The 57,671-nt window shown below is 49.2% G+C and carries 52 protein-coding genes, 1 other RNA gene and 1 pseudogene (1 of these 54 running past the window's edge); 34 read left to right on the top strand and 20 right to left on the bottom strand.

Annotated features, from left to right (window positions below; genetic code table 11):
• From lepB to rpoE, 6 genes are all read right to left on the bottom strand, one after another.
• On the bottom strand, positions 1 to 341 hold the 5' portion of the coding sequence (gene lepB / locus MUG06_RS00275; protein ID WP_243077384.1) for a signal peptidase I. The gene continues 634 nt to the left of window position 1, outside the view; 341 of the gene's 975 nt are visible here — the first part of the coding sequence; the start codon lies at positions 339 to 341; its stop codon lies off the left edge, out of view.
• A 9-nt stretch (positions 342 to 350) separates the two neighbouring features.
• Entirely contained in the window at positions 351 to 2,150 is a 1,800-nt protein-coding gene (gene lepA / locus MUG06_RS00270) for a translation elongation factor 4 (RefSeq protein WP_243077383.1), read from the bottom strand.
• Positions 2,151 to 2,368: 218 nt separating this feature from the next.
• Complete coding sequence (gene rseC, locus MUG06_RS00265) at positions 2,369 to 2,833, bottom strand: SoxR-reducing system protein RseC (protein WP_215845839.1); 465 nt, start codon at positions 2,831 to 2,833, stop codon at positions 2,369 to 2,371.
• Positions 2,830 to 3,786, bottom strand: a complete 957-nt coding sequence (rseB, locus tag MUG06_RS00260) for a sigma-E factor regulatory protein RseB (RefSeq protein ID WP_215845838.1) — start codon at positions 3,784 to 3,786, stop codon at positions 2,830 to 2,832. Before rseB ends, rseC begins: the two co-directional genes overlap by 4 nt.
• Positions 3,786 to 4,439, bottom strand: coding sequence for an anti-sigma-E factor RseA (gene rseA, locus MUG06_RS00255; RefSeq protein ID WP_243077382.1), 654 nt, complete (start codon positions 4,437 to 4,439; stop codon positions 3,786 to 3,788). Before rseA ends, rseB begins: the two co-directional genes overlap by 1 nt.
• Before the next feature lie 27 nt (positions 4,440 to 4,466).
• Positions 4,467 to 5,045, bottom strand: coding sequence for an RNA polymerase sigma factor RpoE (gene rpoE, locus MUG06_RS00250; protein WP_243077381.1), 579 nt, complete (start codon positions 5,043 to 5,045; stop codon positions 4,467 to 4,469).
• A 376-nt stretch (positions 5,046 to 5,421) separates the two neighbouring features.
• On the opposite strand from rpoE, the gene nadB reads away from it, so the two are divergent.
• Positions 5,422 to 7,083, top strand: coding sequence for an L-aspartate oxidase (nadB, locus tag MUG06_RS00245; RefSeq protein WP_243077380.1), 1,662 nt, complete (start codon positions 5,422 to 5,424; stop codon positions 7,081 to 7,083).
• On the opposite strand, the gene MUG06_RS00240 is transcribed toward nadB, so the two are convergent.
• The gene (locus tag MUG06_RS00240; RefSeq protein WP_243077379.1) at positions 7,068 to 7,817 is read right to left on the bottom strand and encodes a tRNA1(Val) (adenine(37)-N6)-methyltransferase; all 750 of its coding nucleotides are present in this window, start codon (positions 7,815 to 7,817) and stop codon (positions 7,068 to 7,070) included. The two genes, nadB and MUG06_RS00240, sit on opposite strands and share 16 nt — an antisense overlap.
• 163 nt (positions 7,818 to 7,980) lie before the next feature.
• Here MUG06_RS00240 and srmB point away from each other — a divergent pair, with 163 nt between their 5' ends.
• Positions 7,981 to 9,309, top strand: coding sequence for an ATP-dependent RNA helicase SrmB (srmB, locus tag MUG06_RS00235; protein ID WP_215845836.1), 1,329 nt, complete (start codon positions 7,981 to 7,983; stop codon positions 9,307 to 9,309).
• 228 nt (positions 9,310 to 9,537) lie between these two features.
• Here srmB and grcA read toward each other — a convergent pair whose 3' ends face one another.
• Positions 9,538 to 9,921 carry an autonomous glycyl radical cofactor GrcA gene (gene grcA / locus MUG06_RS00230; RefSeq protein WP_243077378.1) on the bottom strand — a complete coding sequence of 128 codons (384 nt, stop codon included), beginning with the start codon at positions 9,919 to 9,921 and terminating at the stop codon, positions 9,538 to 9,540.
• A gap of 260 nt (positions 9,922 to 10,181) precedes the next feature.
• Between grcA and ung the strand changes: the two genes are divergently transcribed.
• Complete coding sequence (gene ung, locus MUG06_RS00225) at positions 10,182 to 10,862, top strand: uracil-DNA glycosylase (RefSeq protein ID WP_243077377.1); 681 nt, start codon at positions 10,182 to 10,184, stop codon at positions 10,860 to 10,862.
• Positions 10,863 to 10,919: 57 nt separating this feature from the next.
• Here the strand turns inward: ung and grpE are convergent, their stop codons facing one another.
• On the bottom strand, positions 10,920 to 11,501 hold the full coding sequence (gene grpE / locus MUG06_RS00220; RefSeq protein WP_215845835.1) for a nucleotide exchange factor GrpE: 582 nt from the start codon (positions 11,499 to 11,501) through the stop codon (positions 10,920 to 10,922).
• A gap of 122 nt (positions 11,502 to 11,623) precedes the next feature.
• On the opposite strand from grpE, the gene nadK reads away from it, so the two are divergent.
• From nadK to bamE, 3 genes are all read left to right on the top strand, one after another.
• Positions 11,624 to 12,502: an NAD(+) kinase gene (gene nadK, locus MUG06_RS00215; RefSeq protein WP_243077376.1), complete on the top strand. Its 879-nt coding sequence runs from the start codon at positions 11,624 to 11,626 to the stop codon at positions 12,500 to 12,502.
• Between the two features lie 84 nt (positions 12,503 to 12,586).
• A complete protein-coding gene (recN, locus tag MUG06_RS00210) occupies positions 12,587 to 14,248 on the top strand; it encodes a DNA repair protein RecN (RefSeq protein ID WP_215845833.1) in 1,662 nt (553 codons plus the stop codon).
• Between the two features lie 187 nt (positions 14,249 to 14,435).
• Positions 14,436 to 14,783, top strand: a complete 348-nt coding sequence (gene bamE, locus MUG06_RS00205) for an outer membrane protein assembly factor BamE (RefSeq protein ID WP_215845832.1) — start codon at positions 14,436 to 14,438, stop codon at positions 14,781 to 14,783.
• Between the two features lie 103 nt (positions 14,784 to 14,886).
• Here the strand turns inward: bamE and MUG06_RS00200 are convergent, their stop codons facing one another.
• Positions 14,887 to 15,177, bottom strand: coding sequence for an RnfH family protein (locus tag MUG06_RS00200; RefSeq protein ID WP_215845831.1), 291 nt, complete (start codon positions 15,175 to 15,177; stop codon positions 14,887 to 14,889).
• On the bottom strand, positions 15,170 to 15,604 hold the full coding sequence (locus MUG06_RS00195) for a type II toxin-antitoxin system RatA family toxin (protein WP_215845830.1): 435 nt from the start codon (positions 15,602 to 15,604) through the stop codon (positions 15,170 to 15,172). The genes MUG06_RS00200 and MUG06_RS00195 overlap by 8 nt, the downstream gene beginning before the upstream one ends.
• A 158-nt stretch (positions 15,605 to 15,762) precedes the next feature.
• On the opposite strand from MUG06_RS00195, the gene smpB reads away from it, so the two are divergent.
• The 3 genes and pseudogenes from smpB to MUG06_RS00180 all read left to right on the top strand — a co-directional run.
• A complete protein-coding gene (gene smpB / locus MUG06_RS00190) occupies positions 15,763 to 16,245 on the top strand; it encodes an SsrA-binding protein SmpB (RefSeq protein ID WP_215845829.1) in 483 nt (160 codons plus the stop codon).
• A gap of 43 nt (positions 16,246 to 16,288) precedes the next feature.
• Positions 16,289 to 16,651: a transfer-messenger RNA gene (ssrA, locus tag MUG06_RS00185) on the top strand.
• 274 nt (positions 16,652 to 16,925) lie between these two features.
• Positions 16,926 to 17,582, top strand: a pseudogene (locus MUG06_RS00180) (primase-like DNA-binding domain-containing protein); the annotation flags it as partial.
• A gap of 159 nt (positions 17,583 to 17,741) precedes the next feature.
• Here MUG06_RS00180 and MUG06_RS00175 read toward each other — a convergent pair.
• Positions 17,742 to 20,876, bottom strand: a complete 3,135-nt coding sequence (locus MUG06_RS00175) for an SIR2 family protein (protein ID WP_243077375.1) — start codon at positions 20,874 to 20,876, stop codon at positions 17,742 to 17,744.
• Between the two features lie 884 nt (positions 20,877 to 21,760).
• On the opposite strand from MUG06_RS00175, the gene MUG06_RS00170 reads away from it, so the two are divergent.
• Positions 21,761 to 22,615 (top strand): PA4780 family RIO1-like protein kinase, encoded by an 855-nt coding sequence (locus tag MUG06_RS00170; RefSeq protein WP_215845823.1) that lies wholly within the window; start codon positions 21,761 to 21,763, stop codon positions 22,613 to 22,615.
• A gap of 169 nt (positions 22,616 to 22,784) precedes the next feature.
• Here MUG06_RS00170 and MUG06_RS00165 read toward each other — a convergent pair whose 3' ends face one another.
• The gene (locus MUG06_RS00165; protein WP_243077374.1) at positions 22,785 to 23,414 is read right to left on the bottom strand and encodes an aspartate/glutamate racemase family protein; all 630 of its coding nucleotides are present in this window, start codon (positions 23,412 to 23,414) and stop codon (positions 22,785 to 22,787) included.
• A 190-nt stretch (positions 23,415 to 23,604) separates the two neighbouring features.
• Complete coding sequence (locus tag MUG06_RS00160) at positions 23,605 to 25,416, bottom strand: CDP-glycerol glycerophosphotransferase family protein (protein ID WP_243077373.1); 1,812 nt, start codon at positions 25,414 to 25,416, stop codon at positions 23,605 to 23,607.
• A 510-nt stretch (positions 25,417 to 25,926) separates the two neighbouring features.
• On the opposite strand from MUG06_RS00160, the gene MUG06_RS00155 reads away from it, so the two are divergent.
• The 7 genes from MUG06_RS00155 to speG all read left to right on the top strand — a co-directional run bounded on the left by MUG06_RS00155 (position 25,927) and on the right by speG (position 32,090).
• Positions 25,927 to 27,495, top strand: coding sequence for an ABC transporter substrate-binding protein (locus MUG06_RS00155; RefSeq protein WP_215845822.1), 1,569 nt, complete (start codon positions 25,927 to 25,929; stop codon positions 27,493 to 27,495).
• The gene (locus MUG06_RS00150; protein ID WP_215845821.1) at positions 27,495 to 28,547 is read left to right on the top strand and encodes an ABC transporter permease; all 1,053 of its coding nucleotides are present in this window, start codon (positions 27,495 to 27,497) and stop codon (positions 28,545 to 28,547) included. Before MUG06_RS00155 ends, MUG06_RS00150 begins: the two co-directional genes overlap by 1 nt.
• A complete protein-coding gene (locus MUG06_RS00145; protein WP_215845820.1) occupies positions 28,544 to 29,401 on the top strand; it encodes an ABC transporter permease in 858 nt (285 codons plus the stop codon). Before MUG06_RS00150 ends, MUG06_RS00145 begins: the two co-directional genes overlap by 4 nt.
• Positions 29,391 to 30,224 (top strand): ABC transporter ATP-binding protein, encoded by an 834-nt coding sequence (locus MUG06_RS00140; protein WP_243077372.1) that lies wholly within the window; start codon positions 29,391 to 29,393, stop codon positions 30,222 to 30,224. The genes MUG06_RS00145 and MUG06_RS00140 overlap by 11 nt, the downstream gene beginning before the upstream one ends.
• Positions 30,217 to 30,894, top strand: coding sequence for an ABC transporter ATP-binding protein (locus MUG06_RS00135; protein ID WP_243077371.1), 678 nt, complete (start codon positions 30,217 to 30,219; stop codon positions 30,892 to 30,894). The genes MUG06_RS00140 and MUG06_RS00135 overlap by 8 nt, the downstream gene beginning before the upstream one ends.
• 64 nt (positions 30,895 to 30,958) lie before the next feature.
• Positions 30,959 to 31,411, top strand: a complete 453-nt coding sequence (locus MUG06_RS00130) for a GNAT family N-acetyltransferase (protein WP_243077370.1) — start codon at positions 30,959 to 30,961, stop codon at positions 31,409 to 31,411.
• Between the two features lie 133 nt (positions 31,412 to 31,544).
• Positions 31,545 to 32,090 carry a spermidine N1-acetyltransferase gene (speG, locus tag MUG06_RS00125; RefSeq protein WP_215845816.1) on the top strand — a complete coding sequence of 182 codons (546 nt, stop codon included), beginning with the start codon at positions 31,545 to 31,547 and terminating at the stop codon, positions 32,088 to 32,090.
• Here the strand turns inward: speG and MUG06_RS00120 are convergent, their stop codons facing one another.
• From MUG06_RS00120 to MUG06_RS00105, 4 genes are all read right to left on the bottom strand, one after another.
• Complete coding sequence (locus MUG06_RS00120; protein ID WP_215845815.1) at positions 32,091 to 32,510, bottom strand: hypothetical protein; 420 nt, start codon at positions 32,508 to 32,510, stop codon at positions 32,091 to 32,093.
• 97 nt (positions 32,511 to 32,607) lie between these two features.
• Positions 32,608 to 33,543, bottom strand: coding sequence for a homocysteine S-methyltransferase (gene mmuM / locus MUG06_RS00115; protein ID WP_243077369.1), 936 nt, complete (start codon positions 33,541 to 33,543; stop codon positions 32,608 to 32,610).
• Positions 33,533 to 34,948, bottom strand: coding sequence for an S-methylmethionine permease (mmuP, locus tag MUG06_RS00110; protein ID WP_243077368.1), 1,416 nt, complete (start codon positions 34,946 to 34,948; stop codon positions 33,533 to 33,535). The genes mmuM and mmuP overlap by 11 nt, the downstream gene beginning before the upstream one ends.
• A gap of 136 nt (positions 34,949 to 35,084) precedes the next feature.
• Entirely contained in the window at positions 35,085 to 35,420 is a 336-nt protein-coding gene (locus MUG06_RS00105) for a DUF2002 family protein (RefSeq protein ID WP_031376461.1), read from the bottom strand.
• A gap of 152 nt (positions 35,421 to 35,572) precedes the next feature.
• Here MUG06_RS00105 and MUG06_RS00100 point away from each other — a divergent pair, with 152 nt between their 5' ends.
• The 12 genes from MUG06_RS00100 (at position 35,573) to emrB (ending at position 48,798) form a co-directional block, all read left to right on the top strand.
• Positions 35,573 to 35,890 carry a DUF883 family protein gene (locus MUG06_RS00100; protein ID WP_215845812.1) on the top strand — a complete coding sequence of 106 codons (318 nt, stop codon included), beginning with the start codon at positions 35,573 to 35,575 and terminating at the stop codon, positions 35,888 to 35,890.
• 299 nt (positions 35,891 to 36,189) lie between these two features.
• Positions 36,190 to 36,432, top strand: coding sequence for a redoxin NrdH (locus tag MUG06_RS00095; protein WP_243077367.1), 243 nt, complete (start codon positions 36,190 to 36,192; stop codon positions 36,430 to 36,432).
• A 4-nt stretch (positions 36,433 to 36,436) separates the two neighbouring features.
• Entirely contained in the window at positions 36,437 to 36,850 is a 414-nt protein-coding gene (nrdI, locus tag MUG06_RS00090; protein ID WP_243077366.1) for a class Ib ribonucleoside-diphosphate reductase assembly flavoprotein NrdI, read from the top strand.
• Positions 36,820 to 38,958 carry a class 1b ribonucleoside-diphosphate reductase subunit alpha gene (gene nrdE / locus MUG06_RS00085; RefSeq protein WP_243077365.1) on the top strand — a complete coding sequence of 713 codons (2,139 nt, stop codon included), beginning with the start codon at positions 36,820 to 36,822 and terminating at the stop codon, positions 38,956 to 38,958. The genes nrdI and nrdE overlap by 31 nt, the downstream gene beginning before the upstream one ends.
• A 23-nt stretch (positions 38,959 to 38,981) precedes the next feature.
• Entirely contained in the window at positions 38,982 to 39,941 is a 960-nt protein-coding gene (gene nrdF / locus MUG06_RS00080; protein ID WP_215845808.1) for a class 1b ribonucleoside-diphosphate reductase subunit beta, read from the top strand.
• A 388-nt stretch (positions 39,942 to 40,329) separates the two neighbouring features.
• Positions 40,330 to 41,526: a glycine betaine/L-proline ABC transporter ATP-binding protein ProV gene (proV, locus tag MUG06_RS00075; RefSeq protein ID WP_215845807.1), complete on the top strand. Its 1,197-nt coding sequence runs from the start codon at positions 40,330 to 40,332 to the stop codon at positions 41,524 to 41,526.
• The gene (gene proW, locus MUG06_RS00070) at positions 41,523 to 42,698 is read left to right on the top strand and encodes a glycine betaine/L-proline ABC transporter permease ProW (protein WP_215845806.1); all 1,176 of its coding nucleotides are present in this window, start codon (positions 41,523 to 41,525) and stop codon (positions 42,696 to 42,698) included. Before proV ends, proW begins: the two co-directional genes overlap by 4 nt.
• A 61-nt stretch (positions 42,699 to 42,759) precedes the next feature.
• On the top strand, positions 42,760 to 43,758 hold the full coding sequence (gene proX, locus MUG06_RS00065; protein ID WP_215845805.1) for a glycine betaine/L-proline ABC transporter substrate-binding protein ProX: 999 nt from the start codon (positions 42,760 to 42,762) through the stop codon (positions 43,756 to 43,758).
• Between the two features lie 144 nt (positions 43,759 to 43,902).
• Positions 43,903 to 45,081, top strand: coding sequence for an MFS transporter (locus MUG06_RS00060; RefSeq protein WP_243077364.1), 1,179 nt, complete (start codon positions 43,903 to 43,905; stop codon positions 45,079 to 45,081).
• Positions 45,082 to 45,392: 311 nt separating this feature from the next.
• A complete protein-coding gene (gene mprA / locus MUG06_RS00055) occupies positions 45,393 to 45,923 on the top strand; it encodes a transcriptional repressor MprA (RefSeq protein ID WP_215845803.1) in 531 nt (176 codons plus the stop codon).
• Positions 45,924 to 46,073: 150 nt separating this feature from the next.
• Positions 46,074 to 47,246, top strand: a complete 1,173-nt coding sequence (gene emrA, locus MUG06_RS00050) for a multidrug efflux MFS transporter periplasmic adaptor subunit EmrA (RefSeq protein WP_215845802.1) — start codon at positions 46,074 to 46,076, stop codon at positions 47,244 to 47,246.
• 16 nt (positions 47,247 to 47,262) lie between these two features.
• A complete protein-coding gene (gene emrB / locus MUG06_RS00045) occupies positions 47,263 to 48,798 on the top strand; it encodes a multidrug efflux MFS transporter permease subunit EmrB (protein WP_215845801.1) in 1,536 nt (511 codons plus the stop codon).
• A 36-nt stretch (positions 48,799 to 48,834) separates the two neighbouring features.
• On the opposite strand, the gene MUG06_RS00040 is transcribed toward emrB, so the two are convergent.
• Positions 48,835 to 50,064 (bottom strand): tRNA/rRNA methyltransferase, encoded by a 1,230-nt coding sequence (locus MUG06_RS00040; protein WP_243077363.1) that lies wholly within the window; start codon positions 50,062 to 50,064, stop codon positions 48,835 to 48,837.
• 159 nt (positions 50,065 to 50,223) lie between these two features.
• Here MUG06_RS00040 and trxC point away from each other — a divergent pair, with 159 nt between their 5' ends.
• From trxC to MUG06_RS00010, 5 genes are all read left to right on the top strand, one after another.
• Positions 50,224 to 50,643 (top strand): thioredoxin TrxC, encoded by a 420-nt coding sequence (gene trxC / locus MUG06_RS00035; RefSeq protein WP_215845799.1) that lies wholly within the window; start codon positions 50,224 to 50,226, stop codon positions 50,641 to 50,643.
• A gap of 81 nt (positions 50,644 to 50,724) precedes the next feature.
• Complete coding sequence (locus MUG06_RS00030; protein WP_243077362.1) at positions 50,725 to 51,411, top strand: tRNA-uridine aminocarboxypropyltransferase; 687 nt, start codon at positions 50,725 to 50,727, stop codon at positions 51,409 to 51,411.
• Positions 51,412 to 51,498: 87 nt separating this feature from the next.
• Complete coding sequence (locus MUG06_RS00025; protein WP_243077361.1) at positions 51,499 to 54,156, top strand: bifunctional acetate--CoA ligase family protein/GNAT family N-acetyltransferase; 2,658 nt, start codon at positions 51,499 to 51,501, stop codon at positions 54,154 to 54,156.
• A gap of 117 nt (positions 54,157 to 54,273) precedes the next feature.
• Positions 54,274 to 55,629: a CDP-diacylglycerol--serine O-phosphatidyltransferase gene (gene pssA, locus MUG06_RS00015; protein WP_215848227.1), complete on the top strand. Its 1,356-nt coding sequence runs from the start codon at positions 54,274 to 54,276 to the stop codon at positions 55,627 to 55,629.
• Between the two features lie 5 nt (positions 55,630 to 55,634).
• Complete coding sequence (locus MUG06_RS00010; protein ID WP_243077360.1) at positions 55,635 to 55,973, top strand: YfiM family lipoprotein; 339 nt, start codon at positions 55,635 to 55,637, stop codon at positions 55,971 to 55,973.
• On the opposite strand, the gene MUG06_RS00005 is transcribed toward MUG06_RS00010, so the two are convergent.
• Positions 55,970 to 57,274, bottom strand: a complete 1,305-nt coding sequence (locus MUG06_RS00005) for an MFS family transporter (RefSeq protein ID WP_243077359.1) — start codon at positions 57,272 to 57,274, stop codon at positions 55,970 to 55,972. The genes MUG06_RS00010 and MUG06_RS00005 overlap by 4 nt on opposite strands.
• Positions 57,275 to 57,671 lie beyond the last annotated feature (397 nt).

Raw genomic sequence — 57,671 nt, 5'->3', positions numbered from 1 at the left:
GGATCTTTAATGCCATATGCGAACTTCTCAACCACAATAAAATCACCAATCAACAGCGTTGGCATCATTGATCCAGACGGAATCTGGAACGGTTCGTAGATAAACGAACGCACAATGAACACCACAGCAAGAACGGGGAAAACGGACGCTGCCGTTTCAATCCGACCGGGCTGCGGCGACACTTTTGCCAGCGTTTTGCTGTCCAGCGTGTTACCTGTCTGTGCTTGTGCTGCGGCTTGTTGGGCACGACGTGCAGGCGCCCATTTGAACCGATCGATACACCAGATAATGCCTGTAATCAGTGTTGCTATCGCCAGAATCAGGGCGAACATATTAGCCATTGTAAGTCCTTATTTGCTGTCCTTACCGACATGCAGAATGGCAAGGAACGCTTCCTGCGGCAGCTCAACGTTACCGACCTGCTTCATTCGCTTCTTACCGTCTTTCTGCTTCTGCAACAGTTTCTTCTTACGGCTAACGTCACCGCCATAACACTTGGCGAGAACGTTTTTACGCAGCTGTTTAACTGTTGAGCGAGCAATGATGTGGTTGCCAATCGCCGCCTGAATTGCAATATCGAACTGCTGACGTGGGATGAGTTCTTTCATTTTCTCAACCAGTTCACGTCCACGATACGGTGCATTTTCATTATGGGTGATGAGCGCAAGCGCATCTACACGTTCAGAGTTGATCAGAACGTCGACGCGCACCATGTTAGAGGCTTGAAAACGTTTAAAGTTATAATCCAACGAGGCATAGCCGCGTGACGTCGATTTCAATCGGTCAAAGAAGTCGAGAACCACTTCAGCCATTGGAATGTCATACGTCAGCGCAACCTGATTGCCATGGTAAACCATGTTGGTTTGCACGCCACGCTTCTCGATACATAGCGTAATGACATTGCCCAGATATTCCTGAGGCAGCAGCATATGACACTCTGCAATCGGTTCACGCAGTTCTTGAATATTGTTCAGTGGCGGCAGCTTGGATGGGCTGTCGACATAGATCACTTCACCACCGGTGGTTTCGACTTCATAGACCACTGTTGGTGCGGTAGTGATCAGATCGAGATCGTATTCACGCTCCAGACGTTCCTGGATGATTTCCATGTGCAGCAAACCGAGGAAGCCACAGCGGAAACCGAAGCCTAGCGCGGTAGAGCTTTCTGGCTCATAAAACAGAGAAGCATCGTTCAGGCTGAGTTTACCCAACGCGTCACGGAAAGCTTCGTAATCATCAGAGCTGATTGGGAATAAACCCGCGTAGACCTGCGGCTTCACTTTTTTGAAGCCTGGCAATGCTTTATCCGCTGGGTTACGTGCGCCAGTTAAAGTATCGCCTACGGGTGCGCCAAGAATGTCTTTAATCGCACAGACTAACCAGCCTACTTCACCGCAGTTTAACTGCGTGCGATCAACCTGCTTCGGCGTAAAGATGCCAAGGCGATCGGCATTGTAAACCTGCCCCGTACTCAGAACTTTGATCTTGTCGCCTTTGCGCATGGTGCCGTTCTTAACACGCACCAGTGACACCACGCCAAGATAGTTGTCGAACCAGGAATCGATGATCAACGCCTGAAGCGGCGCATCAGGATCACCTTCCGGTGCTGGAATATCACGTACCAGTCGCTCAAGCACTTCGGGTACGCCAACGCCGGTTTTAGCCGAGCAGCGAACCGCATCAGTGGCATCGATACCGATAATATCTTCGATTTCTTGCGCCGCACGATCGGGGTCGGCCGCTGGCAAGTCAATTTTGTTTAGGACCGGCACCACTTCCAGATCCATCTCAATCGCTGTGTAACAGTTAGCCAGGGTTTGCGCTTCTACACCCTGCCCGGCGTCCACCACCAGCAATGCCCCTTCACAGGCAGCCAATGAGCGAGAAACTTCATAAGAGAAGTCAACATGTCCCGGAGTATCGATGAAATTGAGCTGGTAAGTTTCGCCGTCTAACGCTTTATAATCGAGGGTTACGCTTTGCGCTTTGATAGTAATACCGCGCTCGCGTTCCAGGTCCATGGAATCCAGAACCTGCGCAGCCATTTCGCGATCGGTTAAGCCACCACAAATTTGAATCAGGCGGTCAGAGAGCGTCGATTTGCCGTGGTCAATGTGCGCGATGATGGAGAAATTTCGGATGTGCTTCATTTATATGAATATCTTCACGTAGAAAATCAGTTGAAAACCTGAGCACAGACACATTCAGGAAGATCGCTCTTTACCCACAATCCTGTCAGCCTCATTAATGACGACGCATATTACACTGTTAAGGCCGCGCATAAAAGAATGGAACGTGATGGAATCACAACAGATTGTGGCGAGAGGGGACATGACGAAGGCCGCGAGCTATGCGGCCTGGATGAGGATCACGCTTCGCTTTCAACGCGCAGCGCATCAGGCGGTAAAGCGATATTGAGTATTACAGGCTGGAAGGCTTCGCGGTCACCAAATTTCATCGACACACCTTTTGCCACGATAAAACCGCCAATGCCGCCTAATAAGGCCCCACTCGCTGCCGCAAGATCACTATTAAATAGCGCCTGAAATAGACCAGCAAGAAGGAAAAGGCCAAACAGCGGTGTCATATATACCAGTAACGCTGAACCGAGCAGACTGCTTTCTTTTATACCCAATTCAATACGTTGGCCCGGTTCCAGCGGTTTGCTGCTGGCGATCTGCATGACATGAGCATTCTTTGGGCCAAGCTTGTTAAGCATATGGCTGCCGCAACCTTTACGCGCTGAGCAGCTACTACAGGAGGTTTTCGCCTCAGTATGCAACGTTGCGATACCATCCTGCCATGCCACCACGGTGGCCCATTCTCTCATCATTTCTGTGACCCTAAATCGATGCTGTCCGCAATGCGTTTTGCCGTCGTAGGCGGTAACTCGCCGACGACCGTTATCTCACTATTATTACGCAAAACGGTTTGTACGGTACGACGTCCAGTGCGCAATGTCTGGGTCGTGCTGCTTTTATCGGCTGAGGTAACGTTAATGGCAAAACTGAACAGGCCGTCACTGTAAAGCCGTGATTCGACGCTTTTGTTCATTGCCGGGATGTCACGACGATTTTGGGACACAAGCGCCATGCCCGCTGGAATCCAGGAGGGCTGCCACGTCAGCGTCGCTTTATCGCCTTTCGGCACGGAGAGTGATGGCGGTAAATTCGCTTTCTCCAGCCCTTGCATCAGATTACGTACGCCTTCATCAACAGCAAAACTGATTACCCTGAATTGCTCAAGCGTTTCGCCATCACGGTCCAGTAAATCAATTCGCAACGGCAACTTAGTATCCACATCCAGCCAGACTACATAGCTGTAGCGCGTGCCGTCGCGCGAAACAATGCGCAGTACATCGCACATTTGATCGGCGATACGAGAACGGCCAACAGTAATGAAATCGTAAGCGCTGCTGAGTTTTGAGAAGTCGGCGAAAATCAGTGACGGTAACGCATCAATGATGTGATTACCTGGCAGAGAGAAAGGATCAAGGCCGGGCTCAAAATAGCTAATATCGTTACCGCGCTGAATAATTTCACGGCGCGGCCCATCCATCTGCAATAGCTGAGCGAAAACGCGGTTATCAATCACGGCATGACGATAACGCAGCGATTCAATACCGATGCGAGAAACGTTGATATAGGCGAATTCGTAGTTGAGGTTCTGGCTTGCCTGCTCCATCTGTTGTAACAACGCCCCAGACGCAGAGGTTTGCGCTGGGGCGGTAGATGACCAAAGCAGACTGCCTGCCAGCAGGCTAACGGCACACCAAAGCTGCTTCATTACTGCTGCTGAATTCCTAAGGATTGAGTTCCGGGAACATTGGTTTGCGCTTGTTTAGGCGCGTCAGTTTCAAACTGCAGTTGATCAGCGTGCAAACGACGCTGCAATTCATAATCCTGCAGCATGGCATTAACGCGACGACGCTGATCCTGAACCTGTTGATTAGCGCTGTTGGTATCAAATGCATCAGACGGCACACCTAAACTGACGGGTGATGCCTTGCCCATCATAGGCAGCGTATTGAATACCGGCGAATCTGAAGATTCAACGTTGCTGTTTCCAGGCTGATTGTAATGCTGAACACCCACAATCACAGCCAGAGAAACACAAGCTGCAACGCCGACCTGCGTTAACTGTGCAGCCCAAGGACGCATCTTGTGCCAGAACGGCATTTTTTCCCAGCGAGACGGTTCTGGCTGCGCTTCAGGAATCAACGTAGTGATTTTACGCAGCGGCTCTTTTTCGATGGCAGCAGCTACGCGTGCAGAGATATCAAAATGCAGGACATCGCCAACATCGCCACGCATTGTGTCGCGAATCAGATGGTAGCTTTCCCAGCTTTTCTGTAGCTCAGCATCCTTTGATAACGCCGAAAAAAGTTCGTTATCAAGGGTTTCACCATCCATTAAAGCGGAAAGTTTTTCTTTCTGCATGCCTAAGTACCCTTCCAGTAGCCGTTATCACTGACGTTGGATAAGCGGTTGAACCTTATTATCAATAGCCTCTCGTGCACGGAAGATACGCGAACGTACGGTACCTACCGGACAATCCATGATGGCGGCAATTTCTTCATAACTTAGCCCATCCAGTTCCCTGAGGGTGATTGCCATACGCAAATCCTCAGGAAGCGCCTCAATGGTACGAAAGACAATTTGTTTCAGTTCTTCTGACAACATTAAGTTCTCAGGGTTCGAAATTTCTTTCAGTGCACCTGCACTTTCAAAGTTTTCCGCATCAATTGCATCCACATCACTAGAAGGTGGACGACGCCCCTGAGCAACTAAGTAATTTTTAGCGGTATTGACCGCAATTCGATACAGCCAAGTATAAAAAGCACTATCGCCACGGAACGAGTCCAGTGCGCGGTAAGCTTTAATGAAAGACTCCTGAACTACGTCAGGCACGTCCCCTGAGGGAACATAGCGTGAAACCAGGCTCGCCACTTTATGCTGGTAACGAATAACCAGTAAGTTGAAAGCCTTTTGATCTCCCTTCTGAACCCGCTCAACGAGAACCTGATCCGTTAACTGCTCGCTCATCCGAGGTAATGTCTCCCCAAATTCATTTCTAATGCGTAAAGGAACTGCCAGCACATCTCATTGTTCTGAGCAAGCATGCGCTTAGAGTCATGATATGGCGTAAAGTTCACTTATCGCCCTGATTATTACCGCTCCGCTGCAGATCATGCAGCTTGTTGTTTATCGTTCAATGTAAGGAGCGCAAATCGCTGGCAGAGTAACCCATGACAACGGCTTTTTCATCTTTAAATCCTTACCCACATCTATGTTTGGTATAAAAAACACTTTTTAAACCATGCGTGTACTAACTCGCTGATAAGAAACTATATATTTTAAAAACGAGATTTTAGAGTCGATAATTTGTTCAAAATACTTCACAGAAATCGACATAAAGCTTATGCTCGGCCCATCCTTGTTTAGTAAATTAAACACTATGAAAACTCACTCACTTCCAGATTATCAGTGCGATGTCATGATTGTAGGCAGTGGCGCTGCAGGCTTATCCCTGGCGCTGCGTTTAGCTCAGCAGTACAACGTCACCGTATTGAGCAAAGCGCAGGTGAATGAAGGGTCTACGCTGTATGCTCAGGGCGGCATTGCCGCAGTCTTTGATGAAAATGACAGTATCGATTCTCATATTGAAGATACATTAATTGCTGGCGCAGGATTATGTGACCGCAACGCTGTCTCGTTTATCGCCAACAATGCCCGTCATTGTGTGCAATGGCTGATTGATAATGGCGTTGCCTTTGATCTCGATCCGCAGGCTGCCGGTGATATGCGTTATCACCTGACCCAAGAAGGCGGGCACAGCCACCGCCGCATTTTACATAGCGCTGATGCTACCGGACGTGAAGTCGAAACGACTTTAGTTAGCCAGGCGCTAAACCATCCTAATATTCGCATACTCGAACGTACCAATGCCGTTGACCTCATACTTTCCGATAAACTTGGCTTGCCAGGGCCACGTCGGGTCGTAGGTGCCTGGATTTGGAACCGTAATCGCGAACAAGTTGAAACCTGCTGCGCGCGAGCGGTGGTTCTGGCGACAGGTGGCGCAGCGAAAGTCTATCAATACACGACTAACCCAGATATTGCTTCTGGCGATGGCATTGCCATGGCCTGGCGCGCCGGTAGCCGCGTGGCTAATCTTGAATTCAATCAGTTTCACCCGACCTGCTTGTTTCATCCACAAGCGCAAAATTTTTTGCTCACAGAAGCGCTGCGCGGTGAAGGTGCTCGACTGGTTCGTGCAGATGGCACTCGTTTTATGCCTGACTTTGATCAGCGCGGAGAATTAGCGCCGCGTGATGTGGTGGCACGTGCAATCGATCATGAAATGAAGCGATTAGGCGTAGATTGTATGTATCTTGATATAAGCCATCAGCCTGAAGAGTTTATCCGCGCTCATTTTCCCATGATTTATGAGAAGTTGCTGACTTTCGGTTTTGACTTAACTAAAGACCCCATACCGGTAGTACCGGCGGCGCATTACACATGCGGCGGCGTCATGGTTGACCAACAAGGTCGTACCGATGTAAACGGCTTATATGCTATCGGTGAAGTCAGTTATACCGGCTTACACGGCGCTAACCGCATGGCCTCAAACTCGTTGCTGGAATGTCTGGTTTATGGCTGGTCTGCAGCGGAAGATTTAATCCGTACGCTGCCTGAAATTAGCCTCGTGGATACGTTGCCAGCGTGGGATGAAAGTCGAGTGGACGACGCCGACGAGCGCGTTGTGATTCAACACAACTGGCATGAATTACGGTTATTTATGTGGGATTACATGGGGATTGTCCGATCCACTAAACGGCTGGAGCGAGCGCTTCGCCGCATTAATTTGCTGCAGCAAGAAATTAATGAATATTACGCTCACTTCCGGCTCTCCAATAATTTATTAGAGTTACGTAATCTGGTGCAGGTCGCGGATCTCATGGTGCGCTGTGCGCTGGAGCGAAAAGAGAGCCGCGGCCTGCACTTCACTCTCGATTACCCTGATCTACTGCCGGAAGCCTTGCCAACGATACTGGCTCCCGATGCTTACATAAACAAATAGAAGTCACGCGTTAAGCCGCACCAATCTTCTGAGTAATGGGTGTCCTTAGCGCGGATAGCGAGGCGTTCAAGTAACGTTTCGCCTGGGCTGGGCGAAAAAGCGAGCAGTACACGATGTGGCGGACGTTCTGCGTATTCCGCCACGTCAAGGCGGAAACGTAAATGCCAGCCATCAGCCAGCGCTAACGCGCTAAAGTCTTGCCCCACCGTTTCTGGCAGCACTACACAAAAAAAGCCATCTTCTTCGATGAGTAACGCTGCGCTACGCAATAATGTTTGATGATCGAGCGTCGCGGTCGAGCGCGCACTGTCACGTTCGGGACTTGAGCACGCAATGCCAGGCGCAAAATAAGGTGGATTACTGACGATTAATGAATAACGTTGTTCGCTGTTTTCAGCCCACGAGGCAATATCTTGCGGGTGAACATGAATGCGTGTTGACCAGGGTGACTGTTGAATATTTTCGCGTGCTTGCTGTGCCGCCTGGCTATCCAGTTCAACCGCATCAATATGTACGGCTTCCGGCGTGCGTTGAGCCAGCATCAGCGCAATAAGTCCGCTTCCGCTACCGATATCTAAAATGCGTTTTACATTGGCAATGGGCGACCATGCACCTAATAAAATGCCATCAGTGCCCACTTTCATTGCACAGCGATCGTGTGCAACAAAAAACTGTTTAAAGGTAAAACCATTCTTTTTTAACTGGGGCCGCCCAGCCGGTTTGTCCTGCATCATTCTCTGCTACCATTGATTTTTCTGCCGTACGACAGCGCATCAGTGTAACGTGACGTGTAGTGGAATTCACGTAACAGACGATGCCGGACGCAGAGGATGCGGATTAACAGATGAAGATTATGTTTGATCTGTCTATAATCAGCGCCCCAAACTGAGGTAGACCATGACAGTAACCACATTCTCCGAACTCGAACTTGACGAAAGCCTGCTAGAAGCGCTGCAGGAAAAAGGCTACACGCGCCCAACAGTGATCCAGGCTGCTGCTATTCCGCCCGCTCTGGAGGGCCGCGACGTTCTGGGTTCGGCACCTACCGGGACCGGGAAAACCGCCGCATTTTTGCTACCGGCGTTGCAGCATCTGCTCGACTTTCCACGTAAGAAATCAGGCCCACCGCGCATTTTGATCCTCACGCCAACGCGTGAACTGGCCATGCAGGTTGCCGATCAAGCGCGTGAACTGGCTAAACATACTCATCTCGACATCGCGACCATTACCGGCGGCGTCGCCTACATGAACCATGCTGAAGTCTTCAGCGAGAATCAGGACGTCGTCGTTGCCACGACCGGACGCCTGTTGCAGTACATCAAAGAAGAGAACTTTGATTGCCGCGCCGTAGAGACGCTGATTCTTGATGAAGCCGACCGCATGCTGGACATGGGTTTTGCGCAGGATATCGAAACCATCGCCGCTGAAACGCGTTGGCGCAAACAGACGATGCTGTTTTCCGCAACGCTGGAAGGCGAGAACATCAAAGATTTTGCTGAGCGTCTGCTTAACGATCCGGTTGAGCTTGAAGCCGATCCAAGCCGTCGCGAGCGTAAAAAAATCCAGCAGTGGTATTACCGCGCTGATGATCTCGAGCATAAAACCAAGCTGCTTGTTCATCTGTTAAAGCAGCCAGAAGCTACGCGTACCATTGTGTTTGTTCGTAAGCGTGAACGTTTACACGAGCTGGTAAGCTGGTTACATGATGCAGGGATTCGTAGTAGCTATCTTGAAGGTGAGATGGTGCAGGCTAAGCGTACTGAAGCGCTGAAACGCTTGGTAGATGGCCGAATCAATGTCTTAGTCGCGACCGATGTGGCCGCGCGTGGTATCGATATTGATGACGTCAGTCACGTCATCAACTTTGATATGCCACGCACCGCAGATACCTATTTACACCGCATTGGCCGTACCGCTCGTGCGGGCCGTAAAGGTATCGCGATATCGTTAGTTGAAGCGCATGACCATATCTTGCTGGGTAAAATCACCCGCTATGTCAATGAGCCGATAAAGATTCGTACCATCGATGAGTTGCGCCCGACTACGCGAGCACCAAGTGCAAAAGCGACAGGTAAACCGTCGAAAAAGGTGCTTGCGAAGCGCTCTGAGAACAAAGATAAAGAAGTTGAAAAGCCACGTGTGAAGAAACGTCATCGTGACATGAAAAACGTCGGCAAACGCCGCAAGCCGAGCGGTGAAGCAGCAACTACCGGTAAAGCTGAATAAATCGACACCCAGACAAAAAATCGCCTCCTAAAAAGGCGATTTTTTTGTTTATATAACGATTAATAACGCGTTGGAGATGAAACTAAGCTCTGATCAGTATAAAGCTAATGTTCACTCACGCTGAAAGGTGTTATTTCTTTCTATCTTTATAATTTTAAAAAGAAAACATGCTGTGTGAGTCTTGTCTCTTTTTTCTACCGGTGATTCAAAAGCGCCGGAACGCCGTTATTACAAACTTTCAGTAAAAGTGCGGGTAATCACGTCACGCTGCTGTTCAGGTGTCAGTGCATTAAAGCGTACCGCATAACCTGAAACACGAATGGTTAACTGCGGATAGTTCTCTGGGTGTTTAACTGCATCCTCCAGCGTTTCACGGCTTAGCACATTCACATTTAAGTGCTGCCCCCCTTCCACGCGAACCTGCGGCTTCATTTCCAATGGCACTTCACGATACGCAATTTCACCCAGCTCTTTCACCGCTACAACCTGATCTTCTACATAATCCCCTTTCGCGCACAGGCAACGCGCTTCTGCTTTCTCATCGTCCAGCAGCCAGAAAGAGTTGAGAAGTTGTGGATTGTTAGCCTGAGTAATCTGGATACCAGTAATCATGATTGAGCCTCCAAGGCATTGCATTGACTATTGCCAATCTGGTGAAGAAATCAAATAGAGGCGTTGGTATAGCATTGTTGAAGTGATGAAGATTTGACCTGCATCAATCTCATCGGGGCAAAAAAAATCGCTTTTATTATCTTATTGATTTATCTGAACAACATTGATCAACATTTGTTGTCTTTTTAAAATATTTTTACCCTTCTGCTCTTTAGCGAGAACAGCTAAGCTTAAGACATCGATTTTTGAAGGAGCTAAACATGGCTGAAAAGCTGAGCTGGCATGATGTGCTGGCAGAAGAGAAAGAGAAACCTTACTTCGTTGAAACCTTAAAACTTGTTGCCAATGAGCGTGCTGCAGGGATAACTGTTTATCCTCCCCAAAAAGATGTTTTTAATGCGTTTCGCTTAACTGAGCTGGATGATATTAAGGTTGTTATTCTAGGACAGGATCCTTATCACGGCCCAAACCAGGCGCATGGTCTGGCTTTTTCAGTGTTGCCGGGCGTTCCTACCCCGCCTTCCCTACAGAATATGTATAAAGAGTTGCAGCAAGATATTGAGGGCTTCCAAAAACCCAATCACGGCTTTCTCGAAAGCTGGGCTAAACAAGGCGTGATGTTGCTGAATACGGTTTTAACCGTAGAAGCGGGAAAAGCGCATTCGCATGCGCGTTTCGGCTGGGAAACATTCACGGATAATGTCATTGCAGCCATCAACCAACATCGGGAAGGTGTGATCTTTTTACTCTGGGGCTCTCACGCGCAGAAAAAAGGCAGCATTATCGATCGCGAGCGCCATCACGTTTTACAGGCTCCGCACCCTTCCCCGCTTTCAGCACATCGTGGTTTTTTTGGGTGTCAGCACTTTTCTAAAACCAACGCGATTCTGACTGAAGAAGGCAAAACGCCCATTAACTGGACACCTGTTCTGCCTGAATAAGCCAAATGCAAACGGCCGCGACAATGCGCGGCCGTCTAGCAATTTTCAGACGTAAACTCAGCCTTTGGCTTTTGCTACCGCAACCATTGCCGGACGTAACAGACGACCATTTAAGGTATAGCCGCGCTGCATCACTAACATGACGTGATTCGGTTCGAAATCTTCAGATTCCATCATTGACATAGCTTGATGCACTTCTGGATTAAACGGCACACCCGTTTCGCCAATGACTTCTACACCAAACTTACGTACTGCACCCAATAAGGATTTCAGCGTCAGTTCAATGCCTTCAATCATAGACGCCAGCTTCTCATCTTCTTTATTAGCCACTTCCATCGCACGCTCAAGGCTGTCGATAACAGGCAGCAGTTCGTTAGCAAATTTTTCTAACGCGAACTTGTGCGCCTTCTCTACATCCATCTCAGCACGACGACGAATATTCTCAATCTCTGCTTGCGCGCGCAGCTGCGCATCACGAACGCCGGTCTGAGATTGCGCTAATTCGGCTTCAAGTTGGGCGATACGCTCATCACGAGAATCCACCTCAACCGCTGTCTCCGCGTCCTGTGGTTGCTGCTGATCCTGCTCAATTTCGTCTGAGACTTGCTCGTTAGGGGTGTTATGTTCTTTACTACTCATGAATTTCTCCGCGTTTTGCACATTCATTTCGCTGGTTGGCTTATTATGGGGATCGGTTTGGCGGTTTCAAGGGAACCTATCACATTGCCTTGCCGTTTTAGCTTATAAGGAATACCCATTACATGAACAAACACTTTAACTGCATTGGTATCGTGGGTCATCCACGTCATCCTACTGCGCTCACCACCCACGAAATGCTTTGGCGCTGGCTAACAGCCAAAGGTTATCAAGTGATCGTTGAGAAGCAGATCGCGCAGGAACTTTCCCTGCATGATGTGCAAACCGGTACGCTTGCAGAAATCGGTCAGCAAGCCGATCTTGCGGTTGTTGTTGGCGGTGATGGAAACATGCTGGGCGCAGCGCGTGTACTGGCGCGTTATGACATTAAAGTGATTGGTATTAACCGCGGCAATTTAGGCTTTTTAACCGATCTCGATCCTGATAATGCTCAACAGCAATTAGATGAAGTGTTGCAGGGCAATTATTTTGTCGAAAGCCGCTTTTTGCTGGAAGCGCAGGTTTGCAGGCATGACTGTTCACCACGTATTGGTAGCGCGATAAATGAAGTCGTACTTCATCCTGGCAAAGTCGCACATATGATTGAATTTGAAGTCTACATTGACGAAGTATTTGCCTTTTCGCAGCGTTCAGATGGCTTAATTATTTCTACGCCAACCGGCTCAACGGCCTATTCACTTTCTGCCGGCGGCCCAATATTGACACCTTCTTTGGATGCCATTGTTTTAGTGCCTATGTTTCCGCATACCTTGTCCGCGCGTCCATTGGTGATTAACAGCAGCAGTACGATTCGATTACGTTTTTCATCACGGCGTAGTGACCTGGAAATCAGCTGTGACAGCCAAATTGCCTTGCCTATACAGGAAGGTGAAGATGTTCTGATCAGGCGTAGTGAGAATCACCTTAACCTAATCCATCCAAAAAATTACAGCTATTTCAATACGCTAAGCTCCAAACTCGGCTGGTCAAAAAAATTATTTTAAAAAATTGCGTGCCCTCTTTACTGGATAAAAAACCAGTTTATACTGTATGAAAAACCATATCTGTTTTTACATACAGGTGATTCTATGCTGGCACAACTGACCATCAGTAATTTCGCTATCGTTCGTGAGCTCGACATTGATTTTCAACGCGGTATGACAGCAATCACTGGTGAAACCGGTGCAGGTAAATCCATTGCCATTGATGCGCTGGGTTTATGCCTTGGCGGCCGTGCTGAGGCTGACATGGTACGTCAGGGTGCCAGCCGGGCCGATTTATGTGCCCGCTTCCAGTTAAAGTTATCACCTTCAGCCCAGCGCTGGCTGGAAGAGAATGATCTTGATGATGGCAACGAATGTCTGCTTCGCCGTATCATCAGCGCAGATGGCCGTTCACGTGGTTTCATTAATGGTACTGCTGTCCCGCTTTCTCAACTGCGTGATCTCGGCCAGTTGCTAATCCAAATTCATGGTCAACATGCTCACCAGCTGTTGCTCAAAGCCGATCATCAAAAACACCTTTTAGATGCTTATGCAGGTCATGACGATTTGCTACAGCGCATGCGCAGCCACTATCAAACCTGGCATCAGAGCTGTCGCACACTGGCACAGCATCAGCAGCTGGCGTTTGAACGCGAAGCGCGTCGCGAACTACTGCAGTATCAGTTGAAAGAGCTGAATGAGTTTGCACCGCAAGCGGGTGAATATGAGCAGATTGATGAAGAGTACAAACGCCTGGCTAACAGCGGTCAACTTCTTTCAACCAGCCAGCAGGCCTTACAACTGTTGGCTGACAGTGATGACAGCAATCTGAACAGCCTGCTTTATAGCGCTCGTCAGATGTTGTCAGAACTGGTTACGCTCGACGATAAAGTCAGTGGCGTATTCAATTTGCTTGAAGAAGCAGCGATTCAGCTCAGCGAAGCCAGCGATGAATTGCGTCACTACTGCGACAGCCTGGATCTTGATCCAAACCGCTTGTACGAATTAGAGATGCGCATTTCTCGGCAGATCGCGCTAGCGCGTAAACATCATGTCACGCCTGAAGGTTTACCTGAATTTCATCAGCAGTTGTTGGCAGAAGCAGAGCTGCTTTCGCAGCAAGAGAGTGATCAAGAGAGCTTGCAAACTCTGGTAACTGAGCACTATCAAGCTGCATTGCACAGCGCTGAGCAATTGCATGAACAGCGTTTGAAGTTCGCAAATGAATTGCAGCAGTTGATCACCCAAAGCATGCATATGTTGTCGATGCCACATGGCCGCTTCACTATTGAACTAATGTTTAATCCTGATCAGCTCACTGCTGATGGCGCCAGTCGCGTTGATTTCCAGGTTACGACTAACCCGGGTCAACCTTTGCAACCATTGGGTAAAGTTGCCTCAGGCGGTGAGCTTTCCCGTATCGCCTTGGCCATTCAGGTTATTACCGCGAAGAAAATGGAAACGCCGGCAATGATTTTCGATGAAGTTGATGTCGGTATCAGCGGACCTACGGCCGCGGTAGTGGGCAAGCTGCTGCGTCAGTTAGGCGAGTCTACTCAGGTCATGTGCGTGACGCATTTACCGCAGGTTGCGGGCTGTGGTCATCAACATTTCTTCGTTAGCAAAGAGACGGACGGTGAGATGACAGAAACGCATATGCAGCCGCTGGATAAGCGAGCCCGCCTACAAGAACTGGCGCGTTTACTGGGCGGCAGTGAAGTCACTCGCAACACGCTTGCTAACGCTAAAGAACTTTTAGCGGCCTAAGAAGGCACTTTTTTAACACAGCGCGGTCATATGCATGCTCTGTAGAGGTTCCCAATAGCGAAAAGGTTTATTATCATCGGCACCTTATGTCGCCAAAGTAATAAAGCCTGCCGCAAGCAGAGTTCAGATTTTGATGGCAACAAAAAGCCTGTTGAAAGGCGTTTGGCCCCAGAAAAGGAATGTATAAATGCGCTGTAAAACGCTGACTGCCGCGGCAGTGGTAATGTTAATGATGACCGCCGGATGTTCCACTTTAGAGCGCGTGGTTTATCGTCCGGATATCAATCAGGGTAATTACCTGGTTGCTAATGATGTGGCCAAGATTCATACCGGCATGACTCAGCAACAAGTTGCTTACACGCTGGGTACTCCAATGATGAAAGATCCGTTTGGCAGCAATGTCTGGTATTACGTTTTCCGTCAGGAACCGGGTCATGAAAGCGTAAAACAGCAGACGCTGACGCTTAACTTCGACGGTAATGGCGTACTCACTAACATTGATAACAAGCCGAACCTGACTCCAAAACGCGGTTAGTGTGGGATCAAGAATGATAAAAAAGGCGCATTTAGCGCCTTTTTTTATTTCGCTGGCTCGGGCCTGTAGAGAGTCATGCGGTGAGCAAGAAGATTTTATAGATTTACTTTTTGCTGCTTGCCCGCTCAGCACGTTGCCGACGCAACTCTTTGGGATCGGCAATCAGCGGGCGGTATATTTCAATACGATCACCTTCGTCCACGCTGTCACTTAGCTTTACAGGACGGCTAAAAATACCCACCTTATTACTACTAAGGTCGATCTCCTTACGCAACTCCAGTAACCCTGACGCTTTGATGGCCTGTTCTACCGTGCTGCCCTGCTCTACTTTAACGTAACGCAGATACTGTTTTTCAGGCAGCGCATAAACCACCTCAACGGAGATATCAGGCACTGTAAACCTCTTTGGCCCGCTGAGTGAAAGCCTGAACCATGCTATTAGCCAACTCTTTGAAGATGCGTCCAAAGGCCATCTCTACCAGCATGTTGGTAAATTCAAACTCCAGGCTTAATTCCACTTTACAGGCATCATCACCTAATGAGACAAAACGCCAGCCGCCAGTTAATTTACGAAATGGCCCATCAACCAGCTGCATGTGGATGCTCTGGTTGTCTGTCAGCGTATTAAGCGTGGTGAACGTTTTACTGATGCCCGCTTTCGAAACATCGACGGACGCTGTCATTTGATTCTCTGACGCATCCAATACGCGGCTACCGGTACAACCCGGCAGGAATTGGGGATACGCATCCACATCATTTACTAATTGGTACATCTGCCCGGCACTGAAAGGCACCAGCGCCGAACGACTAATCTGAGCCATAATGGTTCCTGTTCGTCACAAAACCGCTAAATAATAGCATTTTCAGCGGTTAAACAAAAATTCCTCGGTGTTTGGGTGTGCTAGAATATCCTGTTTCCTGACGCCCCGCTGGACAGGGGATGCGATAACCGACCAAGTGATGTAAAGTACTCAGCACTATGACAAAGAAAAAATCACACAAATCCGGTTCTGCCACAATTGCCATGAACAAGCGTGCCCGCCACGAATACTTCATCGAAGAAGAGTTCGAAGCAGGTTTGTCGCTGCAAGGATGGGAAGTTAAATCACTCCGCGCTGGAAAAGCTAACATCAGCGAGAGCTATATCTTGCTGCGCGATGGCGAAGCTTTCTTGTTCGGCTCGACCTTTCAACCCTTAGCTGTCGCGTCAAGTCACGTTGTTTGTGATCCAACACGCACCCGCAAGCTACTGTTGAAACAGCGCGAACTTGATTCGCTGTTTGGCCGAGTAAATCGCGAAGGTTATACCATCGTAGCCTTGTCGCTATACTGGAAAAACGCGTGGTGTAAATTGAAAATTGGCGTAGCTCGCGGTAAAAAAGAGCACGATAAACGCTCGGATATTAAAGATCGTGAATGGCAAATGGATAAAGCGCGCATCATGAAGAACGCCCGCCGTTAAACGCTGGATTCCGATGCGATTTTTTGCTAGTATTTGAAGTCTTGGGGCTGATTCTGGATTCGACGGGATTGTGAAGCCTTAGGAGCATGCCGAGGGGCGGTTTGCCTCGTTAAAAGCCGCAAAAAAATAGTCGCAAACGACGAAAACTACGCACTAGCAGCTTAATAACCTGCTTAGAGCCCTCTCTCCCTAGCCTCCGCTCTTAGGACGGGGATCAAGAGAGGTCAAACCCAAAAGAGATCGCGTGGACGCCCTGCCTGGGGTTGAAGCGTTAAATCCTATCAGGCTAGTTTGTCAGTGGCGTGTCCGTTCGCAGCTGACCGGCGAATGTAAAGACTGGACTAAGCATGTAGTGCCGACGGTGTAGTAATTTCGGACGCGGGTTCAACTCCCGCCAGCTCCACCAAAATTCTCCATCGGTGATTACCAGAGTCATCCGATGAAGTCCTAAGAGCCCGCATGGCGCAAGCCCTGCGGGCTTTTTTGTGTCTGTAACCATCCGAGACGATCCGTCTGAATTCAGTGATTATTAGTACACGTTTAGGTACACGCTATAATGTGGGCCAAAAACGTGTACCAGTTATGGACGGAAATCAGTCATGGCGCGGAATACACGCCCCCTCACCAATAACGAAATCCTTAAAGCTAAGCCTCAAGAGAAAGACTTCACGTTGCATGATGGCGACGGCGCGGGCATTAAGGCGATTACCGGCGGCGATGCGGTAGCCATCGATCCCAAATATCGCGATCCTTACTCAACGTATATACCGGCGGTGATTCTGGCGGTAAACAACAATCCGATGCGTTTCAGCGATCGCAGCGGCGGCGTATCACGTCGCCGGATAATCCTTACCTTCCCGGAAGTGATACCGGCTAAAGAACGCGACCCGCAGCTACTGGATAAAATCAGCACTGAGCTGGCCGTCATTGTTCGTCATTTGATGCAGCGCTTCGCGTCACCCGATGAAGCGCGCGAGATGCTGCAGGCGCAGCAGTCATCCGGCGAAGCGCTGGAGATAAAGCGACAGGCCGACCCGCTGGTCGATTTCTGTGGCTATCTGATGCCGTTGAGCACGCCCAACGGGCTGTTTATCGGTAACGCTAACATTCGCCCGATTAACCCTAAGCGCTATCTCTATCATGCGTATTTGTCGTTTATGGAATCGCGTGGGCATCAGCACCCGCTCAGCCTGACGGCTTTCGGCCAGGCGGTGCCGCTAACGTTGAAAGAGTATGAGCGAGTGCTGCTCAAGCGCCGGACGAATAACGGCATCCAGACCAACCTCACATTGCATGAGGACAGCGAGGCAGATTGGCTGCCCGCATGTAGCGCCTGACAAATCATCTAAAAAAAACTGGCTTAGCCCGGTTTTTTTAGATGATACAATTATCAATGTCAGCCAAGGTCAGCGATGAGCGGAAGCTTGAAGCTTTCTTATGACATGATGGAGGTATCACTAACCTCGCTACCTATTAATAATATGGGAGCAGAGCACTTACACTATAGACATAGTATTGCCAGCTACTCCTCTGAAACTAAATCCGATAAAGCATGATATTTTCGCTCCTGGAATGACATCCGGCCATTTTGAGCTATCAGTTAACGCACTGTAATGCACATAAATATTCTCGGGAAAATCGATGCATTGTATAAAGCAAAAGGACCCATGAACAGTCGAAACAGTTCCATGATAAGTTATTTTATTTCCTTCTGAATCTTTCATTTCTCCACGTACTTTATTCAGTACTGATGGAGGGTAAGGTATTTTTGCGAGTTCCAAAAACTCCTTTTTAGATTTTACAATGTCGCCATAAAGATATTCATGCCTTGCATAACTATATCTAGCTTCATAATGTGTATCACCAGTGGAGAAACTCCTCTTAAGGTGCGTTAAAATTTCTTCACGATTATCAAATTCATTTATACCAATGAGAAGCTTGGCAATTTCAAAATGAAGTGTTTTATTTATTGGGTGGTTGGAAATGGTATTTCGCAATAAATTAATGGCGTCAGTTTTTTTATCGGTAAAGTAGTATGATCGAGCCAAGCGAACAGCTGTATAAATACTGTCTTTATTCTTTTTAAATGAATGTTCAAGAGCCTTCAAAGCTCGTGGGGAATCTTTAATAAATTTCGAGTAATCAGACTCGAGCATCAGCAACTTATCATCCGATGGAAAAAGTTGAAGGCCCTTCTCAAGATTTGACTCCATTAGCTTTGTTAATTCACTTAAAACTTCATCATCATTTTCTGTATCGTTATCCTTGATAAATTCCATACGTTCTTTAATTTCTTCAAATAGAATTTGACCCTTTGTGAAGTATGGCAAGGAGTCTCTAGTTCCAGATAATGAACGATTCAAAATAGATAATGCGTCCTGCCTTAGTTTTCGCTTCTCACCATCTACATTTGATGACAATGCAAGTCGCCTATAAATGTTTGATTTAGTGTGTTGAAGAGTTCTTTTTAAAAGAGTACCTGGTTCTTCTTCTGCTTTAATAATGTAACCAAGGGCCGCTCTCAAATCTCCCCCTGGGTGATGTAATTCAAAAACAGCACGTTGATGATTAATCACAGAAGGATGAATACCAGCATCCTCTGCAACATTAAAGATAGAGTTAACTAATGATTTATTAGTAAATTCTTCTGCTAGTACTCTCCCCTTAATCATCTGTGATATTGCATGATTATCAGTATCGTAGCTTACATTCAAATACCTTATTATTTTTATAATCTGTTGGGATTTCTCCTCAGCAGTTGGTAACTTCTTTGCGAAGACAATATTTGCTATGTGTTGATGCCTGCTTTTATAAACGTAATCACCAATTTTGTAATCGTAGGTAACATTAACTATGTTTTCTAATGGAGCCATTAGCTTTTTATAAAACTCATTAAAGTTAACACCTTCAATTCTAGAGAGAAGCCCAGCCCTTACACCTATATCAAACCTATGCAGAGAACAAACATTCAAATATGCTACCTTTGCTTCAAATGGGTATATGTTTTCATATTCATCAATTATTATTTCTTCAAATGTTTTACCTTCTGTTGCCTCATGCAGTGCAACTAACAGTTGATTATTCAACTTGCTCTTTAAATACGAAAACCTTTCTGATTCAGCGAGCGTCCCCAAATACCCCAAGCAATTATATCTAGTTAGCTTATTAAGTAAGCTCTCAACTTCATTATTGTTCAAATCAAGCAAGTCAAATGAACTATTTAACTCTTGCTCAAAAAACTCTCCTTGAGTGTTCCACTCGTTAGTTCGACCTGATGTAATGAAAGTTATAGGGTAATTGAGTTTTTTTGCTTCTTTAATTAGCTCTAAAGATTTATCACCAAAATCTAAAATGTCATCTATAAATACATAAATCCGCTCTTTAATTAACAAGCTTGCTTCAAAAATAAGCTCCTTCCTAATTTCCGCGCCTTCACTGAGGAAAAAAGTTGGTTTATTGTATGTAATTCCAGTTTCCCACGCTGTTCTTTTTAAACAGACTGATTTTCCACTACCCGCATATCCTTTAACAACAAAAAACAAAGCCTTTTTCGCTTCTGCATTTTGGATATCAAAAACAGTGTTTTCAATAATCGAATCAATAATTTCTCTTGAAACATCATAAGCATTCATCAACCAACTGAATCCACGACTATTTCCTCTGTAAAACTTATTAGGTTCAACCGACTCTGAAGTTAAACCTGCGTGGATATGCAGCAATTCTCTTTCTATATACTGATTTAATTTTTCGCTCGGTCGATCATGAGACGCTATAAATTTATTGATAGTCGTGGTTGTTTCTGATAAAAGTTCGCTGAGTACCAAACTTGAAGAGGTAAAATGCTCACTCAATTTTTGCATAAACTCTACAAAAGTAAGAGGTAAACATTCGAATCGATTAGATGCCCAATACATTATATCTTGTTTTTCCAGGCTTGGGTCTACTAAAACATATTTAGGCCTTTCATTCGTGACTTCACTAACATCAAATATAAGATCCCTTACATTCTCATCAGAGATACTATAACCGCAAAATATGATTGTATGGCTGTAAGCAAGTTCTTTGAGTGTTGAAAATAATGAGACCCTATTTAATTTAAACTTATGATAATCATGACTTGAAAGGATTAAAGGAAGATTGTGATCATTTATTCTGGAAATGCAGCCATGCAACTTCAATAATGGAACAGAATTTTCATTAGAGAGAATAGATTGAATATCATCATTATCACCAACCACCCTTTTAAGGATTTGTGGTGCATTCTGGTTTGCTTTATAAGATTTCTCTACTAACTCATCATAATTTGTTGTAGCAATCGCTTTCCAGCGAATCTTTGTAATCAGTTCGTGGCCTATTGTAGGGATGAGATCATTGGTATGTTTCTTAATTAGCTCATGAACAGGGATCATTCCGGCTAAGTCTTTAGTCACAGCGCCAACATAGCTTAGATTTTTGCTTTTAGATTTACCTGACAAGAATTCGTCACAAATTAAATCTCTCAATCCGTTACCACTTAAACCCTTAAACTTTCCATCTTGCGACAGAGTACCTAAAGACGCTCCTGCACCTAAAAACAATATAGCTTTTCCACCCACGATCTGATTAATCAAATATTCACTTAGAAATTCCATGTCAAAGCACCCGATCAAACAAGATAAGTCATGATTATCTTGTATATTTGTCAATCAGGCAAATCCTAAATTTTGACTAAATTGCGATTGAAGGTTTCTTATTTATCATTAGATATCATATAGATATATCAGAGGGATTGTTATTATTGAAAAAAATTTGCATCCTCTTTATTGCTCTCAGTTGCTTAACACAGACTGATGTTCGCAACATCAGCTCCTAGCACAAAGCTGAACAGAGTTAACATGCAGCATCTGATAAATTTACATCATACATAGCTGCTTCGGTCGCTTTTATTATTGTGGCTAAGGTGATCACCCTCAGTGCACACTAGTGTACATCCCATCTCAAACCCTTCACTATTTAAATCGATGAATTTATTAAGTAAAAACCAAAATTGAACAGTGTGAATACTTTTCTCTCAAATCATTTTATTTTGGATTTAGCGCCGTGCATTCGTTATCATTGCTCTGCCGTTCCGGGGTATGAGATCTAATAATTGGTACACGCTTAGGTACACAACTAAAAGTTGAATTAGACAAAAACGCCTAAATACATGAGCTTGCGAGTTTTATTCAGATTCCGCCAGCCCAGAACTCTCCATCGGTGATTACCAGAGTCATCTGATGAAGTCCTAAGAGCCCGCACGGCGCAAGCCCTGCGGGCTTTTTTGTGTCTTAAATTAGCGCTGCGAAATCTGAATTTTCCTGAATAAATCCAAACTTTTTAGACACCTTGAGAAGTACCTCGTAAAATGTGATTGTTTTCGTGATGCCTAAACGACGAAAACCCAATGATAGCCATTGTCCAAACTCTGCCAATTTTTTCCAGTATCATCGTTTGTGTTATTGATACGAAAAGCGGCTGAAATAAGGTATAAAGCCGCATGAAAATCCCAAACAGAATCCAACCGCTGGTCGATGACGGCCTGATAGACGAAGTGCTCCAGCGTCTAAAAAGCGGCAAAGAAGCAGACGTGTACACTGTCTTATGTGGTGACAAAATCCAGTGCGCCAAAGTGTACAAAGAAGCAACGCAACGTAGCTTTAAGCAAGCCGTGCAGTACCAGGAAGGTCGTAAAGTCCGTAATTCGCGTAATAGCCGTGCAATGCAAAAAGGTTCCAAATTCGGACGCAAGCAGCAAGAAGAGTCCTGGCAAATGGCAGAGGTCGATGCGTTGTTCCGTCTGGCTAACGCGGGTGTGCGCGTACCACAGCCTTATATGTGTATCGACGGCGTCTTACTGATGGAGCTGGTCACGGATGTTGAAGGTATGGTCGCTCCTCGTCTTAGCGATGTGACCTTAACAGAAGAAAGTGCCATTGCTGATTTCGATACCATGATTCGCAATATTGTGCGCATGTTGTGTGTAGGCATCGTACATGGCGACTTATCAGAATTTAACGTGTTGCTCGATGCGAATGGCCCGGTAATTATCGACTTGCCGCAGGCGGTAGATGCCGCGGCTAACAACCATGCTCAATCAATGTTTGAACGCGATGTGAATAACATCACCGCTTATTATGGTCAGTTCGCACCACAATTATTGCAAACGCGTTATGCGAAAGAAATTTGGCTGTTATATGAAGATGGAAAATTAACGCCAGAAACACCGCTAACCGGTCTCTTCGTCGAAGAGAATCACACAGTGGATATGGATTCGTTGATGGATGAAATCATTGCAGCGGAAGATGAGTTTTACGAGCGGCAGCGCGCAAATAAAGAGCGAGACGATGAATAAATGCCAGAACGATATGCGTCGCTGAGGTGCTTTAGCAGCAGAAAAGAATCGTGGAAAGAGAAGCAGCCAGACGCTGAATACACGCAATCTGCTCCAGTCGAATTAAGCTATCTCATTTAAAAAAGCCCGTGAAAGCGGGCTTTTTTGTCTTTGATACCCACAGTAACTTTTAGCCAAAGCAGCGTTGTAAACTGAGATGTGGGCTTGCTAATACACGAGCATCACCCGTAAAAGCTTTAATCGCTGGTGCCATAGAGACTTGTGCCAATGCAACATTATCTGCCCCCTCATCTAATGCTTTTTTGATCGCTTCAGCTATTAACGCAAGATAGTTATCTCGATCGCCTGATTTAAAGATCTGCCATGCTTCCGATACCAGTCGTACTTCAGGCTGTAACCGTGTCGTATCTCGACAAAAAAGGGCTGTCGTGGTCGCTAATGTAGACGGTGCGGCATAAAGCACCACCGACTTTCCGGGACGATCACCTAATACATCTGCCAACATTTGATCGGTTCGGTACACTGCGCATCTCTTTTCCAAACAAGGGAAATTTTCAGCTACTGCACCCAGCGTTGAACAGGTGATCAAAACGGCGTCAAAATGAGGCATTATCGATTGAATAAAAGAGACCAATTGCTGCTTTAGTTCCACCGTCAATCTGCCTGCCCGCTCAGCTTCAGCCAACCAGTGTGGCACGACAAGATGACTTAAATGAATAGCGGGAATGTTGAGTTTACAGGCAGCGTCGTCAAAAATAGCGATATTACTCGCGGCGGTATGTAAGCAGGCTACAGCCATTAGATTTCCCATTCATTGAGTGCGTTACGCTAGTAAAACATCAATGGACGATATTCAACTTCATCAAAAGTTGCAACAATATTATCAGGTTAACTTTGCGCTTTTTAATCAAGCGTAATATTAAAGCCATACCAATGATTAATTTAGAATATCAATTTTATTGTCGTTATTAACGCCTAAACTAACCCCCCTAACCTCTTAACGACTGGTAGATAATATTTGTGATTTTCTCGCCTACGGTTACATCATCTATTTGTAACTCTTCCTGTAAAACCTTTTCACGTTTTAACCGCATTGGATCGCGATCGTTGACAATATTTTCCACAAACCGTGCAATATCCTTTTCATTCCTTGCCACATCATAGGCATCATAAATGAAATCTGCGGTTTTATTCAGTCCGTAACACGTTTTATGGGTTAGATAAAGAATGGGTTTTTTCGAGGGGAGGTATTCAAGTAAAAAAGATCCCATATCAGCAATAAGCGCATCAGATTGGGAGAATGAAGATTTATAATCATGACTGAAGTCCCAGCTAACATTATTCCGGGCCTTTGAGATATCAACGAGCTTTTTGTAGTTATCCTGAGTCTTTTGACTTGCCACATTCAACCACTGTTTTAGCAAAGGATGAGGACGAATGATCACATGAACATCATCACGTTCAATCAGTTTTATCATGGCTGCATGATAAATATTAAATGTGCTGTACATCTTCCGGTTTCCCGGCAGGATAAAATGGGGTGTCCAAAGAAACGTTTTAACCTTCCCCTTCGTTTTATTCTCTTCATCAAGACCATAACGGCGATCATAATAATCAAATTTAGGATGCCCCGTGACATAGACATGCTTATTACCTGCATGGCATTGAGACGCAAACTCTTTTCTGTGTCTTTCGGAGCGAGAGAAAATCCATGTCGCTAAATTTTGACATAGCAAATTGTATTGATACACCATGGTTTCTTCACCGATGCCTGTATCGAGCGCATAAGGAATATAGGCAATTTTAACGCCACGCTGATACAGATATTCGCTGCGAAAAGCTTCTGGCCTCGCTTCATCATAAGGATTCTGCAGGAAAACGACATCAGGCTGGCGTGAATCCAGCGAATAATCCTCGAAACCAATGTAATCGAGCGACCTCTCTTTGAGTATGCCGCGCTGGATATCACCCCTTAGATCGGTGGCGTTGAAGTTCAGATAGGGCACAACAACAATACGACAATCAAAAGCGGGATTACTGCGCATAGCATCAATCACCGATTCAAAATTTGTCCATCCTGGCGGCCACTGGAAGTAAAAGTCCACTTTGATTGGGCCAGAGGGTGAAGGTGATAATTTTGCAGGAGAGATGATTTCGTGTAATGGCTTGTTAAACTGCGAGCGACAATCACTATTTTCGCTCATGCTTTTATCAGTAAAAGGGCTGCCGCTAGTGGGGAAAATGCCTAACCATAAATCCCGATGCATACCTGTGTGCCAGTTTACGTCCAAAGCATATTCTTGCTCACTTTTTCCCTGAAGCAAGGCTTGTAATCCACAGCGGTAATTGGTTAATAACGAGGTGTAATAATCTTTATTAACCACGTAGGCACAGGCAGATCCCGCAACATTAACGCGGACCAGATAATCAACCGTTTTAACCGGCGTGACTTTATAGTAATTTGCAGCGAAGAGCGCAACACTCCATTTTATCTTCGATAATGCATTGAGAAAGCGATTTATATTTTCATAATTAATTTCACACTCATTAAAACAAAAATCATCCTCAATGATAAAAGCATTATGCCAACCCTGCGTTTGCGCCATCTCTACTGCATTAATATGTGCTTGAGTCCGATGACAAGCTGAAGATTCACCTGATGGCGTTTCAATACGAACAATTTTATCATCAGGTACCCCCAAAGCACGCAATTGGTCAGCGAGGAACGCCCAGCGGCCTTGATCTCCATCAAGTATTATTAATATGAATTTATCAATAACCTGCCAGTTTATCATCGTCATAATGCCATCATATCTTTTACAGTTAATAAATATCACCTGCGGGCAAGCCTGATACTGGCTTACTCACTGAAATGACGTGCCTATTCACCTAAAGCGACAAAGCGGGTTAAAACTTAAATTCCCCTATTAAAAAAGACAAACCCATTCAACCGTTTAAAAGAGTGGAACACGATTTTTTTATTTTAACCACCCTTATTAAATATACGTTCACGCAAAGATCCGAAACTTTTCTGTTTACTCAAACTGATTGAAAAAAAGATTGATAACTCTCATTAAAATAAAATCGTGCCACCGGCTTATGTTATTAATGCGCTAAGAATGTCTAACAGAAGTATGCATTTTTTCTCGGCTCTATTACGCTTGTAGCGTTTGAACGTAATGTCTGCCCACTCGCTTATAACTGCATCGTCATCCTTATACCTTTTTTGCATATCATTAGCCTATTTTCGACTATTCTTCGTCTCGGCCCTTTCGTACACTCGCGTTACTTTTTTTAGGCAAGGAAATTTCATGAAAACAATAATTCCATCACTGCTGGCAATGACGCTGGCTGCAGCCTTCACAGCCCATGCCGCCACGCCAAAAGATACGCTGGTGATTGCTCAATCAACTGATGATGCCGACAGTTTTGATCCGGCCAAAGGTTTTGAACTTACCACCGTGCAGGCTTTTACCAATATCTATCAACGTCTGGTGCAGTCTGATCCGCAAAATCCTATCGATCTGCAGCCGACATTAGCCACTTCCTGGCAAGCTGGCAGCGACAATCGCAGTATGACGTTTGAGCTGCGTAAAGATGCGAAATTTGCCAGCGGCAATCCGCTGCGTCCAGAAGATGTGATCTTCTCGTTGGGTCGCGTGGTCAAGCTGAACCTTGATCCTTCTTTTATTCTTACCCAGCTCGGCTGGAACAAAGACAACGTTGATACTTTCCTGAAGAAAGTCGATGACAATCATGTTCAGATTAGCTGGAGTGCTAACGTCAGCCCAACATACGTTCTGAGCCTGCTTTCTGCGCCGGTTTCATCCATTGTTGATGAAAAAACGGTGATGGCGAATGCAAAGAATGGTGACTTCGGTAATCAGTGGTTAGCAACGCATTCAGCAGGCAGCGGTCCTTACCAGATCCGCAAAGTCGTTCTGCATGAAGTGGTGTTGCTGAGCGCCAATCCAACCTCACCTGCAGGTGCGCCAAAGCTGAAAAACATTTTAATTAAAAACGTACCGGAACCCGCTGCTCGCCGTCTGTTGCTGGAGCAAGGTGATGCGGATATTGCCCGCAACCTGGGTGCTGACCAGATTGCTTCACTTAAAGGTAAAGCTGGCGTGAAGACCGAAGCCATTCCAATGGCGTCGCTTTACTATATTCAGTTCAATATAGGCGCCAATGATACGCTGAAAAATCCGGCGTTTTGGGAAGCAGCGCGTTACCTGTGGGATTATAACGGCATCGCCAATGACTTGCTGAAAGGCCAGTTTGATGTGCATCAGACTTTCCTGCCGAAAGGTTTCCTCGGCGCGCTGAACGATACGCCCTACAGCTATGATCCTGAAAAAGCCAAAGCGATTCTGAAAAAAGCGGGTTTAAACAACGTCTCCTTTACGCTTTCTACCAGCAATCAACCGCCATACCTTGATATCGCGCAAGCGTTACAAGGCAGCTTCGCCAAAGGCGGCGTGAAAGTGGACGTGGTGCCGGGATTAAGCTCTGAAGTCTCTACTAAAGTAAAAGCGCATCAATACCAGGCTACGCTCAATGCATGGGGTTCCGACTATTTCGATCCGAACACCAACGCCGCTTCTTACGCTTATAACCCGGAAGATGGCAGCAAAACCCTGGCTTATCGATCAGACTGGCATATCCCGGAACTGAATAAGCAGGTATTAGCCGCAACCGCTGAAAGCGATCCAGCGAAGCGCGTTGCATTATATGAAGCTATGCAGCGCGAAGTGCTGAAGAACTCGCCGTATGTGATTGGTATGCAGGCGAAAAACCTGATTGCTCTGCGTGATAACCTCAAAGGCTATGTACAGGGCATCAACCCTGACATGGTTTACTACTCGCAGGTTACGAAGTAATGGCAAATTCTGCCCACTCTGCCGGGTTCGCCCGGCATTTTTGGCAGCGTGCCGGGCGCGTTTCCACCAGCTTGCTGTCGCTGCTGGTGACGTTGCTCGGCCTGCTCGCCTTCACCTTTATGTTGTCGCACCTTTCACCGATCGATCCGGTGCAGCAGATTGCGGGCGATCACGCCAGCGAAGCGACCTATGAGCAGGTACGCCACGAGCTGGGTCTGGATCAGCCAGTATTAATGCAGTTCTGGCACTACATTGAGCATTTGGCGCGGGGCGATCTGGGTGTGTCACGGTTGACTAACCAGCCGGTCAGCAATGATTTGATGCAGACTTTCCCGGCGACGATTGAACTGGCCAGCTGCGCAATGATCTTCGCGGTAGTGTTTGGTGTTAGCCTGGCGTTACTTGCGGCATGGAAGCCAGGCAGCATCATCGATAACATCGCTCGCTTTATTTCACTGTTGGGCTATTCAGTGCCAGTGTTCTGGCTCGGCCTGCTGGGCATGCTGCTCTTTTACGCCGTGCTGCATTGGTCAGCCGGACCGGGACGACTGGATGATATCTGGGTTTATACGCTGGAGCCAAAAACCGGTTTTGTGTTGATCGACAGCTGGCTGTCGGGCGAGCCGGAGATGTTCCGTAATGCGATTGCGCACTTATGGTTGCCGGTAGTGATTTTGGGCCTGCTGGCGATGGCAGGTATTACGCGCCTGTTGCGTGCTGCACTGCTGGAAGAGAGCAGTAAAGAGTATGTGACGCTGGCTCGCGCCAAAGGTGCCGGACGCGTTCGTATCCTGCTGCGTCATATCTTTCCCAACGTACTTGGCACGCTGGTCACGGTGATTGCCCTTTCCTACGCCACGCTGCTGGAAGGTTCAGTGCTAACCGAAACCGTGTTTGCCTGGCCTGGCGTCGGTCGTTACATGACCAATGCGCTGTTCTCCGGCGATGTGCCCGCAATCTTGGGTGCCACATTACTGATTGGCGGCTGCTTTATTTTAATTAATGCGCTGGCGGATGCCCTTACCTGGTTAACCGATCCGAGAACCCGATGACGCAACAACTCTCTGAACTTGAAACTGTGCGGCCTCGACGCCGCCAACGCCGCGTCACCTCATTAACGATTGGTCTGACGTTAGTGGCGATCCTGATCCTGATGGCGCTGCTGGCTCCGCTGCTTTCGCCTTACGATCCCAACCTGCAAACCATATCGAATCGCCTGCTGCCGCCTTCCGCGCTGCACTGGTTCGGCACTGACGGCTTTGGTCGCGATTTGCTGTCCCGCGTGATTTACGGTGCGCGTCCAACACTACTGCTGGTGTCGTTGATTTTGATTCTAACCATCCCGGTTGGTCTGCTGATTGGCATCACCGCAGGTTACGTCGGTGGCTGGACGGAGCGTGTGCTGATGCGCATCACCGATATCTTCCTGTCGCTGCCCAATCTGGTGATTGCACTGGCGCTGGTGTCAATTATGGGGCCGGGATTAATGAACGGCGCGCTGGCGCTGGCGCTGACCAGTTGGCCACCGTTTGCTCGCCAGGCTCGTGCTGAAACGCTGGCGCTGCGCCGCAGTGATTACCTTGCCGCCGCACGTATGCAGGGCATTACCGGCTTCCGCCTGATGTTTGGCCATATTCTGCCACTTTGCATGCCGACAGCGGTGGTGCGAGCGGCCCTGAGTCTGGGCGGCATTATTCTTTCTGCTGCTGGCCTCGGCTTTCTCGGCATGGGCGTACAGCCGCCAACGGCTGAATGGGGTTCAATGGTCGCGGAAGGCAGTAAAGTCATTTTCGACCAATGGTGGGTTGCTGCCGCTCCGGGCGCCGCGATTCTGTTCGCCAGCCTCGCTTTTAATCTGACAGGCGACGGCCTGCGTGACCGACTGGATACCCGACATGCAAAATAATGTCTTACTTCATGCCGAGTCGCTCACTATTCGTAGCGATGATGCGCTGCTGGTAGATAACATCAGTTTTACCCTTGGCCGTGAGCGCGTGGCGCTGGTGGGCGAATCTGGCTCGGGTAAATCTCTGACTGCTCGCTCCTTGATGGGCCTACTCTCCCCTGCTCTGCATTTACAGGCAAAACAGCTGCAAATAGCCGGAGAAAACGCGCTGAAGTTACGTGAGCGAGACTGGAATACGCTGCGTGGCAACCGCGTTGCGATGGTGATGCAAGATCCGAAATATGCCCTCAATCCTACCCGCACAATCGGCTGGCAAGTTGAGGAGCCGCTGCTGCTGCATCGCCGCCTCAGCCGCGCTGAGCGTAAAGAGAAAGTGTGCGAAATGCTCAATGCAGTGGGATTACCTGATCCACGTCGACTGATGCAAAACTATCCTCACCAGCTTTCTGGCGGCATGGGCCAGCGCGTGATGCTGGCGATCGCCTTGATCACCGATCCCGATTTCCTGATTGCTGATGAACCGACATCCGCACTGGATCATGCTATGCGCGATCAAGTGCTGGCGCTGATCCGTGGTTTAGTCGAAGCGCGCAATATGGGTTTGTTGCTGATCAGCCACGATCTTCAGCAGGTTTCAGAGCACTGCGAACGCGTGATGGTAATGTACAAAGGCCAACTGCTGGATACGCTGCCGGCTAATGAGCTGCCTAACGCCACCCATCCTTATACGCGCACCTTGTGGTCGTGCCGCCCGAGCAAAGCTACGCATGGCCAAACGCTGCCGGTGTTGGATCGTGCTGCGCTGGAGGTGAATCGTGATTAATTTGCAGAACCTGAGCGTAGCGCACAAGCAGGGTTACGAGCTGCGTACCGTGGTGCATGATGTCAATCTCCAGGTTGAAGCGGGTGCCTGCTTTGGTTTGGTTGGCCCATCCGGCTGCGGTAAATCTTCGCTGCTGTGGGTTATGGCCGGACTCAATCCGCACTGGCAAGGCAAGATGCAGCTGGCGGGTAAAGATGTTGCGCCGGGTAAACCGTTTACCGGCGAATTGCGTCGCGACGTACAGATGGTTTTTCAAGATCCCTACGCCTCGCTGCATCCGCGTCACCGCCTGCGTCGTACCCTTGCCGAGCCGTTAAAATTGCTGAGGCGCGACAACATTGACGATCGTATCAATCAAGGCTTTCGCCATGTTGGCCTGGATCCGGCACTGGCGGATCGCTATCCGCATCAGCTTTCAGGCGGTCAACGTCAGCGTGTAGCGATTGTACGTGCGCTGCTGCTTGAGCCGAAGATCCTGCTGTTAGATGAGCCGACGTCGGCACTCGATATGTCGGTACAGGCTGAGATCCTTAACTTGCTAAGCGATCTGAAACGCCAGGATGGCTTAACCATGGTGTTGGTGAGTCACGATCCTGATGTGATCGATCACATGTGTGACAGCGCGGTACGCATGGCGCAGGGCCGCATCATTGAGCAGATCGGCGCGTAGTACTTGAAGCGTGGTCCAATTTCGTCGTAGGGTAAAATCCCGTAAACGGAATGCTGAGGACCACGTGTTTTCGATTCAACAAGAACCTTTCTCACCCTGCGCTGCCACGTTAATTGCCGCGTTAGATCACTGGCAAAACGCCCTTTACCCGCCCGAAAGTCAACATTGCACCGACCTCACGGCGCTCGCAGACGATGAGCTGATTCTGCTGATGGCGCGAGATACACAAGGCCGCGCAGTGGGATGTTTGTCGTTAATGATTCAGCCAAACGGTTTTGGTGAATTAAAACGTCTGTTTGTTGCACCCGAGATGCGTGGACAAGGTGTGGCAGAACAGTTGATGTCCGACATTGAAACGCAGGCGCGTGACGCCGGTTTACAGCAACTCAGACTGGAAACCGGCCTACATCATCACGCCGCGCTGCGATTTTACCAGCGTCTGGGCTATCAACGCTGTGCAGCCTTTGCGCCTTACGGTGACGATCCACTCGGCGTCTATCTCAGTAAAACGCTTTAATACGCCATTCCGCCCCGCTTCTCTGTGCGTTAGCCAGATTGAATGATGAGAAAGTCGCGGTTTAACGCCTTCATGCAAACGCGAAGCCGTAACGGCTATACTCGCGGCATTGATGACATAAAAGGAGTGAAAAATGACGGTTAAATTACGCCCGCTGGAAAGGGAAGATCTGCACTTTGTTCATCAACTGGATAACAACGCCAGCGTGATGCGTTACTGGTTTGAAGAGCCTTATGAGGCGTTTGTTGAGCTTTACGATCTCTACAACAAGCACATTCACGATCAAACTGAACGTCGCTTTGTGGTTGAGCATGATGGGCAAAAAGCCGGGCTGGTGGAGTTGGTTGAGATCAATCATGTCCACCGCCGCGCAGAGTTTCAGATCATCATCGATCCTACGCATCAGGGCAAAGGTCTCGCCAGCCAGGCGGCTAAGCTGGCGATGGATTATGGTTTCTCCGTGCTTAATCTTTACAAGCTCTATCTGATTGTTGATCAGGAGAACGAGAAAGCGATCCACATCTACACCAAGCTGGGTTTTGAGATTGAAGGCGTACTAAAGCACGAATTCTTTATCAACGGCGAATACCGCAACACCATCCGCATGTGTATTTTCCAGCACCAGTATCTGGAAAAGCATAAAACGCCAGGCGGCATGCTGCAACCTACCGCGCAGTGATTAACCGCGCGCGCCAACCGGGTTCATAAACGGACGTGGATGCTCTGGTTTAAGGTTGTACATGCCGCCATAGAAAGGATCGACCAGCAGCCAGCCAGGGAATCCGCCCAGCGGAATGTTACCTAACAGATACCAGAGGTTGGCGCGCGCCTCGATAGGCATCGTCACCGGCACATAGCCAGGACTTTCCAGCATCAGCAGATAATGTTTTTTACCGAAGTAACGGCCGGTTGATTTTTCCAGCTCAACGGTTTGCGGCGTGAATCCCTGAGCAACCGCGCGGCCGTTCTCATCCTGCACCGTGAAGCGTGCGCCCTGCGGCAGGGAATCGATGCGTACCGATTGGGTTTCGTTGCCGACAATGGTGGCACAACCGCTAAGCAGTAGTGCAGCGGCCAAAGCCAGAATTCGCTGTTTCATGAAGGGATCCACTAAAAGGTCAGGAAGCACAGTCTAAACTGCCCTTCCCGCCTTTTCACGCGTCTCAATCGCGCTATCATCGCCCGATTCTGCTGCCTTATTGCGGTTGACAACGGTGCGCGATAGCCGCGATGTCTTTCGGCGAGGTGCGACAGCAACCGCCAATGAGACGTGCGCCAGCGTGTTGCCATTCCGGTAATTTGTCATGCAAGGTGCAGCCCGAAGGCGCGGAGTGCCAGGTTTTGCTGCTGGCATCATATTGCTCGCCAGAGTTAGGATAAACCACCAGCGGTTTGTCGGTTAACGCCTGAAGCTGTTTCAGCGCAGGCGTAACGCTTTCCAGTGCCACGCAGTTAATCCCCAGCGCCACCACTTGCGGCTGTGCATCAAGATAGGCCACGACCTCGCTCAACGGGGTTCCATCACTGATGTGTTCCGCATCCCGCAGCGTGAATGAAAACCAGGCCGCGCTGTCAGGAAATTCCGTCAGCAACTTCACCAGCGCCTGAGCTTCAGCAAACGAAGGCAAGGTTTCACATGCCAGCAGATCCACGCCCGCTTCCAGCAGCGCTTTCACGCGTGGTCGGTGAAACGCCAGCATTTCCGCTTCCGGCAGTGCGTAATCACCGCGATACTCTGAGCCATCAGCCAAATAAGCGCCGTAAGGCCCAACTGAACCCGCCACCAGCAGCGTCTGGTGCGCGCTTTGCTGCGCAAGGTAATCCTGACGAGCACGTTTCGCCAGCTCAACGCTTTGCGTAATCAGCGCCAGCGATTGTGTTTCATCCAGACCTCGCGCCGCGAAACCCTGCGGCGTCGCTTGATAGCTGGCGGTAATCGCACAGCGCGCCCCGGCGGCGAAATAGTCATAATGCACCTGATAAATCAGCTCAGGGTTTTCCATTAATACCTTGGCAGACCACAGCGCATCAGCCAGATTGCAGCCACGCGCTTCCAGTTCAGTGGCCAGCGCGCCATCCAGAATCAGCGATTCAGATTCCGTTAGCGCCTGCGCGACAGGATTAAGCGACATCGTTGGCCTCCTCAGCCTCAGGGAATTTTTTATTTTTGTGCGTTATATGGTATGCGCCATAGCAAAGCAGCACAAACGGAATGCCGCACCATAAGGCGATGCGTTGAGTGGGATCGAATGCCAGACCTATACAGGCCATCAGGCAAAGCAGGAAGCCAAGAATCGGCGTCAGCGGATACAACGGTGCACGGTAAGCCAACGCGTTAAGCGACTTGCCTTGTTGGAGATGATGACGGCGGAACATGAAATGCGATGCGCAAATACTCAGCCATACTGCAACCACCGCAAAACCGGAAATCGCTGACAACGCCACGAACACCGTGTCTGGCGCAATCACGCTGGAAAACAGCGCTAACAGCCCGCCAATCATACTCATCGTGATAGCGAACAGCGGCACACCGCGTTTATTTACACGGGCAAAGGCGCGCGGCAGCGTGTTCTCATTGGCCAGCGACCACAACATACGACCTGACGCGTAAAGTCCCGAATTGGCGGCTGACAGAATCGCCGTCAGGATCACAAAGTTGATGATATCCGCCGCCCAGGGAATACCGATTTTCTCAAAAACCAGCACAAAGGGGCTTTTCACAATGCCCGCCTGATCCATGGGAATCAGCGCCGCCAACACCAGCACCGTACCGATGAAGAAGATGATCAGGCGCGCCACGGTGGTGCGAATCGCCAACGGCAGGACTTTCTGGGGATTCTGCGTTTCGCCCGCTGCAATACCGATTAGCTCGGTGCCGGAGAAAGCAAAGTTTACCGCAACCATGGTCATCAAAATGGGTAACACGCCATTTGGCAACCAGCCATGCGCGGTGAGGTTACTCAAACCCGGCGCGGCCGTGCCATCTTTCAGCGGGATAAAGCCGAACATCGCGCCCGCCCCAAGAATGATGAAAGCAATAATCGTGATCACTTTGATCAGTGAGAACCAGAACTCTCCTTCCGCAAAGAAGCGAGTTGAGATGACATTCAACAGATAAATGGCGATACAGAAGACTAAACACCAGATCCAGACTGGCACCTGCGGGAACCAATACTGCATGCAAAAACCCGCGGCCGTCAGGCTTGAACCCAGCGCCACCGTCCAGGTCAGCCAGTAAAGCCAGGCCACGGTATAACCGGTTGCCGGGCTAAGATAACGCGCAGCGTAAACGTGAAATGCGCCTGTTTCGGGCATTGCCACCGACAGTTCGCCAAGGCACACCATCACCAGCCAAACTACGAAAGCGCCAATCAAATAGGCCAATAATGTGCCTGCTGCGCCCGTGGTTGAAATAATGTAGCCGGTGTTAAAAAACAACCCAGTACCGATTACACCGCCCAGCGATAGCATCACCAGGTGGCGCGCTTTCATGGTTCTTTTAAAGGGATCCTGTGAAGGATTATTTTGCTCGCTCATAACTTTATCCGTATGGACGTCTAAACATCTATATCGAACAGCGTTATACGCGTCACAGCCAGGAATTGCAACGTGATGAAAGGTAAGGATTTGACAGCAGGCGGGTCAGAGCCCCGTCGCGGCGGGGCCTGATGCGTTAGCCAAAAACACTTTGCAGGTAGCGTTCAAGCGCCATGCGTGAACTGAAACCATGAGGAATACCATAATGTTCCTGCGAATCACCCGCCAGATAGAGCGGAAATTGGGTGTAATGATCACAGGTTTTCATTTCTGATGCCGGTTCAGCAAAAGGTTGGCTTTTCTCTTTTAGCGTCGGATGAATGACCAGCGCCGTGCGCCCCATTCGCGCTTCGCGATTAACATAAACGTAGTTGTCACCACGACGATATCCGTACGCGCGTGGCGTGATTTCATCCACTTCGAAACCCGCTTTTTCCAGTACGCGCGCTACCTCATCTGGTCGTAAATACATGCTTAATTCTCTCCTCTTCAAAAGCCTCGCAACCTTACAACAGCATGACAGACCTGGCGTTCGGAATTTTCCCTAAAGGCCACTCTCGCGTCTCGTTTAGCAAAAGGTCGTCTACACTCAGTATTACGTTTTAAATCAAAGGGAGCCAAAAAATGTTTAATCGAACCAGCAAAAACGATGACATTGATATTAATCAGGATGTGAACGAGCTCGCAGATTCACTCGAAGCATTGCTGAAATCTTACGGCAGCGATGCAAAAGATGAAGTGACCAACGCCCGCAGCCAGGCAGAGACACTGCTTAAGCAAACGCGCGCTAAACTCAATGGCAGCGGAAATCGCGTATCCCAGGTCGCACGCGACGCAGGCTATCAGGTTGACGCTTACGTGCATGACAAACCGTGGCATGGCGTGGGTATCGGTGCAGCAGTAGGTATCGTGCTGGGTGCGCTGCTGGTTTCTCGCCGCTAACACCTAAAGTATTGACTAAGCCTCGCATTTTGCGGGGCTTTTTTATGCCTGTTTTTTGACCTGATCTCTTTACAAAATAATTTTTCAAATGCGGAAGGCGCATGGCAACTGGCGTTAGCCGCTTTCTGGCAGTGCAAATCTCAAATCCCTATATATAGTGCGCTTGATCTCCACAAACACTACATCTAGTATTTAGCTCATCAGCACGACACAAGATGTCAGCAAGGACGAAGCCCACAGCAAACGGTATTTGCTTCGTATCTCGCGACCTGAACCCTTTACAGAGAGGAATACGAATCATGCGCATTATTATTTACACCAAAAACAATTGTGTCCAGTGTAATGCCACTAAAAATGCCATGGATCGTAACGGCATCGATTATCAGTTGATCAATCTCGATAGCCAACCCGAGGCTATCGACAACCTAAAATCGCTGGGTTATCGCCAGGTTCCAGTGGTTATGGCGGATAACGATCACTGGAGCGGTTTCCGTCCCGATAAAATCGCCAGCCTCCGTCAGCTTGCCGCTATCGGCGGATAACGTCATGTTCCCACTGGTCTATTTTTCCAGCCAGTCGGAAAACACCCATCGATTCGTGACCCGACTGGGCTTGCCCGCCCGCCGCATTCCGCTTGACGCGAAACAACAGTTGCACATCGACCAGCCTTATATTCTGGTGGTGCCCAGCTATGGCGGCGGGAGCAGCCGTGGCGCTGTACCCAGGCAGGTCATTCAGTTTCTCAATGATGAAGCTAACCGACGCGGTATTCGCGGCGTCATTGCTGCCGGTAACCGCAACTTCGGCGAAGGATATTGCCTTGCGGGCGACATCATTGCGAAGAAATGCCAGGTTCCCCGTCTCTACCGATTTGAATTGATGGGAACCCCCGAAGATATCGCTAATGTAAAAGCGGGAGTAACCCAATTTTGGCAACAACAGACACCCTCAATAATCTGACGCTGGATTATCATTCGCTCAATGCCATGCTGAACTTGTACGATGCCGATGGCCGTATCCAGTTCGACAAAGATCATGAAGCGACGCGCCAGTTTTTCCTGCAGCACGTTCAACCTAACACGCTCGCCTTTGATTCGGCCGCTGAGCGTTTGCGCTACCTGGTGGCGGAAGGTTACTACGAAGCAGATGTGCTTAATCAATACGATTTCACTTTCTTGTGTGCTATCCACGACGAAGCCGATGCCTGGGGTTTTGAGTTCAAAACTTTTCTCGGCGCCTGGAAGTATTACACCAGCTACACGTTGAAAAGCTTCGATGGCAAACGCTATCTGGAAACCTTTGAACAGCGTGCTTGCATGGTGGCGCTGACGCTGGCGCAGGGTGATGAAGTGCTGGCGCGTGCGCTGCTGGAAGAGATCCTCAGCGGCCGTTTTCAACCTGCAACACCGACGTTTCTAAACTGTGGCAAACAACAGCGCGGCGAACTGGTTTCCTGTTTCCTGCTGCGTATTGAAGACAATATGGAGTCGATTGGCCGGGCGGTGAACTCTGCGCTGCAACTTTCGAAGCGCGGCGGCGGCGTGGCTTTTCTGTTGTCCAACCTGCGTGAAGCGGGTGCCCCAATCAAGCGTATTGAAAACCAATCTTCCGGCGTGATTCCGGTGATGAAAATGCTTGAAGATGCGTTTTCTTATGCTAACCAGCTGGGTGCGCGTCAGGGCGCAGGCGCAGTTTGGCTCAACGCGCACCATCCCGACATTTTCCGTTTCCTTGATACAAAACGTGAAAATGCCGATGAAAAGATCCGCATTAAAACCTTGTCGCTTGGTGTCGTTATCCCCGATATCACTTTCCAACTGGCGAAAGAAAACCGCCCGATGGCACTGTTTTCACCGTATGACGTTGAGCGCATTTATGGCCAGGCATTTGGTGATATCAGCATCAGTGAGAAGTATGACGAAATGTTGGCGGACGATCGCATCCGTAAAACCTATATTCAACCCCGCGACTTCTTCCAGACGCTGGCTGAAATCCAGTTTGAATCGGGTTATCCCTACATCATGTTTGAAGACAGCGTAAACCGCAGCAACCCAATTGCCGGTCGCATCAACATGAGCAATCTCTGTTCTGAGATTTTGCAGGTCAACAGCGCCAGCGAATTCAATGACGATCTCGGTTATCGCCGCATCGGTAAAGATATCTCCTGCAATCTCGGTTCATTGAACATTGCGCATGCGATGGATTCCAACGATTTGGCACGCACAGTGGATGTCGCCGTGCGCGCGCTGACGTCGGTGTCGATGATGAGCCAGATCGATTCGGTGCCTTCGGTCGCCGAAGGGAATCGTCGATCACATGCCATTGGTTTAGGGCAGATGAATCTGCACGGTTATCTGGCGCGTGAAGGCATCGCCTACGGTTCACCTGAAGCGTTGGATTTCACCAATCTCTACTTCTATTGCGTAACCTATTATGCGCTGCGTACCTCAAACCATTTGGCGGAAGAGCATCAGCAAACGTTTGAGGGTTTTACCGCGTCGAAATACGCCGATGGTAGCTACTTTGATAAATATTTGCAGCGCGAATGGTTGCCGCGTACCGAACGCGTGACACAGCTGTTTGCAGAGGCTGGCTTGACGTTACCGACGCATACCGATTGGCTGGCGCTACGTGACGCAGTTATGAAACACGGTTTGTACAATCAAAACCTGCAGGCGATTCCGCCAACCGGTTCGATTTCATACATCAACCATGCGACCTCCAGCATTCACCCTATCGTGTCGCGCATCGAGATTCGTAAAGAGGGCAAAACGGGCCGTGTTTATTACCCCGCTCCATTTATGACTAATGACAATCTCGAACTGTATCAGGACGCTTATCAGATTGGCCCGGAAGCGATTATCGATACTTACGCTGAAGCGACGCAACATGTTGACCAAGGCTTGTCATTGACGCTGTTTTTCCGCGATGACGTCACCACGCGCGACATCAATAAAGCCCAGATCTATGCGTGGAAGAAAGGCATCAAGACGCTGTATTACATACGACTTCGTCAAATGGCGCTTCAAGGCACAGAGGTTCAAGGCTGCGTTTCTTGCGCGTTGTGATGAAAACTATTGAACTGAAAATTATGAAACTAAAACAAATTCAAGCGATTAACTGGAACCGCATTCAGGACGATAAAGATCTTGAGGTGTGGAACCGCCTGACCAGTAACTTTTGGCTGCCAGAAAAAGTGCCACTGTCCAACGACCTGCCCGCCTGGCAGTCGCTGGATAAGCAGCAGCAGCAGCTGACGATCCGGGTGTTTACTGGCCTGACGCTACTCGACACCATTCAAAACGTGATAGGTGCGCCAGGGCTAATGGATGATGCGATAACGCCGCATGAAGAGGCGGTACTGTCGAACATCAGCTTTATGGAAGCGGTACATGCACGCTCCTACAGCTCCATTTTTTCGACGTTATGCAATACCAATGATGTGGATGCCGCTTACGCGTGGAGCGAACAGAATGAACCGCTGCAAAACAAGGCGCGTATCATCCTTGAACATTATCGTGCCGATGATCCGCTAAAGAAGAAAATCGCCAGCGTGTTTCTGGAATCATTTCTTTTCTACTCCGGTTTCTGGCTGCCAATGTATTGGTCGAGCCGCGGCAAACTCACCAATACCGCCGATTTGATTCGCCTGATCATTCGTGATGAAGCCGTACACGGTTATTACATCGGTTATAAGTTCCAAAAAGCTTTAGAAAAGGTCGATGAAGGCCGCCGCGAAGAGCTGCAACAGTTTGCTTACGATCTGCTACTGGCGTTGTATGAAAATGAGGTAGCCTACACCGACGCGCTGTATGCCGATGTGGGCTGGGCTGATGAAGTCAAAACCTTCCTGCATTACAACGCCAACAAGGCGTTGATGAACCTTGGCTATGAAGCGTTATTCCCGGCGGAGTTGACCACGGTTAACCCAGCAATTCTTTCTGCACTTTCACCTAACGCAGACGAAAACCACGACTTTTTCTCGGGTTCAGGTTCTTCGTACGTAATGGGAAAAGCGGTAGAAACCGAAGACGAAGACTGGAACTTCTAATTTCCCCAATCGGGCCATTTTAGGCCCGAATAATTCTGCATTACACCCCGCATTCATTCGCAAAATCCCACTCTATTTTTTTTAATATATCCGTTCAATTAAATCATCATTTCACCGCCCACTCTGCTGCAATACGGCCTCTCTTTTAGCCGCTTTCACAACCAAACAGGCCGAAACAGGATTAAATTCGCTTTGCGATTTCAAAAAAAATAATTCAGCCGCATCCCTTACAGGCACTAGGAATATTCGCCATTGACACGCTTTCAGGGCGCGCCAATATCTGACTCAGGGTTGTCAGATAATCTGAGTATGCTACGGTATGGCCTGCTTAAATTTCATCGGGAAAGCAGTTTGATATTAAAAAATTTAACCAGGATTGTATTACTGCATGGCAATTAAACTCGAAGTAAAAAATCTCTATAAGATATTTGGCGATAATCCAGAACGCGCCTTTAAATACATAGAAAAGGGAGAAGGAAAGGACGTTATTCTCGAGAAAACCGGTTTATCTCTCGGGGTTAAAAATGCCAGTCTGGCCATTGAAGAAGGCGAGATATTCGTCATCATGGGGTTATCCGGCTCAGGAAAATCGACCATGGTTCGCCTTCTCAATCGTCTGATAGAGCCCACTCGCGGCCAGGTCATCATTGATGGTGTCGATATTGCCAAAATATCGGACAGCGAACTGCGTGAAGTGCGCAGAAATAAGATCAGCATGGTATTCCAGTCATTCGCGCTCATGCCACATATGAACGTGCTAAATAATACGGCTTTTGGCATGGAATTAGCGGGTGTTGATGTTGTTGAACGCCAGGAAAAAGCGTTAGATGCGTTACGTCAGGTCGGCCTGGAAAATTATGCTCATGCTTACCCCGATGAACTTTCTGGTGGTATGCGTCAACGCGTTGGATTAGCCCGCGCATTAGCCATTAATCCTGACATATTATTAATGGATGAAGCCTTCTCTGCACTTGATCCGCTTATTCGCACCGAGATGCAGGATGAGCTGGTAAAATTACAGGCTAAACATCAGCGTACCATTGTATTTATTTCCCACGATCTTGATGAAGCGATGCGTATTGGCGATCGCATTGCCATTATGCAAGGCGGTGAAGTGGTTCAGGTGGGAACGCCGGATGAAATCCTCAATAATCCGGCCAATGATTATGTGCGCACCTTCTTCCGCGGCGTGGATATTAGCCATGTTTTCAGCGCCAAAGATATTGCTCGTCGCAGCGCTGGCGCGTTAATTCGCAAAGCGGCTGGTTTTGGTCCTCGTTCCGCCATTAAATTGCTGCAGGATGAAGATCGTGAATATGGCTACGTGCTGGAAAAACAGAAATTTGTCGGCGTTGTTTCAACCGATTCACTTAAAGCGGCTTTAGCGGCGGGAGAAGGCCTCGACAGCGCCCTGCTCTCGCTTCCTGCTGCGGTTCCTGCGGATACCTCGCTGAATGATTTGCTCTCGCATGTGGCTCAGGCGCCTTGCGCCGTGCCGGTTATCGGAGAAGAGAATCAGTACGTCGGTATCATTTCAAAGAGCATGTTATTACGCGCTTTAGATCGTGAAGGAGCCCAGCAATGAGTAAAGATGCAAGCAATCCGTGGGACGCTGCCAGCACACCCGCACAAACACCCCCACCAGCAGCCGATCAAAGCAGCGATCCCTGGTCAAGTCCAAGCAATGCAACATCGCCTGCCGACAGCAGCAATGCTGCAACACCAAGCGATGGAGGCGGCGCTGATGCATGGGGTGCTTCAGGCAGCAGCGGTGGGCATGATGCCGCAGCCAGCAGCAGCGACTGGTTAAACAGCGCGCCTGCGCCGCAGCCCGAGCATTTCAACCTGATGGACCCGTTTCATAAAACATGGATTCCGCTCGATCATTGGGTAACTGAAGGGATTGATTGGGTAGTGACCCATTTCCGTCCGCTGTTCCAGGGCATTCGCGTACCGATTGATTACATTCTCAGCGCGTTCCAGCAGATGCTGATGGGTATGCCTGCGCCAGTAGCGATTGTGCTGTTTGCACTTATCGCCTGGCAAATTGCCACGCCGGCAATGGGAATCGCTACGCTGATTTCACTGATTTTGATTGGTGCGATTGGTGCATGGTCACAAGCGATGGTGACGTTGGCGCTGGTCTTAACCGCGCTGCTGTTCTGTATCCTTATTGGATTGCCGTTGGGGATTTGGTTAGCGCGCAGTGAGCGTGCGGGACGTATTGTGCGTCCGCTGCTGGATGCGATGCAAACCACACCCGCCTTCGTTTATCTGGTGCCGATTGTGATGTTGTTCGGTATCGGTAACGTGCCTGGCGTCGTGGTGACCATTATCTTTGCTTTGCCGCCCATTGTGCGCCTGACCATCCTTGGCATTAAACAGGTGCCTGCCGATCTGATCGAAGCGAGCGAATCTTTTGGTGCCAGCCCGCGTCAAATGTTGTTCAAAGTACAGTTACCGCTGGCGATGCCAACCATCATGGCGGGTGTCAACCAGACACTGATGCTGGCGCTGTCAATGGTGGTTATCGCGTCGATGATCGCCGTGGGCGGCTTGGGACAGATGGTATTACGCGGTATTGGTCGTCTTGATATGGGCCTCGCCACTGTTGGCGGCGTGGGCATCGTGATCCTCGCCATTATTCTTGACCGACTCACGCAATCAATGGGCCGCGATAGCCGCAGCCGTGGCAATCGCCACTGGTATTACTCTGGCCCGATTGGCCTGCTTTTATCCCCTTTCCGCAAAAAATGATTTTTCGGGCGGCACGCTGTGCCGCCAGCCTTGAAGCGACACCTAAAAATAAGGAATGACTATGCGCAAGACAGCTCCTCTGCTCGCCGCCGTGTTAACGACTTTCGCCGTTTCACACGTCTCCGCTGCCGACCTGCCAGGCAAAGGCATTACAGTTAAACCGGTTCAAAGCACCATTTCTGAAGAGACTTTTCAGACACTGCTGGTTAGCCGTGCGTTAGAGAAACTGGGTTACACCGTCGAAAAACCGAGTGAAGTCGATTACAACGTTGGCTACACCACCATTGCTGCGGGCGATGCCACATTCATCGCGACCAACTGGAAACCGCTGCATGATGATATGTATAAAGCGGCTGGCGGCGATGCAAAATTTTATCGGGCAGGAACTTATGTTACAGGTGCCGCGCAAGGCTACCTGATTGACAAGAAAACGGCTGAACAGCACCACATTACAAATATTGAGCAGTTGAAAGATCCGAAAATTGCCAAGCTTTTCGATACCAATGGTGACGGCAAAGCCGATATGACAGGCTGCACACCGGGCTGGGGCTGCGAAGCGGTCATTAATCATCAGATCAATGCCTTCGGCCTGAGCAATACGGTGGAGCACAACCAAGGTAATTACTCTGCGATGATTGCCGACACCATCACGCGCTTCAAGCAGGGTAAACCGGTTCTCTATTATACCTGGACACCGTATTGGGTCAGCGATGTATTAAAACCAGGCCGTGATGTGGTGTGGTTACAGGTGCCTTTTTCATCCATGCCGGGTGAACAGAAAAATGTCGATACCAAGTTACCGAATGGCTCAAACTACGGCTTCCCGGTGAACACCATGCATATCGTGGCAAACAAAGCCTGGGCTGAGAAAAACCCAGCCGCCGCGAAACTGTTCTCCGAAATGAAACTGCCGCTGGCCGATATCAACGCAGAAAATGCTGCTATGCACGATGGACAATCTTCTGAAGATGCTATCAATGGTCACGTTGATGGTTGGATCAAAGGCCATCAGGCTGAATTTGATAAATGGGTAACCGATGCCCAGGCTGCTGCTAAATAAAAAGCCACACAACGATCAAGGGCGGAACTTTCCGCCCTTTTTTGATCTTTTTTCCACTGGTATGTCCTGTTAATTAACACAACATTGAAATAGTTTTTTGAGTTACTATTAACTCATTATGATTATTACCCACCGTTCCCCTCAATGAATGCTTCCCACCAGCGCTTAACGCCTGCATTAGTCCTGCTGATGTCGGTCGCTACAGGTTTGTCGGTTGCTAGCAATTATTATGTGCAGCCTCTGCTTCATACCATCGCTCAACAGTTTGATCTCTCAGTCAATCTAGCGGGATTTATCGTGACAGTCGCACAACTCGGCTATGCCTGCGGATTACTGCTGCTGGTTCCGCTGGGCGACATGCTGGAGCGGCGCGGACTGATCGTTGTCATGAGTTTGCTGGCCGCAGGCGGCATGGTGATCACGGCCCTCTCCACTTCGTTTGCCTTGTTACTGCTCGGTACGCTGATTACTGGCCTGTTTTCGGTGGTCGCACAAATTCTGGTGCCACTGGCCGCCACGTTGGCCGATCCAGATCGGCGCGGGAAAATTGTTGGCACGGTAATGAGCGGCCTGTTGTTAGGCATTTTGCTGGCGCGAACTGTTGCAGGTTTATTAACGCAGTTTGGCGGATGGCGTACCGTTTACTGGACCGCCAGCCTCTTAATGGCGCTGATGGCCGTGGCCTTGTGGCGCTTTTTGCCATCAACCAGGCAATCGGTTTCGCTGAATTATCCTCAACTGTTACGGTCCATTTTCCGTTTATATGCTGAAAATCGGGTGATTCGCACCCGCGCTTATACCGGTTGCCTCTCTTTCGCGAACTTCAGTGTAATGTGGACTTCGATGGCATTTCTGCTCTCTTCGCCACCTTACAATTTTACGGAAAGCCAGATAGGCCTGCTGGGTTTGGTTGGCGCGGCAGGTGCACTGGCGGCACGTCAGGCCGGTGCGTTAGCCGATAAAGGCAAAGCAAAACTAACGACCAGCGCTGGCCTACTGATCATGCTGGCATCGTGGGCCGCTATTGCGTTGGGAGCACATTATCTTACTGCGCTGATTATCGGCATTTTGCTGCTCGATCTGGCTGTGCAAGCCGTCCACATCACCAATCAAAGCGTCATTTATGCGCAAAAGCCGGAGGCTCGTAATCGCCTCAACGCCGGTTACATGACCAGCTATTTTATCGGGGGTGCCTTCGGTTCATTCTTGTCGGCCAATGCTTACCATCTTGCGGGTTGGTATGGCGTCTGTGCTGCAGGTGCCTTAATGACATTAGTGAACCTTTTGATTTGGTGGCGTGGACACCGTTTTGAGAATGTTTAGGAAACGTAAAAGCGCCACCAAACTTTTGGTTGTGTCTGGTCACATTTGATTGGCTTTGTTATTGTTAGGCATAAAGCTATTCACTAGAGTTATTTTTTCTCGCGAAATTATTTGCTTTCGCACCGTTTTGATAGCGCATGCTGCCGCTGTTTGGCGCAGCGGGCGCGGGTTTCGCGCCCAAGGTCAGGGATAGACCTGGAATCACCCGATGTTGACAATGTGATCGTTCCCAATCACCAGCGGAAAATATGACCACGATTATTCTGTCACCAGAGTTATTATACTAGTTGCAATTAGTGAGGTTTTTTTAAATGGAAAGTTCGTTTACTCCCATTGAACAGATGCTAAACATCCGTGCTAACCGCCATAAAGATTTCCCGTTGCAGGAGATCATTCTGACGCGCCTGTGTATGCACATGCAGGGAAAGCTGTTAGACAACCGCAACAAAATGCTCAAGGCGCAGGGAATTAACGAAACCTTGTTTATGGCGCTGATTACGCTGGATGCGCAAGAAAACCAGAGCATCCAACCCTCAGAACTCAGCTCAGCGCTGGGCTCGTCGCGCACCAATGCTACGCGCATTGCCGATGAGCTGGAAAAGCGCGGCTGGATTGAACGTCGTGAAAGCGAACACGATCGCCGTTGCCTGCACCTGCATCTGACCGAAAAAGGCAATGACTTCCTGCGACAGGTTCTGCCGCCACAGCATCAAAGCCTGCAATATTTGTGGTCTTCTTTGTCGGTAGATGAGAAGTCACAACTGGAAGGGATTACCCGTAAGTTGCTTAACCGCTTAGATAAAATGGACGAAGATCAGCTTATCGCCTCGCTGTCGCGCTAATAGCAAGAAGTGCGACACAATCACCCTTCGAAACCGTTATTTTAATCCCCTTTTTATCAGGCCAGCGCTCAGTCGCTGGCTTTTTTCGACTCGGGCGTCTGCGAGAAGGGATCCCCGCACCCCGGTTAAATGGAAAACGTGGAGAACGACATGAGTGCAACGGCAGAAGCACAAAGCCCGCAACAGCCTGGAAATAAAAAGAAAAAGCGCAAAGTTGTGCTAACAGGGCTGGCGATCATCTTTGTGCTGATCGGTATTGCGTGGCTGGTTTATTGGTTTTTGGTGCTGCGTCACTATCAGGAAACAGATGACGCTTATGTTGCCGGTAACCAGGTGCAGGTGATGGCACAGGTTTCAGGTAGCGTGAATAAAGTGTGGTTCGACGACACTGATTTCGTTAAAAAAGGAGATGTGCTGGTTTCGCTGGATAAAACTGATGCCGAACAGGCGTTTGAAAAAGCGCAAACGGCGTTAGCCACCAGCGTACGTCAAACGCATCAGCTGATGATTAACGGCAAACAATACCAAGCCAGCATCAAGCTACAGCAAACTGCTTTGCAGCAAGCCGAAGCCGATCTAAAGCGCCGCGAACCGCTAGGCGCTTCTAACCTGATTGGTCGTGAAGAGCTGCAACACTCGCGTGATGCAGTAGCCACAGCCAAAGCACAGCTCGATGTCGCTGAACAGCAATACAACGCGAATCAGGCGATGATTCTCCAGACCTCGCTGGAAAACCAGCCAGCGGTAAAACAGAGCGCCGCAGAGCTACGTGATGCCTGGTTGGCGTTGCAGCGTACCGATATTCGTAGCCCAATGGATGGATATGTTTCGCGTCGTAGCGTGCAAGTTGGTTCACAGATCAGCACCAGCACGCCGTTAATGGCAGTGGTGCCTGCCACCAATTTGTGGGTGGATGCCAACTTTAAAGAGACTCAGCTGGCAGGCGTGCGTATCGGCCAGCCCGCCACCGTGGTCGCTGATATTTATGGCGATGAAGTGGTTTATCACGGCAAAGTTGTGGGGCTTGATATGGGCACCGGCAGCGCCTTTTCGCTGTTGCCCGCGCAGAACGCAACCGGGAACTGGATCAAAGTGGTTCAGCGTCTGCCGGTACGTATCGAGCTGAATCAGCAAGATATTGCTCAACATCCGCTGCGTATTGGCCTTTCAACCTTGGTGAAAGTGGATACCAGCGTGACGGGCGGCAGTGCGCTGGCCACCAGCGTACGCCAACAAGCGGCTTACAGCAGTAATGCGCTGGCGATTGACCTCATGCCGGTTAATCAGCTGATCACCGATATCGTCCGCGCCAACGCCGGATGATGATGCGGAGGCTGTAATGGCACAAAAACCGCTTGAAGGGATGCCGCTGGTCTTAATGACCATCGCGTTGTCGCTGGCGACGTTCATGCAGGTACTGGACTCGACCATTGCTAACGTGGCTATTCCTACTATTGCCGGTAATCTCGGCGCCTCGAACTCACAAGGCACATGGGTCATTACCTCGTTCGGGGTGGCAAATGCCATCTCGATCCCGATTACCGGCTGGCTGGCAAAACGCATTGGTGAAGTGAAGCTGTTCACCTGGGCGACCATCCTGTTTGCTATCGCCTCTTGGGCGTGCGGCATGTCAGAAAGCTTGGAAATGCTGATTTTCTTCCGCGTGATTCAAGGCATTGTTGCTGGCCCGCTGATTCCGCTGTCGCAAAGTTTACTACTGAGTAATTACCCTCCGGCGAAGCGCAGTATCGCGCTGTCGCTGTGGGCAATGACGGTGATCGTGGCCCCTATTTGTGGCCCGATTCTCGGTGGCTGGATCAGTGACAATTATCATTGGGGTTGGATCTTCTTCATTAACGTGCCGATTGGGGCGGTGGTGGTGATGTTAACGCTGCAAACCTTGCGTGGCCGCGAAACCAAAACCGAAATACGTCCTATTGATATGGTCGGGTTAGTGTTGTTGGTGGTCGGCATTGGTTGTTTGCAGGTGATGCTGGATCGCGGCAAAGAGCTCGACTGGTTTAGCTCAACGGAGATCATTGTGCTAGCCGTTGTGGCGGTGATTGCCTTGGCTGTGCTGCTGGTTTGGGAGCTAACTGACGACCATCCCATAGTCGATTTGTCGTTGTTTAAATCACGTAATTTCACTATCGGCTGTTTGTCGATTAGCCTGGCTTACATGCTCTACTTCGGCTCGATTGTTTTGCTGCCGCAGCTATTGCAGGAGGTATATGGCTACACGGCAACCTGGGCAGGACTGGCGTCAGCGCCGGTCGGGATTATTCCGGTTATCCTGTCGCCAATTATTGGCCGCTTTGCCCATAAGCTGGATATGCGTCGTCTGGTGACCTTCAGCTTTATTATGTATGCCGTCTGTTTTTACTGGCGTGCTTACACGTTCGAACCAGGCATGGATTTTGGCGCATCGGCATGGCCGCAGTTTATTCAGGGCTTTGCGGTAGCGTGCTTCTTTATGCCGCTGACGACGATTACTTTGTCGGGTTTGACGCCGGATCGTCTGGCGGCAGCCTCAAGTCTGTCGAACTTTGTCCGAACGCTAGCGGGCTCGATTGGCACGTCGATTACCACTACCCTGTGGACCGATCGCGAATCCATGCATCACAGCTATTTGTCGGAATCTGTAACGCCGTATAATGTTAATTCGCAGCAGATGTACGATAAGTTGGAAAGTATGGGCATGACACATCAGCAAGCGTCAGCTTATATCGCGCAGCAAATTACTAATCAGGGATTGATCATCTCGGCAAACGAGATTTTCTGGGCATCGGCGGGCGTATTTTTGATTCTGCTGGTGCTGATTTGGTTTGCGCGTCCACCTTTTGGTGCGGGTGGCGGCGGAGGCGGTGCGCACTAACGCTAAAAAGCAAAACGGGCCTTTCGGCCCGTTTTTTTATGCGTTTTGACGCCACCATTCAGCAAGCAATACGCCGGTCGCAACCGAGACGTTGAGGCTTTCAACGTTACCGGTTCCGCCGATTGACACACTCATGTCGCCCTGCTGGAAAGCACTGTCCGACAAGCCTTCGCGCTCCTGGCCCAATACCAACACCATTTTGGCCGGCAATTTAGCCTTCGCCAATGGCGTACCTTCATGGCTTGACGTCGTGACAATGGTGTAACCGGCTTTACGGAACGCTTCAAGTCCTTCGTTGAAGGAGTAAGCACTGATGGATTGCACGTGCTCTGCTCCGCCTTCTGCGGTGCGAACAGCCGCACCCGATTCCAGCAGCGAGGCATCATTCACCAGCACACCTTTCACACCGAAGTGTGCGCAGCTTCGCATAATGCCGCCGAGGTTGTGTGGGTTGCTGACATCTTCCAACGCTAAGATGCAATCTTTTTCATCGGCTTTGCTCAACCACTCTGATACTGCCATGCCCATGCGTTTTTTAATCAGGAAGCAAACGCCGCCATGATGTTCAGTGCCTGAAGCTTTGGTGATCTCAGCATCTTCTACTACATGGTAGGCTTTGCGGTTTGCTGCTAACCAGCGCAGCGCTTCACGGAAACGCGGCGTCACTTCCTGAACAAACCAGGCGCGTACAATCGCTTCCGGGCGGCTCTGGAACAGCGCCTGACAGGCGTTTTCACCATAAACACGCGTCTCTTCTAAACGCTGACGGCGAATCTGTTCTGGATCGACAAAACTTTTACCGCTGATGCCGCCGTGATCGGGTTTGTCATCTGCTGCTTCAGTTGAAGCAGACGGCGGACGGGAAATGGTACGCCAAGGTGAATCTTCGCCGCCACCGCGTGGTTTACGGCTGTCGTCGAAACGGTCATTGCGTGGACCTGAAGAGCGACCTTCGTTGCGGTCGTTGCGCGGGCCTGAAGAGCGACCTTCATTACGGTCACTGCGAGGGCCAGAAGGACGCGCTTCGCTGCGGTCACCATATGGACCGGAAGAACGACCTTCATTACGGTCGTTGCGTGGACCTGAAGAGCGGCCTTCATTACGTTCAGTGCGGGGACCAGAAGAACGACGAGTATCTTCCTGGCGGGCAGCGGGACGGCCACCTTTGCCTGTACGAGGATTGGGTGCACGTGCACTTTTATCGTCCTCGCCACGCACATACATCACTTTGACCTTACCACTTTTGCCTTTAAATTCGTCGTTCATTTGTTCCTCCTGCATTGAGAGCGCGAAGATTACCTGATGTGCTGGCGCTTAGCTATCAACTATTGAACCTATTGGGAAATCCAAATTGAGCGGTTCTGTTACCCCTTTCATAATGGACAATAAATACCAGACTGACACGTTCCAACCTCAGAGGTTCCTATGAATACGGTATGTGCTTCCTGCCAGGCAACCAATCGCGTTCCGCAAGAACGACTTGCCGATGGAGCAACATGTGGTCGCTGCGGCACCGCGTTATTTAATGGCGAAGTGATTAGCGCTACTGCTGCCACGCTAGACAAGTATCTGCAAGATGATTTGCCGGTTGTCGTCGATTTTTGGGCCCCCTGGTGCGGGCCTTGCGTGAACTTTGCGCCGGTATTCAAAGATGTTGCCGGTGAACGAAGCGGACAAGTGCGCTTTATTAAAGTTAACACCGAAGCCGAACCTGCGCTTAGCGCGCGTTTCCGCATTCGCAGCATTCCTACTATTATGCTGTTTAAGAAAGGCGAAATGGTTGACATGCTTAACGGTGCAATGCCAAAAGCGCCGTTTAATGAATGGCTCGACGAATCGCTTTAATCCTCAAAGGCCAGCCACGCTGGCCTTTTCCTTTTCTGTTGCGCTTCGATTACACTGACGTTTTTCCTGTCCCGAATAATCATGTCTGATAACGCCGTATTACGCCTGCGTACTCAACGCCTGGCGCGCGCCACGCGCCCTTTTCTCGCTCGCGGTAACCGTGTGTTGCGCTGTCAGGGTTGCCTGTTGCCAGAAAAACTCTGCCTCTGCTCCTCAATCCAGCCACAAACGGCACGCAGCCGCTTTTGTCTGGTGATGTTTGATACGGAACCGATGAAACCAAGTAATACCGGGCGTTTGATTGCCGATATTCTGCCGGAAACGCAGGCTTTTGGTTGGTCGCGCATCGAACCGGATCCGTTATTACTGCAAGCCGTGGCTAATCCCATGTATCAACCGCTGGTGGTTTTTCCTGCTGCCTATGCTGATCCTGACCGCGAAGTGTTAACTGCCCCGCCGCTGAGCGGTAAACCGCCACTGTTTATTATGCTGGATGGTACCTGGAGCGAAGCGCGTAAAATGTTCCGCAAAAGTCCGTGGCTGGATGCGTTGCCGGTGATGTCGCTCAATGTCAGCACACCGTCGCGTTATACCCTGCGTGAAGCGCACGGTGAGGGGCAACACTGTACCGCCGAAGTGGCGGCAGCGCTGCTTGAACAAGCAGGAGATCGATTCGCAGCCGATGCACTACTTAACCATTTCGAGCAATTCCGCGCCGCCTACTTAGCCGGTAAACCGCATCATCCTGGCCAGGCAACAGAAATCTGAAGAAGATCTGTAGCTTGCGATCTGCCGGGCGGCAGGGTCGCTAAAAAGCGTTTACAATCATGCAAATCCTGAGCTCTGGAGAGCGAGATGAGCCAACGCGGACTGGAAGCGCTGTTACGACCTAAATCGATTGCGGTGATTGGTGCTTCAGTAAAGCCCGGGCGTGCCGGGTATTTTATGATGCGCAATCTGTTGGCGGGCGGCTTTAGCGGCCCGGTTCTGCCGGTCACGCCAAAATACAAAGCGGTCAGCGGCGTACTCGCCTGGCCCACTATCGACAGTTTACCTTTCGCACCCGATCTTGCAGTGATCTGCACTCACGCCCGACGCAATTTTGAACTACTGCAACAGCTCGGCGAAAAAGGCTGCAAAGCCTGCATTATTCTCTCCGCTCCTGCCAGCCAGTTAGAAGAGCTTAAAGCCTGTGCTAGCCGATGGCAGATCCGTTTGCTCGGCCCCAACAGTTTAGGCTTGCTCGCGCCGTGGCAAGGTTTAAATGCCAGCTTTTCGCCAGTACCGATTGAAAAAGGCCGTATCGCGTTTATTTCGCAATCCGCTGCCGTTTCCAACACTATTCTGGACTGGGCGCAGCAGCGTAACTTGGGATTTTCCTGGTTTATCGCTTTAGGCGATAGTTTAGATACCGATGTTGACGATCTGCTCGACTTCCTCGCTCGCGACGGCAAAACCAGCGCCATCCTGCTCTATCTTGAACACCTAAGTGATGCGCGACGCTTTGTCTCTGCTTCGCGCAGTGCATCGCGTAACAAACCCATTTTAGTGATAAAAAGTGGCCGCAGCCGGCAGGCACAAGCGCTACTCGGCACCCACAGCGGGCTGGATGCCGCCTGGGATGCTGCAATTCAACGCGCCGGATTGCTGCGGGTGCAGGACACACATGAACTCTTCACAGCCGTGGAATCATTGAGTCATATGCGTCCACTGCGCGGCGAGCGTTTAATGATTGTTAGCAACGGCGCTGCGCCGGCCGCGCTGGCGCTTGATGAACTTTATGCGCGTAACGGCAAGTTATCGACGCTGAATGCAGAGACACTACAGCAGCTCGCCGACGTATTACCAGAAGGGACCGGCTACGGTAATCCACTGGATTTAAAAGACGATGCTACGCCAGAGCGCTACGTTGCCTGCATCAATATTCTACTGAATAGCCATGATCTTGATGCATTGATGATAATCCATGCACCTAGCGCCGTTGCGCCTGCTACGGAATCAGCAGAGCAGTTGATCAACGCAATTTCTCAGCATCCGCGTGGCAAGCTGGTTACGCTGCTGACCAACTGGAGCGGTGAGTTTTCATCGCAGGCTGCACGGCGTGCTTTTACCCAAGCAGGGATCCCAACCTGGCGTACGCCTGAAGGTACGGTGACGGCATTTATGCATCAGGTGGAATATCGCCGTAATCAAAAGCAGTTACGTGAAACGCCAGCCCTGCCCACCAGCCTGACGCAAGATAGCGCGCAGGCACATCAGTTACTGTCTCAAGCGTTGGAAAAAGGCATTACCTCGCTTGATACGCATGAAGTTCAACCCGTCTTAGACGCATACGGTTTAGCGACATTACCTACATGGATCGCCAGCGACAGCGCGGCGGCGGTGGCCATTGCAGAGCAGATTGGTTATCCGGTAGCGCTTAAGCTACGTTCGCCAGATATCGCGCATAAATCAGATGTACAAGGCGTGATGCTTTATTTGCGTAACGCTGTAGAGGTGCAAGGTGCGGCAGACGCGATTTTTGATCGCGTTAAACACACTTTGCCCCAGGCACGTATCGAAGGTTTATTAGTGCAAAGCATGGCGAATCGCGCGGGAGCACAAGAACTGCGTGTGGTTGTTGAGCATGACGCCCTGTTTGGCCCCATTATCATGTTGGGAGAAGGTGGCGTTGAGTGGCAAGCCGATAAACAAGCTGCCGTTGCGCTGCCACCGCTGAACATGACGCTGGCGCGTTACTTGGTGATTCAGGCGATTAAAAGTGGCAAAATTCGCAGCCGTAGCGCGTTGAACCCGCTTGATATTGCTGGCTTGAGTCAATTGCTGGTTCAGGTATCTAACCTTGTCGTGGATTGCCTGGAGATTCAGCGGCTCGACATCCATCCGCTGCTGGTGTCTGGCAATGACTTTACCCTGCTCGACGTAACGCTGAACCTTGCCCCTTTCAGCGGTGACAATGAAGCGCGCTTGGCCATTCGTCCTTATCCTCAGCATCTTGAAGAACAGGTTGAATTAAAAGATGGTCAATATTGCCTGTTCCGGCCTATTTTGCCTGAGGATGAGCCGCTGCTACGCGATTTTATTGGACAGGTCACTAAAGAAGATCTCTATTATCGCTATTTTAGTGAGATCAATGAATTTACTCATGACGATCTCGCCAATATGACGCAGATTGATTATGACCGTGAAATGGCGATTATTGCCCTCCGACAGCATCAGGGGCAGCCAGAAATTATTGGCGTGACGCGGGCCATTTCTGATGCAGATAATGTCGATGCGGAGTTTTCGGTGCTCGTGCGCTCTGATTTGAAAGGCCTTGGCATGGGACGACGTTTACTGGAAAAGATGATTCGCTATACCCGCGATCACGGTCTGCAACAATTGAACGGTATCACCATGCCCCATAATCGCGGCATGATTACTTTGGCGCGAAAACTCAACTTTCATGTTGATATTCAATTGGATGACGGTATTGTCAGTCTTAAATTGTCGCTGCAGGATGATATCAACTAACCTTGTAGAGAAAGGTAAAAATCGCCCCGATCGGCGTCGTTGATGTTATTATTTATCGTTATGACCCTGATTTGATGGCAAAAGGCCATGCAATGAACAGAGAAGAAGTGCACTGTGATGTTGTCTAAATTTAAACGTAATAAACACCAACAACACCTCGCACAGCTGCCGAAACTGTCACAATCCGTTGCGGATGTGTCGACACTTTACTCGCCTGCCGAATTTCGTCAGACGCTGCTGGAGAAGATCGCGGCAGCGCAATCCCGCATTTGCATCGTTGCGCTTTACCTGGAAAATGATGATGGCGGTCGCGCTATCATGAATGCACTCTATGCGGCGAAACAAGCGCGCCCGCATTTGGATATCAGCATTCTGGTTGACTGGCATCGTGCGCAGCGTGGACGTATTGGCGCCGCTCGCGGCCTGACCAACGCTGACTGGTATTGCGAGATGGCGACGCAGCATGCGGATATCGCTATTCCCGTTTACGGCATTCCGGTAAATACGCGTGAAGCGCTCGGTGTACTGCATCTTAAGGGCTTCATCATTGATGATACGCTGCTTTATAGCGGTGCCAGCCTGAACGACGTCTATCTGCATCAGCATGATAAATACCGTTATGACCGCTATCAGATAATCCGAAATCCAGTGCTGGCTGATACCATGTTTGAATGGATGAATATCAACCTAAAGCAGGCAGAAGCAGTAAATCGGCTGGATTTTGCTGAACGCCCTTCAAGCCCGGAAATTAAAAATGAAACTCGCCAGTTCCGTCAGGATCTGCGCGGTTTTAATTATCAGTTTGAAGGTAACGGACATAATGAAGAGCTGACGGTAACGCCGCTAGTGGGATTGGGCAAACGCAGCTTACTGAACAAGACCATCTTTCATTTGATGCCTTGCGCGGAGCAAAAACTGGTAATTTGCACCCCTTACTTTAATATGCCCGCAATTTTGGTCAGAAACATCATCCACTTACTGCGCCAGGGTAAGAAGGTTGAGATTATTGTTGGCGATAAAACTGCTAATGATTTCTATATTCCTGAAGATCAGCCGTTTAAAATTATCGGCGCTCTACCTTATCTCTATGAAATTAATCTTCGCCGCTTCCTGAGTCGCTTACAGTATTATGTGGATAACGATCAGCTAGTTGCGCGATTGTGGAAAGATGGCGAAAACAGCTATCACCTGAAAGGGATATGGGTCGACGATGAATGGCAGCTGATTACCGGTAATAACCTTAATCCGCGTGCATGGCGACTCGATCTTGAAAATGCAGTATTGATTCACGATCCGCTGCAACAGCTTACGGAGCAACGTGAAAAAGAGTTAACGTTGATTCGTCAGCATACGACTGTGGTGAAACATTATCGCGAGCTGGAAAGTATTGCCGATTACCCTGCAAAGGTTCGCAAACTTATCCGCCGCCTGCGTCGTATCCGTATCGACCGTTTGATCAGTCGCATTCTATAATCGGCGTGGGCTTTTCAGGAAAACCCACCCGTATTTTACTGTTTGCTGCTGTGCTCTGTAGCGGTTGTGCTCACGTCGCGGAAGATCGCTGGACAGGCAAGGATAAAGCAGAGCATTTCTTTGCTTCAGCGGCTTTGGCAGCGGCTGGCAGCGAATATGGCGATCATCAGCACCTATCCACGCGTCAAAGCAGCACGATAGGAATGATGTTTTCTCTGAGTTTTGGCGTCGGGAAAGAGTGGTTTGACAGCCGCCACGATGGCAGCGGCTGGAGTTGGAAAGATTTAGCCTGGGATGTTGCCGGAGCGTCTAGCGGCATCGCTTTGTGGAATTTGAGCCATTAAAGCTTGATGCCCTTGCCACGTTTGTGCAGCATTAGTGAGACTAAAAATGCCAGCGCGCCCATTGCCGAAACGTACCAGAAGAAGGTCGTTTCAATTCCCTGTTGCTTCATCAACAAGGCAATGTATTCTGCCGATCCTCCAAAAATTGCATTCGCAACCGCGTAAGATAAACCCACACCTAATGCTCGCACCTGCGGCGGAAACATCTCAGCCTTCAAGATGCCACTGATCGCGGTATAAAAGCTGGTGATGAGTAAGGCAAGCATAATCAGTAGAAAAGCGATCCATGGACTTTGTACATTTTGCAGCAGAGTCAGGATTGGAACAGTACAGATAGCTGCACCCACCCCGAAGATCATCATCGATCCACGTCGACCAATCTTATCTGACAATGCCCCAATGGCGGGTTGCAACAACATGAAGAACAGCAATGCGCCAGTCATCAATCCGCTCGCTGTTTTAGCATCCATACCTGCTGTATTAACTAAATACTTCTGCATATAGGTTGTGAAGGTATAAAAGCTGAGTGAACCGCCGGCTGTAAAACCTAAAACCATTAAAAAAGCACGCGTATGATTACGCAGCAATCCACGAACGCTGCCTGCATCTTCATGTTCACGGCTTTTCTTGTCCGAAGTTTCTTCCAGAGATCGACGCAGCCATAACGCCACAATAGCCAGTGCTGCACCAAGGAAAAACGGGATACGCCATCCCCAGTTACGCAGTTCCTCGTCGCTGAGGGTGAACTGCAATATGACCACCGTCAACACTGCCGTTAATTGGCCACCAATCAGGGTGACATATTGAAAAGAAGCGTAGAATCCTTTACGTCCTTCAAGCGCGACTTCACTCATATAGGTTGCGCTAGTACCGTATTCGCCTCCTACTGATAAGCCCTGAAACATACGTGCCAGTAACAAAATAATGGGTGCAGCAACCCCGATGCTTTCATAGCCAGGCAAACATGCAATGACCAGTGATCCAAAACACATCATGCATACGGAGATCAGCATTGATTTCTTTCGGCCATGGCGATCTCCAATATAACCAAATAACCATCCCCCAATGGGTCGCATTAAAAAACCCGCGGCAAATACGCCGGCTGTTTGCAGCAACTGCGTTGTGGTATCGCCTGCCGGAAAGAAAATATGTGCGAAGTAGAGTGAGAAAAATGAATACACATAGAAATCAAACCACTCAACTAAGTTGCCCGATGACGCACCTATGATGGCCCAAATGCGTTTTTTTGTTGAATCAGGATGCGAGCTTTCGTCGCTTTGGTTTTTGATGATATCTGTCATGCCTTGCCTCTTTTCCTTGCTGATAAGCAGCGTTAAAGGATTGAGTAAAGCATTTGTTAAGGGCAAACGGGAAGTGGATCAACTCTGATATTGCGATTTGTGACTGGACCGATTATTTGCTTGTAACACATGCAATTTTTACAGGGAATACCTGTATAAATTGTTGTTGAGAGCTGGCTATATTGAGTGATTTAAAAACAAATAGGTACCAGAAATCACTTTATGGCGGGCGGGTACTGAGGAAAGCGCTGAGGCCTTAACCGGCGGGCACGTTATTGCCGTGGCCGGCGATGGCTGCCCGGCGCTTCACGTCCCCGTTCTGAACATCAGCCGGCCTGACCGGGTGGCTGACTTTATCGCCGGCTGGCTTGCCGGCCGCTGAGCCGGCGGTATTTAG

Origin of the sequence: Pantoea sp. MQR6, from assembly GCF_022761075.1 — a bacterium.
GTDB lineage: Bacteria > Pseudomonadota > Gammaproteobacteria > Enterobacterales > Enterobacteriaceae > Pantoea > Pantoea phytostimulans.
The sequence above is the reverse complement of the archived record's forward strand: the minus strand, read 5'-3'. Positions and strand labels throughout refer to the sequence as shown.

Coding starts and splice junctions, on each gene's coding strand:
- MUG06_RS00195 (WP_215845830.1), bottom strand. CDS start 15,604: ATGGCTCAGATTAGTCGTTCGGCGCTGGTGCCTTTCAGTGCCGGGCAG.
- proV (WP_215845807.1), top strand. CDS start 40,330: ATGGCAATTAAACTCGAAGTAAAAAATCTCTATAAGATATTTGGCGAT.
- MUG06_RS00100 (WP_215845812.1), top strand. CDS start 35,573: ATGTTTAATCGAACCAGCAAAAACGATGACATTGATATTAATCAGGAT.
- nrdF (WP_215845808.1), top strand. CDS start 38,982: ATGAAACTAAAACAAATTCAAGCGATTAACTGGAACCGCATTCAGGAC.
- emrA (WP_215845802.1), top strand. CDS start 46,074: ATGAGTGCAACGGCAGAAGCACAAAGCCCGCAACAGCCTGGAAATAAA.
- MUG06_RS00155 (WP_215845822.1), top strand. CDS start 25,927: ATGAAAACAATAATTCCATCACTGCTGGCAATGACGCTGGCTGCAGCC.
- MUG06_RS00140 (WP_243077372.1), top strand. CDS start 29,391: ATGCAAAATAATGTCTTACTTCATGCCGAGTCGCTCACTATTCGTAGC.
- rseC (WP_215845839.1), bottom strand. CDS start 2,833: ATGATGAGAGAATGGGCCACCGTGGTGGCATGGCAGGATGGTATCGCA.
- trxC (WP_215845799.1), top strand. CDS start 50,224: ATGAATACGGTATGTGCTTCCTGCCAGGCAACCAATCGCGTTCCGCAA.
- recN (WP_215845833.1), top strand. CDS start 12,587: ATGCTGGCACAACTGACCATCAGTAATTTCGCTATCGTTCGTGAGCTC.
- bamE (WP_215845832.1), top strand. CDS start 14,436: ATGCGCTGTAAAACGCTGACTGCCGCGGCAGTGGTAATGTTAATGATG.
- MUG06_RS00120 (WP_215845815.1), bottom strand. CDS start 32,510: ATGAAACAGCGAATTCTGGCTTTGGCCGCTGCACTACTGCTTAGCGGT.
- lepA (WP_243077383.1), bottom strand. CDS start 2,150: ATGAAGCACATCCGAAATTTCTCCATCATCGCGCACATTGACCACGGC.
- rseB (WP_215845838.1), bottom strand. CDS start 3,786: ATGAAGCAGCTTTGGTGTGCCGTTAGCCTGCTGGCAGGCAGTCTGCTT.
- grpE (WP_215845835.1), bottom strand. CDS start 11,501: ATGAGTAGTAAAGAACATAACACCCCTAACGAGCAAGTCTCAGACGAA.
- srmB (WP_215845836.1), top strand. CDS start 7,981: ATGACAGTAACCACATTCTCCGAACTCGAACTTGACGAAAGCCTGCTA.
- mmuP (WP_243077368.1), bottom strand. CDS start 34,948: ATGAGCGAGCAAAATAATCCTTCACAGGATCCCTTTAAAAGAACCATG.
- MUG06_RS00170 (WP_215845823.1), top strand. CDS start 21,761: ATGAAAATCCCAAACAGAATCCAACCGCTGGTCGATGACGGCCTGATA.
- proW (WP_215845806.1), top strand. CDS start 41,523: ATGAGTAAAGATGCAAGCAATCCGTGGGACGCTGCCAGCACACCCGCA.
- rseA (WP_243077382.1), bottom strand. CDS start 4,439: ATGCAGAAAGAAAAACTTTCCGCTTTAATGGATGGTGAAACCCTTGAT.
- mmuM (WP_243077369.1), bottom strand. CDS start 33,543: ATGTCGCTTAATCCTGTCGCGCAGGCGCTAACGGAATCTGAATCGCTG.
- MUG06_RS00150 (WP_215845821.1), top strand. CDS start 27,495: ATGGCAAATTCTGCCCACTCTGCCGGGTTCGCCCGGCATTTTTGGCAG.
- MUG06_RS00175 (WP_243077375.1), bottom strand. CDS start 20,876: ATGGAATTTCTAAGTGAATATTTGATTAATCAGATCGTGGGTGGAAAA.
- MUG06_RS00030 (WP_243077362.1), top strand. CDS start 50,725: ATGTCTGATAACGCCGTATTACGCCTGCGTACTCAACGCCTGGCGCGC.
- MUG06_RS00160 (WP_243077373.1), bottom strand. CDS start 25,416: ATGACGATGATAAACTGGCAGGTTATTGATAAATTCATATTAATAATA.
- rpoE (WP_243077381.1), bottom strand. CDS start 5,045: ATGAGCGAGCAGTTAACGGATCAGGTTCTCGTTGAGCGGGTTCAGAAG.
- mprA (WP_215845803.1), top strand. CDS start 45,393: ATGGAAAGTTCGTTTACTCCCATTGAACAGATGCTAAACATCCGTGCT.
- MUG06_RS00105 (WP_031376461.1), bottom strand. CDS start 35,420: ATGTATTTACGACCAGATGAGGTAGCGCGCGTACTGGAAAAAGCGGGT.
- MUG06_RS00145 (WP_215845820.1), top strand. CDS start 28,544: ATGACGCAACAACTCTCTGAACTTGAAACTGTGCGGCCTCGACGCCGC.
- pssA (WP_215848227.1), top strand. CDS start 54,274: ATGTTGTCTAAATTTAAACGTAATAAACACCAACAACACCTCGCACAG.
- ung (WP_243077377.1), top strand. CDS start 10,182: ATGGCTGAAAAGCTGAGCTGGCATGATGTGCTGGCAGAAGAGAAAGAG.
- grcA (WP_243077378.1), bottom strand. CDS start 9,921: ATGATTACTGGTATCCAGATTACTCAGGCTAACAATCCACAACTTCTC.
- nadB (WP_243077380.1), top strand. CDS start 5,422: ATGCTCGGCCCATCCTTGTTTAGTAAATTAAACACTATGAAAACTCAC.
- emrB (WP_215845801.1), top strand. CDS start 47,263: ATGGCACAAAAACCGCTTGAAGGGATGCCGCTGGTCTTAATGACCATC.
- MUG06_RS00095 (WP_243077367.1), top strand. CDS start 36,190: ATGCGCATTATTATTTACACCAAAAACAATTGTGTCCAGTGTAATGCC.
- MUG06_RS00165 (WP_243077374.1), bottom strand. CDS start 23,414: ATGGCTGTAGCCTGCTTACATACCGCCGCGAGTAATATCGCTATTTTT.
- MUG06_RS00040 (WP_243077363.1), bottom strand. CDS start 50,064: ATGAACGACGAATTTAAAGGCAAAAGTGGTAAGGTCAAAGTGATGTAT.
- MUG06_RS00240 (WP_243077379.1), bottom strand. CDS start 7,817: ATGATGCAGGACAAACCGGCTGGGCGGCCCCAGTTAAAAAAGAATGGT.
- speG (WP_215845816.1), top strand. CDS start 31,545: ATGACGGTTAAATTACGCCCGCTGGAAAGGGAAGATCTGCACTTTGTT.
- MUG06_RS00060 (WP_243077364.1), top strand. CDS start 43,903: ATGAATGCTTCCCACCAGCGCTTAACGCCTGCATTAGTCCTGCTGATG.
- smpB (WP_215845829.1), top strand. CDS start 15,763: ATGACAAAGAAAAAATCACACAAATCCGGTTCTGCCACAATTGCCATG.
- proX (WP_215845805.1), top strand. CDS start 42,760: ATGCGCAAGACAGCTCCTCTGCTCGCCGCCGTGTTAACGACTTTCGCC.
- MUG06_RS00005 (WP_243077359.1), bottom strand. CDS start 57,274: ATGACAGATATCATCAAAAACCAAAGCGACGAAAGCTCGCATCCTGAT.
- nadK (WP_243077376.1), top strand. CDS start 11,624: ATGAACAAACACTTTAACTGCATTGGTATCGTGGGTCATCCACGTCAT.
- MUG06_RS00025 (WP_243077361.1), top strand. CDS start 51,499: ATGAGCCAACGCGGACTGGAAGCGCTGTTACGACCTAAATCGATTGCG.
- nrdI (WP_243077366.1), top strand. CDS start 36,437: ATGTTCCCACTGGTCTATTTTTCCAGCCAGTCGGAAAACACCCATCGA.